Genomic DNA, 42,143 nt, shown 5'->3' on the forward strand with positions numbered 1-42,143 from the left:
TCGATCGACCCGGAGATCACTTTTCCGTCGGTCGAATCCGTCGGGCCCAAGGTCTCCGGGGAGTTGATCACCACGGCGCTGCTGGCCGTCGGAGTGTCACTCGTGGCGATCCTGTTCTACATCTGGTTGCGATTCGAATGGCAGTTTTCGGTCGGGGCGGTCGCCGCCTTGTTCCACGATGTGATCCTGACGATCGGAGTTTTTTCCCTGCTGCAGATCCGGTTCGATCTGGCGACCATCGCGGCCCTGCTGACGATCATCGGCTATTCTATCAATGACACCGTCGTCATCTTCGACCGGCTGCGTGAAAATCTGATCAAGTTCAAGAAGACGCCGCTGATCGACGTGATGAATATGTCCGTCAACGAGACACTGTCGCGGACGTTGATGACGTCGGGCACGACGTTGCTGGCGCTCATCGCGCTGATCGTGCTGGGGGGCGACGTGATCCGGGGCTTCGTCTTCGCGATCCTCTGGGGTGTGATCGTCGGAACGTATTCCTCGGTCTATGTCGCCAAGAACGTCGTTCTGATGCTGGGCGTCGACCGCGACCCCAAAAAGCCGTCGGACGCCGGGACGCAATTCGCGAACATCGACGCCTGACCGGCCGTGCCGGACCTGGGGGTAAGCGGCGGCGATCTGACGTGGCTCGCCCTTGTTGCCGTGATCGCAGGACTGGTGCGGGGTTTTGCCGGGTTCGGAACCGCGCTGATCTACGTGCCCCTCGCCTCGCTCAGTTTGCCGCCGCTGTGGGTTCTGGTCACGTTGACCGTGATGGACCTGATCGGTCCGCTGCCGGCGATTCCCAAGGCCCTGCGCGATGGACAGCCGCGTCAGGTGGCGCTGCTTGCGGGGACCGCCGCGGTGACGCTTCTACCCGGCCTCTGGCTTCTGGATCGATTGCCGGTCGATGGGTTTCGGTGGCTCGTCGCCGTGCTGTGCCTGCTGACGGTGGGCTTGATGGTTTCCGGCTGGCGTTGGTCGGGGCAGATGACGCCGGTGGTGACCATGGTCGCCGGTGGCACGTCGGGATTTCTGGGCGGGCTTTCCGGTCTGGCCGGGCCGCCGGTGATCCTGACCTATATGTCGGCCCCGCTGCCGGCGGTGGTGATCCGGGCCAATCTGATGATGTTCCTCGTCGCGTGGGACGGCATCTTCGGAACGGTGTTGTTCCTGACAGACCGTCTGACCCTGCAACCGCTGATGATCGGGGCGGCGTTGCTTCCAATCCACCTGCTGGCCAATTGGGCTGGGGCAAGGATATTCGCGGGGTCAGGCCGGAACGACCGCGCTTATCGCGCGGTCGCCTATATTCTGATCGTCGGTGCCGCCTTGCTTGCCCTGCCCCTATGAGTCAAAGGCGGTCTTGATTTCGATGTTCGAAAGAACACGGCTGATGTCCTTAGCGAGGTCTTCGATCCCACCCGACACGACGGATGTAACCGCCAGTGCGAGCCCCACGAGGGCAGCCGTCAGGACGACCCAATCGACCGTGACGGCGCCGGATTCTGAAACGATAAAAGAACGCAGGGACATGTTGGAAACTCCACAAAACCATTTTGATTTAAGGCAAAATTAATGCGGAATTGCGGCACAAATCTGGCCAAATGGCCGTGACACTGTCGCGAAGCACGCTACAAACCGGTCGTTCGGGCGATATTCCCGATGCGACAAGGGGCCAATCAATGAACCTGACCGAGATGGAATTCGAGGGGGTCCGCCCGTTTGAGGGTTACGGGCCAGGATTTTTTCGAATCGCAGGCGATGTCTTCGAAGGCGCGCTGATCCTGCATCCCGGCGGGCAAGGTGTCTGGGGCGGCTATGCCGATGTCGCGCCGCTGCTGCTACTGTCAGGGGTGATCGATGTGATTTTCGTCGGTACCGGAAACGAGATCGCCCATGTCCCCGCCGATCTGCGGGCCGCGGTCGAGGGGGCGGGTCTGGGGCTGGAAGTCATGAACACGCCAGCGGCCTGCCGGACCTACAACGTGCTCATCGGTGAAGGCCGTCGGGTCGCGGCGGCCGTTCTTCCGATCGAATGATGGCTGGGTAGGTATTGGAGTTCAGGAGAAACCCAGCATCCGGGAGACACGTTCCAGATCATATTCGTCGTATTCGGTGACCTCATCGTCACGTGATTGCTCGCGGTTGGCATAGGCCGAGGTGATCGCCTGGTCGAAGTCTTCGAAGAACTCTTGGGCGTTCGAGCCGGCCAACGCGTCGCTTTGCGCTCGCGTCGCATTGCCCCATGCGGACAGGACGGCGAGATCATTGTTCGATAGCGAAGAGACCACCGAGGTGTAGCGTTGATACGTTTCCTCGTCATGGGCGCGATAGGCGTACGATGGGCGGCTTTCGCGGTGCTGAGACTGGGAGGCGACCTCGCCGGACACAAACCCCAACTCGGCCGAAAAGGCGGCCATCGTGGCCATCGCCACGCCAGTGGCCGCGCCGGTGAGGACAACGAAATCGACGGCGACGACGCCCGACTCGGATTGGGTGAAGGAGCGAATGGTCGGGAATTTGGCTGGCAGGCAAAACATCGTAAACATCCTTGTACTGGTTGCTGACGGTTCTGACGCCGGATTCGGGCGCGAACATGATGGGGGATGCTTGATTTCGGGGCGTGATCTGGGCATTCGCCGACAGTTTTAGGACCATTGCCAGATTTAGTGACCCTACGTCGCGAAGAGGCCCCGCACGGGGCGAGGCCTCTTGTTTACAGTGGTTAACAGGGCGCTGGTCTTACCAGTGTCCGGTGTTCTCCATCGACGCCCAGGGTTCCTGCGGTGCCTTTTTCTCGCCCGCTTGCAGCAGTTCGATCGAGATGTTGTCCGGGCTGCGCACGAAGGCCATGTGGCCGTCCCGTGGGGGGCGGTTGATCGTTACGCCGTTGTCCATCAGCGTCTGGCACATGGCGTAGATGTCATCGACCGTATAGGCGAGGTGGCCGAAATGCCGGCTGTCGTCGGGCAGGGCGTCGTCGCCATCCCAGTTATAGGTCAATTCGACGTCCGCGTGGCCGTCCGCCTGATCGGGCGGGCACATGAAGACCAGTGTAAAACGCCCGCCTTCATTCTCGGATCGCCGCCGCTCGACCAAGCCCAGCATCTGATAAAACGCCATCGATTTTTCCAGATCCTTCACGCGGACCATAGTGTGCAGATAGGTAATCGGCATCGGCTTCTCCTTCATATGTGCACCGCGCAAGGTAATCCGCGGGCCCCGCGTCACAACCCCGCGGGGCCACACTCCGACGCTTTCGCGTGACCTGTCCGTTGCGGTGCGCGGCGTGGCGCGGCACCTTGGTGCGACTGCCGAATCTCAAGGACCCGACATGCCCATTTCCCCCGACCAGCAGGCCGAAATCGACGACCAGCGCGCGCAGTCGCATACGACCCGCCGCGCCACCGTTCCGGGGATGGAGGAGCACCTTTATACCGCCTACCCCGTGCTGGACCACGGCTTCGTGCGCGTCATCGACTATATGGGCGACGATTCCGCCATCACCCAGGCCGCGCGCGTCAGCTATGGGCGTGGGACCAAGGCGGTGTCGAACGACGAGGGGTTGATCCGCTATCTGATGCGGCACTGGCACTCGACCCCGTTCGAGATGTGCGAGGTCAAGCTGCATGTGAAATTGCCCGTGTTCGTCGCGCGCCAGTGGATCAGGCACCGGACAGCCAACGTGAACGAATACTCTGCCCGCTATTCGATCCTGGACCGGGAATTCTATATCCCCTCGGCTGAAGACCTTGCCGCCCAGAGCGTCGTCAACAACCAGGGCCGGGGCGAGGCGCTGACCGGGGAGGAGGCGGCGCGCGTGCTGGACTGGCTGCGCGACGACGCCACGCGGTCGTACGACCACTACGAGGCGATGATCTCGCAAGACGGGCAACAGGGGCTGGCGCGGGAGTTGGCGCGCATGAACCTGCCCGCGAACATCTATACGCAATGGTACTGGAAAGTTGACCTCCACAACCTGTTTCACTTTCTCCGCCTGCGCGCCGACGCCCACGCGCAGATGGAGATTCGTGTTTACGCCGACAAGATTTGCGAAATCGTTAAGGACTGGGTGCCGCTGTCGTATGGGGCCTTCGAGGACTACCGGCTGGGCGGCGCGCAGCTGTCGGGCAAGGGCGTCGAGTGCCTGCGCCGGATGCTCAAGGGCGAGGAGGTCACGCAGGAGACCTCGGGGATGAGCAAGGGGGAATGGCGGGAGTTCATGGGGGTAGTTGGTCAATAAGCTTCTTAACGTTTGAAAAAGAATAATTTTTGCGCCATTCGATATCCTGTCCAGCAGGAGATTGACGAATGGCCGGTATCATCAGCATTTTTAATAACAAGGGCGGGGTAGGGAAAACGACTTACGTTTTCCATGTCGCGCATATTTTGGCTCGTCGGGGTTTGAGGGTTCTTCTTGTCGACCTCGATACTCAAGGGAATTTAACGAGCTATTGCCTTTCTGACGAGCAACTCACGGCCGCATGGGGGGGTCGCGGTAACTCCATCTTCAAAGTTGTTGAGCCCATTATCCGCGGTATCGGAGACTACGATTACCGCGCGCCGATTGATCTGGCATACGAAGGTGGCTTCGTGTCATTGGTGCCCGGTGACCTTCGACTAAGTGATTTTGAGGATTTCCTAGGTGACTCATGGAATGCGGCACGAGGCGGAGCAGAGGCGTCCGTTAGAACTCAGACAGCGCTCAACCGGTTCATTGAGGAAGCCATAGAAGAAACTGCTGCAGACGTTGTGTTCATTGACCTCGGTCCCAATCTGGGAGCTCTAAACCGCTCCGCACTTGCAATCAGCGACTATTTCATCACGCCTCTGGCCCCTGACCTCTTTTCCATTCAGGGGACGGAAAACCTTGGAAGCAAGCTGTCCGCATGGCAGTCTCAATGGGAGCAGATCCGCCAAAACTGGACCGGCGAGGGTGTAAGTCTTCCTTCCGGGGCCCCGATTTATCTTGGCTACGTTATGCAGATGCACAACATGCGGTCACGTTCTGAGCAAGGGATGACAGCTGGCTGGGGCATATACGGAGGGCGGATTGAGGCAGCAGTGCAATCCAATATCGTTGACAAGATCGGTGAAGATCGCGTGATCCGCTGGGATGACGGTTCATATCGTCTGGGTCAAATTCCTAATCTGCATAGTCTTATTCCTTATTCACAGGAAGCGCGAAAACCAATCTTTGACTGTACTGGAGCAGATGGGCTTCGGGGCGCGCACCAAACCAAAGCAAGGGAATCTCTAGGTCTTTTCGACGATATCGTCCGTACGATTGAGACCGTCTTAGACGACACGGACTAGGTATCGTAGGGTGCGTGCAAGCGCGCACCCAACATCCGATCCCGCACCGCCCCAAACACCATCCCCGCCTGCGCCAACCACGCACCAAACACCCGCCCCCCCGGCAGCCCCGGCACGGGCAGCGCGCGCAACAGGTCGAACCGCGACCGCTCCCCCAGCACCGCCTCCGCACAGAGCTTCCCGAACAGCCCGGCTAGCGCCAGCCCGTGGCCCGAGTATCCCCCGGCGGAAAACACCCCCGGCGCGACCTCGGCGACGTAGGGCAGGCGCGTCGCCGTCACTGCCAGCGTGCCGCCCCAGGCGTGGGTCAGCTCGACCTGCGCAAGCGCGGGATAGACGCGGGCGAGGTTGGCGCGGACCTTTGCGCGGATGTCCGCAGGGAACCGCTTGCCGTAACTTTCGCCGCCGCCAAAGATCAGCCGGCCGTCGTCCGTCTGCCAGAAGTAATTCACCACGAAACGTGAATCGGCGACCGCCGGTTGGCCCCGGCCGGATCGGAAGGGCGGATCGGCCAGCGGCGCGGTCACGGCGATGTAGTTGTTGATGGGCAGAACGCGCGCCGCCGTGCGGTCGGTCAGCCACGGCGAATACCCGTTCGTCGCCTGCACCACTGCGCGCGCCGTGACCGCGCCGTGGGCCGTGGCGACGGTGGTTCCGGTCAGGCGGTGCACTTCGGATCGCTCGAAGATTTCGACCCCTTCGGCCAGGCAGGCGCGCATCAGGTTGAGCGTATAGGCCAGCGGATCGCAGCGCCCCGCCGTCGGGTCCAGCACGCCGCCGGCATAGGCGCGCGACCCGGTGATCTGCGCCATGGCGGTCGCGTCCAGCACCTCGCCCTGTGTGCCGTAGTGGCGCGACATCCAGTCGTTTTCCGCAATCGCGCTGCGAACGTCGGAGGGCTTCAGGCAGGCCGAGATGACGCCGGGGCCGTAGGATGCGCCGTCCATGAAGCTGCGCGCGTCGGCCTTCGCCTCCTCCGCCAAGTCCCAGAGCGCGCGGGCCGTGGGCGCGCCCAGCTTCACCTCCAGCTTGCGCTGCGACCAGTTAAAGCCGCTGCCCAATTGTCCGCCGTTGCGCCCCGACGCGCCCCAGCCCACGCGCTGTGCCTCGACCACGATCACCGACAGACCGGCGCGCGCGGCCCGCAGCGCCGCCGACAGGCCCGTCAGCCCCGCCCCGATCACCACCAGATCGCAGCTGCGCCGATTGCGCAGCGCCGGAAACGGATCGGGCAGGGCGGTTCGATCGGCATAAAGCGTCGCGGGCCACACGCCGCGGTCGCCGTTGGCGTGCAGCCAACTCATACGTTCAGCAGAAGATGCTCGCGCTCCCACGGGGAGATGACCTGCAGGAAGGCGCCGTTCTCCATCCGTTTGACCGATGTGTAGACCGAGCAGAAATGGGGGTGGAGGATGGCGCGAATTTCGGTCGCGGCTTCGAACAGGTCGAGCGCGGTGGACAGGTCGCGGGGAATGCCGTCGGCGGAATCGTAGGCGTCGCCGGCGAATTGCGGGGCGGGGTCGATCCGGTTCACCAGCCCTAGGTATCCGCAGGCCAGCGACGCCGCGATCCCGAGGTAGGGGTTGCAGTCCATTCCCGCGATCCGGTTCTCGACCCGCTTGGCCCCCGGATCGGAGACGGGAACCCGCAGGCCGGTGGTCCGGTTGTCGCGCCCCCATTCCAGGTTGATGGGGGCCGCGAAATCGCGGACGTAGCGGCGGTAGCTGTTCACGTAAGGGGCCAGCAAGGCGATGACCGATGGCAGGTGGCGTTGCATTCCGCCGATGAAATGCAGGAATTCCGGGCTTTCGGTGCCGTCGTCCGCATCGAAGAGATTGCGCCCCGTCGCCTGATCGATAACCGAATGGTGCATGTGCATCGCACTGCCCGGTTCATCCTGGATGGGTTTGGCCATGAAGGTGGCATAGCAATCGTGGCGCAGCGCGGATTCGCGGATGAGGCGTTTGAAATAGAAGATCTCATCGGCCAGTTTCACTGGGTCGCCGTGGCCCAGGTTCATTTCGACCTGGCCCGATCCGCCCTCCTGCAGGATTCCGTCGATCTCCAGGCCCATGGCTTCGGCGAAATCATAGATGTCGTCGATCACCGGCCCGTATTCGTCGACGGCGGACATGGAATACGCCTGTCGCGCGGCGGCCCGGCGGCCCGAACGACCCATGGGCGGCAGGACCGGTTGAGTCGGGTCGATGTTGCGCGCCACCAGATAGAATTCCATCTCGGGCGCGACCACGGGCGTCCAGCCGCGCGCCTCGTACAAGGCGACAACGCGTTTGAGCACGTTGCGCGGGGCGGTGGCGACCGGTTCACCCTGCTGGTCGGCCATGTCGTGGATGACCTGCATCGTCCAGTCCGCCGTCCAGGGCGCGGCACAGGCGGTGCTGAAATCGGGGGTCAGCACCATGTCAGGTTCCAGGAAGGCGGTGTCGCCGTCGTCGGCCCAGTCCCCGGTGATCGTCTGCTGGAAGATCGAATTGGGCAGATAGAAATGCTTTTGCCGCGCGAACTTGGCCGCCGGCATCGCCTTGCCCCGCGCGATGCCGGACATGTCGGCGACGATGCATTCCACTTCGTCCAGACGCCGCCCATCCAGATAAGCGCGTGCGTGATCAGGCGCGTGGCCAATCCAGTCAGGCATCGACATCGGCGAACCTCGTCAGGAAGAACCGCGCCATCGCTGCGGCAATCCGGTCATTGTCGACGGGCGTCGCGGCGTCCGCTTCCGCCTGTGCCATCAGATCTTCGGGATAGGTCCCGGTGCCGCGACGCGACGCGACATAGTCCCGGATCAGGTCGGTCGAGAATTCAGGGTGTGGCTGCACGGTGAAGGCGCGGCGTCCGTATGTCAGTATCGCGTTTTCGCAAAAGGCGTTGGACCCGGTGCAGGCCGCGCCTTCGGGCCGCTGGACAACCTGATCCTGATGCCAAGCGTTGAGCGCAACGGTCTGCCCGCCGGGCAGTACGTAGTCGCGCCGGCCGATCGCCCAGCCGCCGTCGAATTTGACGACGGAACCGCCCAGGGCCTGTGCGATGATCTGGTGGCCAAAACAGACGCCGACCATCGGAACATCGGCGGCATAGGCATCGCGGATGAACCGCTCCAAAGGCGCGATGAAGGCGTGCTTTTCATACGCGCCGTGCTTGGAGCCGGTGATCAGCCATCCGTCGCATTCATCTACGCCATCGGGGAACACCATGTTTTCGACGTCGTAGGCTTCGAATTCGAACCCATATCCATCCAGAAGCTGGGCGAACATGGTGTCGAAATCGCCGCGCGAGGGCCGCAGTTCGGGGGGCGTATGCCCGGCCTGCAAGATACCGATTTTCATGAAGATGCCTCAGAGTGGTCGCGATCCGACGCTAGTCCTGCCGGAAAGCGGGGGCAAGATGCCGCTGCTTTTACGATTGATTCATCTTTTTTGTCGAAGATCGACCGTGCGACTGCGATTTTCGATACGAAACACAAGAGGACTTCCGAATGCTCCGTACGATCCTGCTTGCCGCGACACTTGCCCTGCCCGTCGCGACCCTTTCGACCCCCGCCGCCGCCGCAACCGTGCCCGAGGCGTTGGCCATGGCTTCGGCGGCCAGGCAGCAGGCCGGATTGCCGCCCCTGCGCTCCAACGCGCGTCTCGCCCGCGCGGCAGAGGCGCAGGCCCGCCACATGCGCAGCCAGCAGAAGATGGGTCATGTCGGACCGGGCGGAAACTCCCTGTCGGACCGGGCGCGCGCGGCCGGATACCGGATGTGTTACGGTGCCGAAAATGTTGCCGACGGCTGGCCGTCGGTCAACGCGGTCCACAGGGCGTGGATGAACTCCCCCAGCCACCAGAAGAACATCATGAACCCCAATGTCACCGAAGGGGCCGTGGCGGCCGTACAGGACGGCAACGGCCGGCTTTGGTGGGTGATGGTTCTCGGCTCCCGCTGCTAGGCGGGTCGGCTGGGAAGCGTCTTCACGTCAAACCGTGTCGAGGTAGAGATCCATCCGCTCGTGTGCGCTCAATTCCTCGATGTCTCGCATTTCTTGGCGTTTGGTCATCACGAGGTTCGCGATAAGCGGCGGCGGAAGAAGACGCGGCGTGATCGGGTCGTTCTCGAACCGGTCGATCGCCGTGCCCCAGTCGCCCGGAATGCGCGGCAGGTCGAGTGCGTAGGCATTGCCGGTGATCGGCGCGGACGGTTCCGCCCCGTCTTCGATCCCCGTCAGGGCTGCCCCCAGAATGCAGGCGAGAAGCAGATAGGGGTTCACGTCGCCCCCTGACATTCGATGCTCGATCCGGCGGGCGACATTGGGCGCGGCCGGTATGCGGATTGCTGTCGTGCGGTTTTCATAGGCCCAAGACAGGCCGGTGGGCGCATGGGCCCCCGGCACGAGCCGGTCATAGCTGTTGAGATGCGGGGCGAAGACCAATGTCGACGCCGGAGCGGAGGCCAACAAGCCCGCGACGGCATGGCGCAACAGGTCCGACCCGGCGTCGGTGCCGTCATCGAACACGTTGTCACCGTTCGCATCAAGCACCGAGAAATGCACATGCATCCCGTTGCCTGCGTAGTCTGGGTAAGGCTTGGCCATGAAACTGGCCGCGAAGCCGTGTCGCCTGGCTTGACCTTGCAGCAGCAGTTTGAAGAACCAGGCGTCGTCGGCGGCTTTCATCGCATCTGGCTGGTGGGCGATGTCGATTTCGAACTGGCCGATGCCCGCCTCCGAAATCGCGGTCTGCGCGGGAATGTCCATGGCTTCGCAGGCATCGTAGAGCTGCGTGAAGAACCGGTCGAACCCGTCGAGCGCGCGCATCGACAGGGTTTGCGCGCCGGGGCGCCGTTTGCCCGAGGCGGGGGATTTCGGCTCGCGCAGCTGGCGGGTGCTGTCATCGACAAGGTAGAATTCCATCTCGGTCGCGACCACGGGCGTCAGGCCGCGCGCAGCGTAGCGCGCCAGAATGGCGGCCAGCGCATGACGCGGATCGCCGGCGAAGGGGCGACCGTCGGGGTGGAACATCCAGACCGGCAGCAGGGCGGTTGGCGTGTCGAGCCATGGCATCGGCACGAAGCCACGTTCCGTGGGTTTCAGGATGCCGTCGGCATCGCCGGTGTCGAAGACTAGCGGGCTGTCCTCGATATCCTCGCCCCATATATCGAGGTTCAGAATCGAATAGGGAAAGCGCGTCCCCTCCTGCTCCAGCTTGTGGGCGAAGCGGCGCGGCACCCGTTTGCCCCGCGCCTGGGCGTTCAGATCGCAGGCGGCGACGCGGACGGAGTGGATTTCCGGATTGGCGTGAAGCCACCCACCATTTTCTGGCGTCCGGGATGCGGCGTCGGTCATCTGATGATCTGGGGCAGCAGCCGGGGGCGTCGCCCTGCGGCTTGGGGAAGGTGCCGGTTCAAGCGCCGGTTCACAGCGCCCATGATCCCGATGACGACCAGCGTCAAGAGAATGAAATAAGCGGCGAGGATCGGGTAGGGCACGAAGGGGTTGAACGTCTTGTCCGCGAAATAGCTGGCGTAATAAAGCGCGTCGCCCCGCTGCTGGATGGCGGGGAAGCCGGTAAAGAACACCAGTACCGTGGCGTGAAACAGGAAGATCGCCTCGTTCGTATACGCCGGCCAGGCCAGGCGCAGCATCGTGGGCCAGGTGATCCGCCGGAACCTGCGCCAGCCGGTCAGACCATAGGCCGAGGCCGCCTCCTGATCGCCCTTAGGCACTGACATCAGTGCGCCGTAGAAGATTTCCCCGGTATAGGCGGAGGTGTTCAAAAACAGCACGACTAAGGCCCCGGCCCATGCGGACGCGAGGGGGTCGAAGATCGGAAACGTCTGTTTGAGCGATAGGAACAGGAAATACCCGAAGAAGAACTGGATGAAGAGAGGTGAGCCGCGGAACAGAAAGATGAACCATTCCGACGGCTTGCGGATCAACGGGTTCGCCTGCGCCTTGCCGACCGCGACGAGCGTGGCAAGCGCGAAACCCGCCACGAGGGCCAGAACGCCGAAGTAGATGTTCCAGATCATACCCGACCCGATCAGGACCACTTGCTGGCACAGGGTGAAATCGCTGCGCGGCAGCAATCGCTCGCCGATGCCCATCGAGCGCAGGCCGTATTGCGCGAGCGTGTCCCAACACTCCATCAGCCGGCCGCCTTCGCCTTGCGCAGGGCTTCGCCGCCCGCCGTTGCCTGGCCGGTCGAGAGGCGCCGCGTTATGTTGGCCAGGACGATTTCGGACAAACGGGTAAAGGCGAGGTAGAAGACGAGCAGACCGAGGAAATAATACATCTTCCAGTCCGGATGCGGATAATCGGAGAACCGCGCCGTCTTGGACGCGCCCAACTCAGTCGCCCAATAGACGATATCTTCGACGCCGAGCAGGAACAGCAGCGGTGTGGCCTTGATCAGAACCATCCAGAGATTGCCCAGGCCGGGCAGCGCATAGACCCACATCTGTGGCACCGTAATGCGCCAGAACGTCTGGCGCGACGTCATGCCGTAGGCTTCGGCCGTTTCGATCTGGCCACGCGGCACCGCTTTCATCGCACCGTAGAGAACGGAGGCCGCGAACGCTCCGAAGACGATGGCGAAGGTCACGACCGCCAGTGCGAAACCATAGTATTCGTGGACCCACTGGGGCGAATTGCCCAAGGGCATCTTTGCGGCCTGGCACACGAGGAAGTCGCTGCCCTGCCGGACGGGCGCGTCCCAGTCGGGGCATTTGATCTTGTGGCGCAGGTACTCGATCCCCTGATCCAGCGCGATTACGAAGAAGAGGAAAAACGCGATGTCGGGAACACCGCGCACCAATGCGATGTAGAGCTTGCCGAACCACCGCAGCGGAGCAATCGCCGAGCGGGCGGCCATCGCCCCGCCAAAACCGAAGGCCAGCGAGATGGGTGCCGTGATCGCAAGCAGCAGCAGGACCGTCCCAAAGGCAGCGTAGAACGACAAATGCTTGCCCGTCGTCAGGTAGCAGATCAGCCAGTTCAGGCCGGACAGCGTTTCAGGATCCGTGCAGGCGAAGATGGTGTGACGTCCCTAATGGGTGCGCCCGTTGTCGGGCGTCGGATTGGAGGGGTCTTAGCAGGAAAAAAGGGGGCGGATCGCACCGCCCCCTCTGGGTCTTCAGAACGTTTTGGCGTCTTCGCCGAACCACTTGAGGATCAGTTCGTTCAGCGAGCCGTCTTCTTTCATCGACGTGATCGCGGCGTTGAACTGTTCCTTCAGCTCCGTGTCAGACTCTCGCAGGCCCAGACCGATGCCGCCACCCAAAGGCACGTCGTCGCCGGCGAAGGTCAGCTCGCCACCCGACTCCTCGACCGTGGGGGCCAGGGCGTCCTTGTCGGCGAAGACGGCGTCGGCTTCACCGTTGCGGACGGCGGCGACGGTCTCGTCGTAGGTGGCGAACTCCAGCAGGGTCGCACCGGATTCGGCGACGTAGCCGGCCTGGATCGTGGCGGTCTGCGCGGCGATCACACCACCGGTCAGGTCGGCGTCGGCGGACATGGCGGCATAGGCCGACGCGGCGGGCGGGAAGTAATTCTGCGTGAAGTCGATGACTTCCTCACGCTCGTCGGTGATGCTCATGCCGGCGATGATGGTGTCGTAGTTGCCGGACGTGAGGTTCGGGATGATGCTGTCCCACTCGTTGGTGACCCATTCGCAGGTCAGCTCGGCGCGGGCGCACAGCTCGTCGCCGACTTCGCGCTCGAACCCGTCGACCTCGCCGGCATCGTTAAGGAAGTTGTAGGGGGCATAGGCGCCTTCGGTGCCCATGCGGATGGTCTTGGCATGGCCGTCGGCGAATGCGGCTGTGGCCGTCGCGGCCAGAAGGGTCGCGGTCAGGATCAGTTTCATGTCGTCTCTCCGTGTTGTGCCGCCCCGGTTTTCTCCGGGGTTGGCGGGTAAACTAGTGGGATGTCGCGCTCAGGAAGCCGCGCAGCCGTGTCGATTTCGGGTGGCCGAACAGGTCGGACGGCGCGCCTTCCTCCTCGATCAGGCCCTTGTGCAGGAAAATGACGTGGTCGCTTACGTCGCGGGCCAGTGCCATGTCGTGGGTCACGATGATCATCGTGCGCCCTTCGGCGGCCAGCGCCTTGATGACGCGAATGACCTCCTGCTCCAATTCGGGGTCCAGGGCCGAGGTCGGCTCATCGAACAGCAGGGCCTTCGGCTCCATGGCCAGGGCGCGTGCGATGGCGGCGCGCTGCTGCTGTCCGCCCGAAAGCTGCGCGGGCCAGGCGTCGGCCTTGTCGCCGATCCCGACCTTGTCGAGGTACATGCGCGCCTTTTCTTCAACCTCGGCTGGATCGCGGCGAAGAACCTGCACCGGCGCTTCCATCACGTTCTGCAGGATCGTCATGTGCGACCAAAGGTTGAACGACTGGAACACCATCGACAGGTTGGTGCGAATACGCGTGATCTGGCCTGCATCAGCGGGGCGGCGATCGTGGGCGCTGCCCTTCCATTTCACCGGCTCCTCGCAGAACAGGATATCGCCCTGCTGGCTGTCTTCCAGCAGGTTGGCGCAGCGCAGAAGCGTGGATTTTCCGGATCCGGACGATCCGATCAGAGATATTACCTGCCCTTGGCAGGCCCGAAGATCGACGCCCTTGAGAACCTCCAACTGGCCGTAAGCCTTGTGGAGGGCGCGAATTTCGATGACGGGCGGGGCGTCTGACAAAGGGACCTCAGGTCGATCTGATGCCGTGGTTACGCCGGAAATCGGAGTGGAATGCAATGGCAAAGCCCGGCGAAACCCTTCGTCAACTGCGGGATTCGGCCCGTTTGCGGGCCAAATTGCTGTCCCGGTCGCCCACGCCCAAAAGATTGGCGAGCAGGCGAAGCAGGCTGTCTTCCTCGGCGTCGCGGGCCCCATCGGCCAGGACCACGGCCCAAAGCGCCTCGATCACGGCGATCCGGTTTTCCAGATCGACCGCATCCTTGATCGCACGGGTGAAGCGCACGGTGTCCGGGGCCTCGGCCTCCAGGCCTTCGGCCTGTGCGCGAAGGTCGGTCACAGCCGCGCCGTCGAGGCCGTAGCGCCGCGCAAGAACGGCATCGATCTTCGCCTTCTCAGCAGGGGCATAATGGCCATCGCTGCGCGCCACACGCACCATGAGCGCGGCAAGCGCCAGACGGGCGTCGGTTTCGGGCAGCGGGGCGGGGTCGGGGGCCACAAGACGGCTCAGGAGATCAGCAAACATGGAGTGGATATAAGTCCGAAAGTCCCGCCCGACCAGTGTCAGCCGTCCCAGCCTTCCGCAATCACCAGATCGCTCTCGCTGATCCCCTGCCGAAGCTTCAGCGCCGCCTGATATCCCGCGCTGTCATAGCAGTCGCGCGCCGCCTGATAGGTCGGGAATTCGATCACGACAGTGCGTGGTTTCGCCTCTCCTTCGGCCGTGACGCGTGCACCGCCGCGCACCAGAAAACGCCCGCCGTATTCCGCCAGTGGTGCCGCGTTGGCAGCGCGGTACAGGTCGTATTTTTCTGCATCGTCGACGCGCCCGTGGGCGATCCAATATCCTTTGGCCATTCGTCAGCTCCCGTCGAACATCGCGCTCAGCCGCGCTATTTCCGCATCCAGCCCCCAGGGCGGGTTGACCACGGCCATGCCGGATCCCTCCATGCCGTGCCCGGCCTTCGCGGGCGGGAACCGGACTTCGTGGATCATGATGGCTGGGACGGCGTCGCGCAAGGCAGCCGTTAAAGGCAGGTGCCGTCGGTCCGCCAGGATCGGATACCAAAGCATCACGACGCCGACGCCCCATTTGCGGTGGATCGCCGGGACCAGTTTCGCCAGCCGGTCATAATCGTCTCGCACTTCCCACGACGGATCGATCAACATCAGACCCCGGCGCGGGTCGGGCGGGGTCATCGCCTTGGCCATTTCCAGACCGTCGCGCTTGTGGATGCGGGTATTGGGGCTGTGCGGCACGACGTCGGTCAGGGCGTCGAATTCCTGCGGATGAAGTTCCGCCAGATCGATCCGGTCGAATCGGCGCAGAAGCGTCGCGGCAATCAATGGAGAGCCGGGATAAGCCGCCAGGCCATGCACGCGGCGCGTTTCGGCAAGAACATTGGTATAAGGGTGGTCCGACGCGAACCGCGCGTGCAGACGGTCGATGCCCTGACGGGCCTCCCCCGTTTTCACCGCCGCGGCATCGGACAGATCGTAAAGCCCCCGCCCGGCATGCGTTTCTAGATAGGACAATGCCTTGTCCTTCTGGGTCAGATAGGCGAGCGCCCACGCGAGAATTGCGTGTTTGTGGACGTCTGCCGCGTTTCCCGCGTGATAGGCGTGCTGGTAGGAGAGCATGGTTCCGGGCTAACCGCGTGACCGATGCGCCGCAAGTCTGTGGCGGTTGTGCCGTTTGCGGCCTGGATTCGCTCACGGTGTAGCGAGTCCCGATGGCCTTTCGAAAAGACCGTGCTAGATCAGGCTCAACGCTCACTCATGCCGTCGGATTCCCTGATGCTCCGCTTTGCTCTCGCCGCCTTCGCCCTAACCGTGTCCACCGCCGCTGCCACGGCGCAGGATCTCGGCTCGCCCGTCTTTTCCAGCCAGAGCCAAGGGTCCGCCTTGGGTTTCACGCTGCGCGGTGGCGTGTCGACGGCCCCCGAATATTTCGGCTCCGACGATCAGGAAGCCGCGCCCGTTCTGGGCGGTCAGCTGAACTACCTGCGCTTGGGCGGTTTCACGTTCGGTGACCCCGATCCGCTGTTCCAGCCGCGCGGCCTGAGCTTTGCCGGATCGTTCCGTTATATCGGCGACCGCGACGACGACGACAGCCCCGAATTGGCTGGTCTCGAAGATGTCGATGCATCGCTCGAACTGGGGGGTGGGCTGCGCTATGCGACCGAGAACTTCTCGGCCTTCGGCGATATTCGGTACGGCGTGATCGGGCACGAGGCCTTTGTCGCGGAAGCTGGTGCCGACGTGATCCTGCGGCCGACCGACCGGTTCTCACTGCGCGCCGGCCCTCGCGTACTGTTCGGCGACAGCGATTATGCCTCCACATATTTCGGCGTGACGGCAGCCGAAGCCGCGACAAGCGGTGTGGCCGGGACGGGTTTTTCGGAGTTTGACGCATCCGGCGGTCTTCTGTCGGCTGGCGTCGAGTTCGGGGCGGCTTACCGCATCAACGACACCTGGGGTATCGACGCGACCATCAATTTCGACAAGCTGCAGAACGACGCCGCCGACAGCCCGATCACCCGCGATGACGAGCAGATTTCGGCTTCCATCGGCATCACGCGGCGCTTCACGCTCGGTTTCTGATCAGGGCTGTCGGATCGTCCCGCGGCTGATCGGCATGGCGTGACCGGCGATCCGGACGGCGTGGATCGCGCCGTCGGCGACATCCGCCTCGAATTCGATCATCGATGCTCGGCCCATGGTCTCGCCCTGCCGGACCGTCAGATGTGTCGTCCCATCGGGCAGATCGCCGTTTTCCAAAAGTTGTGACGCAAGGATTGCGGCCGCCGACCCCGTCGCCGGGTCCTCTGGTATGCCGGCGGTGGGGGAGAACATTCGCGCTTTGAGATCAGGGGTATAAAGCCACGCGCTGTCCACGCCGGCGGTCTCCATCAAAATGCTCCAAGCCGGTTCCTGCGGTCGGGCGCGGATCAACGCGGCGTGGCTGCGCACGGGGACGTAGGCAAAGGCCGGACCGCCGGCGTGGGCCTGTGGATTATGGGGACCGATATCGTCCGCTGCCAACCCCAGGGCTTTTGCGCAGATGCCGACCGCGATCGGACCACCCTGCGGTGCCGGGCGCACGGGGGCGGTGAATTGCGCCCGACCGGCCCGGATCGACACCGGCACCAGGCCCGCTTCTTCCTCCAGGACGATGTCCGTCAACCCGTCGCGGCGCGCCAGGAAATGCGCTGCGCCGATGGTCGGGTGCCCGGCGAACGGGATCTCCGCCGTTGGAAAGAAGATGCGGGCCCGCGCGGTATGCGCTGCAACGCTCGGCGGCATCAGAAAGATCGTCTCGGACAGGTTGAATTCCCGCGCCACCGTCTGCATCTGAGCGGTCGTCCAGGTGCCGTCGGTCTCCACGATGGCCAGCGGATTGCCCGTGAACGGCGTGTCGGTGAACACGTCCCAGACCTCGAATTTCGCTTCGTTCATGGGTTTCGTCCTCAGGCCGGAATACCTCTGGGAGCGGAGTCACACCAGTCGCGACTGTTCCTTCGCCGCCCGAACGAAATCGGCGAACAGGGGATGGGGTGCGAAGGGCTTGGACTTCAACTCGGGGTGAAACTGGACGCCGATGTACCACGGATGGTCCTTGACCTCGACGATTTCGGGCAGGCGACCGTCCGGGGACAGGCCCGAGAAGATGAGGCCCTGCGCTTCGAGCTGTTCGCGGAACTTGATGTCGACTTCGTAGCGGTGGCGGTGACGCTCCTCGATGTTGGTGTCGCCGTAAGCTTCGGCCACCCGCGACCCCTTGGTTAGCACCGCGTCGTAGGCGCCAAGCCGCATCGTACCGCCCTTGTCGTCGTCCTTTGCGCGCGTGACCTTCGCGTTGCCCTGCACCCATTCCTTCAGGTGATAGACAACCGGCGTGAAATCGCGCGGATCGACGCCTTCGGAAAACTCCTCGGATGCGGCGTCGCCCATATTGGCCATGTTCCGCGCTGCCTCGATCACCGCCATCTGCATGCCCAGACAGATCCCCAGATAGGGGATCTTCTTCTCTCGCGCGAATTGCGCGGCCTTGATCTTGCCCTCCGTGCCCCGCTCCCCGAACCCGCCGGGCACAAGGATCGCGTTCAGCCGTTCCAGCCGGGGCGCGGCATCCTCGGTTTCGAAGACTTCGGCGTCGATCCACTCGATCTTGACCTTCACGCGGTTCGCCATGCCGCCATGCGTCAACGCCTCTGCAATGGATTTGTAGGCGTCCTCCAACTGCGTATACTTGCCGACGATCGCCACGCGGACTTCGCCGTCGGTGTTGTGGATGCGGTCGACCACGTCCTCCCACCGGGCGAGGTTGGGCTTGGGGGCCGGTGCGATGCCGAAGGCGTCCAGCACCGCTTGGTCCATGCCTTCGCGGTGATAGGCGAGGGGGGCCTCGTAGATTGATTTCAGATCCTGTGCCGCGATCACCGACTCCGCACGCACGTTGCAGAACAGCGCCAGCTTCTCGCGCTCTTTTAGCGGAATCGGCCCCTCGGATCGGCAGACCAGGATGTCCGGGGCCAGGCCGATGGACCGCAGCTCCTTGACCGAGTGTTGCGTCGGCTTCGTCTTCAACTCCCCGCTGGCCTTGATGTAGGGCAGCAGCGTCAGATGCATGAACAGGCACTGGCCTCGCGGCTTTTCCTGGGCGAATTGGCGGATCGCCTCGAAGAAGGGCAGGCCCTCGATGTCTCCGACGGTTCCACCAATCTCGCAGAGCATGAAATCGACCTCATCCTCGCCAATGCGGATGAAGTCTTTGATTTCGTTGGTGACGTGGGGAATGACCTGGATCGTCTTGCCCAGATAATCGCCGCGCCGCTCCTTCTCCAGCACGTTGGAATAGACGCGGCCCGAACTTATCGAATCGGTCGACCGAGCGGCGACGCCCGTGAAGCGTTCGTAGTGACCAAGGTCCAGGTCCGTCTCGGCCCCGTCGTCGGTCACGAAGACTTCGCCGTGCTCGAACGGCGACATCGTTCCCGGATCGACGTTGAGATAGGGATCGAGCTTGCGCAGGCGGACGGTATAGCCGCGCGCCTGAAGAAGCGATCCGAGCGCGGCCGACGCCAACCCTTTGCCAAGCGAGGACACCACGCCGCCGGTGATGAAGATGAAACGTGCCATGGCCGGATGCTCCCGCGAAGAACCTGTGTGAGACGACCAGAATCAGGTCGCGGACTCACCAATCACGGGATTTGAGAATAACAGGACATTGCCGCGGGCCGCAACCGCCGCCCGCTATATCCTGAGACATCGCGTCCCGAACTATCAAGATATGCCCGGTCGTTGCCGGGCAGCCGATTTCAGTCGGACCGAGGCGGCGTCGCCGGTGCGCCATCGACGCTGGGCGGTATCAGGTTTTCGCCCGACGGGATCGGCGGCACGGGGGCCGTCCCCTCGGCCGTCGGCGGAAGCAGACTCTCGTCGTCCAGGATCGACGTGCCGGACGCATTCTGCGCCGCGACGATGGTCAGGGTGATCGATGTGATCAGGAACCCGACAGCCAGAACCCAGGTCAGCTTCGTCATCCCGGTCGCTGCCGCGCGCCCCGTCGCGGCACCGCCGCCACCACCCATCCCAAGGCCACCGCCTTCGGACCGCTGCATCAGAACGATGCCGATCAACGTCAACGCGAGGATGAGGTGAACGACGAGGATGACATTTTCCATGGGGCGACGGCTCGGTCTTGGGAGAGGGCAATGCGATGTTCGCAGCTACCTATGGGCTGAACGTCGGCCCCGCAAGTCCCGCGCGGCGGGCTTCCCCCCCGGCGCGCGGCGGGGTAGGGGGACGCGGTTTCAACCGGATCGAGGGCGTGGACATGGCGAATGTAGTGGTGGTCGGCGCCCAATGGGGCGACGAGGGCAAGGGCAAGATCGTCGATTGGCTGTCCGAGCGGGCCGACACGATCGCGCGCTTCCAGGGTGGGCACAACGCAGGACACACGCTGGTCATTGATGGCAAGGTCTACAAGCTCTCGCTGCTGCCCTCGGGGATCGTGCGGGGCGGCAAGCTGTCCGTCATCGGCAATGGCGTCGTTCTCGACCCCTGGCACCTGAAGAAGGAAATCGAGCAGTTGCGCGGGCAGGGTGTCGAAATCTCGCCCAAGACGCTGATGATCGCGGAAAACGCGCCACTTATCCTGCCGATCCACGGAGAGCTCGACCGCGCACGGGAAGAGGCATCGGCGCAGGGCACGAAGATCGGCACGACGGGTCGCGGCATCGGCCCCGCCTACGAGGACAAGGTCGGGCGTCGCGCGATCCGCGTCGCGGATCTGGCCGATGCGGCCACGCTGGAAACGCGTGTCGACCGGGCACTTGCGCATCACGATGCGCTACGGCGTGGTCTTGGAATGGACCCGGTCGATCGCGACGGTCTTCTGGCGCAACTGAAGGAAATTGCCCCCAGCGTCCTGGAATATGCGGCCCCCGTTTGGAAAGTGCTCGACGCCAAACGCCGCGCCGGCAAGCGCATCCTGTTCGAGGGCGCGCAAGGTGCGCTTCTGGATATCGATTTCGGAACCTATCCCTTCGTCACGTCCTCGAACGTCATCGCCGGTCAGGCGGCGACGGGCACCGGCATCGGGCCGGGGGCGATCGATTTCGTCCTCGGCATCGTGAAGGCCTATACCACCCGCGTCGGCGAGGGCCCGTTTCCGGCTGAATTGGACGATGCCGACGGACAGCGGCTGGGCGAGCGGGGCCACGAATTCGGCACCGTCACGGGGCGCAAGCGCCGGTGCGGCTGGTTCGACGCGGTTCTGGTGCGCCAGACCTGTGCCACGTCCGGCGTGAACGGCATCGCGCTGACCAAGCTGGATGTGCTCGACGGGTTCGAAACGTTGAAGATCTGCGTGGGCTACGATCTCGATGGTGAACGGCTCGACCATCTGCCCTTCGCCGCCGACGCCCAGGCCCGCTGCGCCCCCATTTACGAGGAGATGCCGGGCTGGTCGCAATCGACCGAAGGCGCGCGCAGCTGGGCCGAATTGCCGGCGGAAGCGATCAAATACGTGCGCCGGGTCGAGGAATTGATCCAATGCCCGGTCGCCCTATTGTCCACATCACCCGAGCGGGAGGATACGATCCTCGTCACCGACCCGTTCGAGGACTGATCCCGGAGATTTCCATGGCGCTCACGCACAAGACCAAAAAGCGGCTGTCGCTGTTCATCCTTCTGATCGGCTTGCCGCTCTATATCGCGCTGATGGTTGGAGTCATGGGGCTGGTCTATGACAATTTCGGTCAGCCGCCGCTGCTGGTGGAGTTGGCGATCTACATCGTGCTGGGCGTTCTCGCGTTCTTTCCGCTCAAGCCGATCTTCCTTGGGACATCTCGCGAAGACCCTGACGCACCGCCGCCGGATCCTGAATGAACATTCATGAAACGAGAAAGGGCCCGCCACGAGTTATTGCGGCGGGCCCTTTGATTTTTGCCGTGGATCAGCCGACGCGGCGCTCGGCTTCCTCGGCATAGCGGCTGTCCGTGGCCAGGGCGAAGGTGCCGCGGCTGACTTTGCGGATCGTTCCGTCGCGCAGCAACTGACCGAAGCCGCGCAGACCGTCTTCGCGGCTCATATTCTCCACTGCCTCGGCGGCCAGATGCAGCAGGCGCGGACGCGAGAAGTTGTCCTGACCCATGACCTTGGCGCTGTAGACGGCGGCCGCTTCCAGAATGTCCGACAATTCGCTGGCACCGACGTCGGAGGCAAAGGCCTCGAAATCCTCCGCCCCGGCCAGCGCGACATCTTGCGCTTCCTTCTCGGCGGTCTGCTGCTGGGCGCGGCGCGGCTGAACGGGGTCTGCGTCGGCGGCGGGCGCGTCCTCGACCCGCTGTTCGGACACCAGCACCAGCGGCGCGGGACGTTCGGGACGGGGCGTGCGCTCCGCGGTCTCGACCGAAGGCGCGCTCCGACGCGGCCGAACGGTGCTGGCCAGATCGGCACGATACGCGTCCGTTTCGGTGTCCTCCTTGTCCGCGATCGGACCGTCGGCGCGCCGCGCGGCCACGGCCGCCTTCAGATGCGAGATGTTGGCGTGGCGGCGCGACGTGTCCTCGCCCGACAGGCGGCTGTCGGTCGCCGCGAACAGGCGTTCCATGTCCGGGGCGGAAGGGACGGAGCCCTTGTCTTCGCCATCGACCTCGGCAGCATTCACGGTCTCCGCTTCGACATCGGTGGCCTCGTCCGCATCGCCGACGATTTCCTCGACGTCGGTCGCAACCTCGTCTTCCTCGGTCGTCTCAACTTTGGCGTCTTCGGCGTCCGCGAAATCGTATTCTAGGTCTTCAGCGGTGTTCAGGGCCATCGTTACATCGGGGTCAAGGCTGTCCTCGGCATCGTCGCCGAAGATGGAGGCGACGATATCGTCTTCTTCGACATCGAACGTATCGGGTTCATCCGCACGGATCGCGGCCAATTCGGCCATGAGGTCGTCCTCGTCCGAAATGTCTGCGTCTTCGTCGGTCGTGTCATCGGTGGTTTCGTCCGCACCGGTGGCGTCGCGGGTCAGCTCCGCTTCGATCGCGGCCAAGTCGGAGATCAGCTCGTCCTCGGCTTCGTCCTCATCAGACGAGACGTTTTCGTCCGACACGACATCCTCGTCCGAGGCGACGTTTCGCGTGGCAGCCACGTCGTTCTCGACCTCGCTTTCCATCGGTGCTGCGATCTCATCCGTGGCGGGGCCGACAGATGTCTCAACCACTTCGGCTGCAGCGGCGACTTCTTCGTCCACCGCGTTTTGCTGGGCCGAGGCTTCCTGAGCGGCGGTTTCGGCAGCAGCAGCGGCAGCGGCGGCCCGCATGCGGCGGACCTTGCGGACCCTGATCCGGCGTTGCTGCAGCGGCTGACCACTGGCCGCCGGTGCCACCTCCTCGGCTTTCGTGTCGTCTGGTGCGGGGGCCGCTTCGACCTCTTCGGGCCCAGGTACCGCTGCGGTCACCGTCTCCTCGACGGAGATTTCTTCCACGACCGCGACGTCTTCTTGGATCACGGCCTCTGTTTCCAAAGTCGTTCCCGCATCGACCTCTGGGGCCAGGATGGCCGAAAGATCGGCGGCCAGCGTATCCTCGCCTTCCGTCATCACGCCATCGGCATCGTCCTGATCGGTGTCGGCGACCGGCGCGTCGTCGAGCGCATCGGCGGCGAAGGCGGCGACCAGCGTGTCTTCGGCCATATCAACCGGGTCGGCGATCATGTCGTCGGCGTGTTCATCCTCTTGATAGACGGTCGATGCCTGGCGGTCGGCTTCGACAACTCCGCGAATGCGGGCCAATTTGGCGGCCACGCCATCGTCTTGTTCCATATCCGTCTGGTCGTCGGGCGTTCTGGTGCGATCCATGAAGGCGGCCGGGACATCGTCGCCATCAACCTTCGTCGCGTCGTCCTCCGTTTGATGAACGGACGCGTCCTTGACCTGCTCTTCGGCGTCATGCTCTTCGATATCAGGCGTTTCCACCGCATCATCGTGATCGTCTACGTCGTCCACATCAGCTTCGGCCACGACGGCCATCTCTGGCGTCTCGTCTTCAGCGACGGCATCCGCCATCGTGTCGGCCAGGCCCGCAGCAAGGGCGGGAACGTCCGTCTGCGCGGCGTCGGAGGCATCGAACGCAGCGGTCAGCGCCGCGGCGGCGGGCATTTCGGTGGGACGCAGGGTGATCCCGCCGTCTTCGGGCTGGGCGGTCACGGCGTGCTTGGCGCGCGTTTCTGCTATGGTGCGCAGCATCGCCATGTCAGGGGTCGGAGGTTCCGCGCCGAAGAAACGATCATCGGCGGCCAGATCGCGGAAATACTCCGCGATGTCGGTCATGGTGGAAAACGGATCGTCGAACCCTTCGAGTGTGCACGAGAAGGTGCCGTAGGCGACGGTGAGAATCTTGTTTGCGGGAACCATTCGGGCCACCTCCACTATATCCCCTTACGGGAAACCTGATTTACTTCACCTTCGACATAAACAGACGATTCCATTCAAATCGTGCCCGGATCGGGACCATTTGACGATGACGAGGGCCAATTCTTGCCAGATTCGAAACGGACGGCACTCATTGATCATGGCTTCCAGACTTTGGTCGGTGGTGCTCCGACTACCACCGGGTTGATTGATATTGCCTTAACATACGCGCCACGGCTGGTCGCTGTCGACGGGGGCGCGAATACGCTTCTGAAATTGGGCCGCAGGCCCGACCTTGTCGTGGGGGACCTCGATTCCATCTCGTATGCGGCGCGGACCGCGTTCGCGGACCGGATCGTGCACATTTCCGAACAGGACAGCACCGATTTCGCCAAGGCCTTGCGGACCAGCCCCGCGCGTTTGACCATCGCCGTGGGCTTCGTCGGGGCGCGGGTCGATCACCTTCTGTCCGCTCTGACCGAAATCGCGCGCAGCCGGGCCCGGGTTATCCTGCTGGGCGACGACGATTGCATCTGCCTTATGCCGCCCCGCCTGTCGCTCGACCTGGTGGCAGGGACGCGGGTGTCGCTCTGGCCGCTCGGGCCGGCAGGGGGCACGTCGACCGGCCTGAAATGGCCCATCGACGGTTTGTCGTTTTCCCCGACCACCCGCACCGGCACATCCAACGAGGCGACCGGCCCGGTGACGCTTGCCATGCAGGGGGACATGTTGCTGATCCTGCCTGCGGCGGAATTGCCGAAACTTGTCGTCGCGGTGCAGTCTCCCCCTCGCGGCGCGCCCGCCCGCCCGCTATAACGCAAGCGAGAGAGCAGGGAGCCCATCATGTCCGCGACACCCAACCCCATCGACATGGCGAAATACGTCTCGGCCAAGCGCGCGCTGGACTATGTTCAGGACGGGATGCGCATCGGGTTGGGCACAGGGTCGACCGCCGCCTGGATGGTGCGCTGCCTGGGCGAGATGATCCGCCAGGACGGGCTGCGCGTGACCGGCGTCCCGACCTCCAGCCGGACGGCGGACCTTGCGCGCGAATGCGGCGTGCCCATCGCAACGCTGGAAGACGTCAAGTGGCTGGATCTGACGATTGATGGTGCCGACGAATTCGACCCCGACCTCAGCCTGATCAAGGGCGGCGGCGGCGCGCTGTTGCAGGAGAAGATCGTGGCGACGGCGTCCGACATGATGGTGGTCATTACCGACAAATCGAAGCAGGTCGATCATCTGGGGGCCTTCCCGCTGCCGGTGGAGGTCATTCCCTTCGGCTGGCAGACGACCAAAGCCCTGATCGAGGAAAGCCTGATCGGCATGGATGTTGCCGGGCGTCAGGTCACGCTGCGCCTGAACCGCGATGCGTCCTATCGCACGGATGAGGGCAATCTGATCCTCGATTTGCATCTGCGCCGGATCGGCAATCCGCGACAGCTGAGCCTTGTCCTCAACCAGATCCCCGGCGTGGTCGAGAATGGCCTGTTCCTCGACATCTGCGATGTGGTGATCATGGGCGATGCGGAGGGCGGCGTCGAAGTGCGCGATATCAATAACGGCTCCGTCACGCAGGAAAGGGTCGACCTGCGGGATGCGGATAATATCTTCGTCTCGGTCAGCGACTGACGGAGCCGGTCTACTTGACCAGCCGGACGGACCGGTCGGCAAGATCGACAAGGTAGATCGGCGATCGGGCCGATGCACGCGACCCACCCATCCCCAGACCCGCGCTGACCAGGATTTCGGTGCCCATGACCGCCAGGGGTGTGAAGCGCGGCGAAGGGCCGTTTCCAGGATCGAAAGTGTCCAGAAGACCGGGGAAATCCTCCAGCGGGATCCCGACCCGGCGAAGCACCTGACCGCGTTGATCCATTACCAGGAACGCTGACCGGCGACGCGGGCCGGGTGTCGCAATCAGCATACCACCCTCGCGGTCGAAGATCAGTCCTCCCGCATCGTGGTTTTCCATGCTCCAGGCCGTCCATTCGTCGGATGCGACATCGAATCGATAGAGATATCCCTCGCCGCCCAGCGTGATACCCCAAAGCAGGCCACCGTCGGGGTCGTGGGCCGCGCCCATGGGCCAGCTGATGTCGGGCAGGATGAGGGGAGCCGCATATCGAAGAGCGGTGCCGGCATCATCGCGCCCGATGAACCCTTCGCCGTCAAACCGCCATTTCGCCCCGGCAGGGGACCCGTCGCCTGACAGAACGGACCTGAACGAGGCATTCAGATCGGCCCGGTCCACCGCGCGTTCCAGAAGGGCCTCTTCGATCTCGGCTTGCGTGGCTAGGCCCGGAGCCCGCGTAATGAGGAAGCCGCCCGGAGGAGCGGTGTAGGCCCCGTGGAAGCTGTCGGCGCGATCGACTCCGACAAATGTGAATGCCGCTTCGTGGAACGGCTGGAAACGATTGCCGCGGATTTCATAGGCAAGCGGAAGTGTCGTTCTCTCCACCTCGACGGGCGAGCTATTCACCTGCGCCGGCGAACGCACCACGCCGTCGCCGCTCAATATCACGCGGGCGATCCGCGTATCGGGAGAGGCGACGATATCCCATTGAACCGGTTCATGGGACGTCAGGACAAGGGCTACGTCCTGGCCCGGACGGTCCACCTCCACGACGACGCTGCCTTGGCGAACGGGCTGGCCCGTCTGGCGGACGGTTCTCGGTTCGTAGATCCCGACGAGATGCAGTTCGTCGACCTCTGGCCGATCGACGGGTGCCACGGTTTCCGGTTCGGCCTGCGCGGGTTGGATGACGTCGAATGTGCCGAGGACCTCCTGGCACGCCCGCCTCAGCCAGTTTTCGGATGCCCTGCAGGTCGCCTGGCGCCATTCCATCTCCACCTGGGAGATTTGCGCGCGGCTCCCATTGGTTGCCTGCCCCATCGCAAGGGTGGTGGACGTGACGATCAGAAGCAGGGAAGCGGCGATCAGGCGGGGCATTGGAATCTCCGAAGGCATTGAGTCCGCCTGAACCTCGGTCCCGATCGGGGCGATTTTCGTACGTGGAACGGGCATTTCCGCGATGGTGGCATCGGCACGGCCTCAACTCACCTCCCGGAGGATTCTTCCCCGACCGCCCGTGCGGGGCATACCGTTGCGCCCCCCCCGCCATCACCCTAGGTCTGTCGCGACACATCGAGGAGTACCCCATGGAATTCGACTACGACCTCTTCGTCATTGGTGGCGGATCCGGCGGAGTGCGGGCCGCGCGGTTGACGGCACAAGACGGTCACAAGGTCGCCTTGGCCGAGGAGAGCCGCATGGGCGGCACTTGCGTGATCCGCGGTTGCGTGCCCAAGAAGTTGATGGTCTTCGCGTCGGAATATCCCGAAGCCGTGGGCTTCGCGCGCGACTACGGCTGGGACGCGACGATCGGAAAATTTGACTGGTCGGCCTTTTCCACGCGGATGAACCAGGAACTCGACCGGCTCGAGTCGGTCTATGAGACGAACGCCGAGAAGGCGGGCGTGAAAATCTATCATTCGCGCGTGACCGTCGAAGATGCCCACACGATCAAGCTGAGCGATGGTCAGACGTGCACGGCCAAGCACATCCTGATCGCAGCGGGCGGCCATCCGGTGCGCCCGGACATGAAGAACGCGGACATCGGCATGGTGTCCGACGACGTCTTCAACCTCAAGGCGCTGCCGGGCAAGCTGTTGATCGTCGGTGGCGGCTACATCGGGTGCGAGATGGCCGGCATATTCAACGGATTGGGTGTCGAGACGTCGATGTTCATCCGCGGCGCGCAGATCCTGCGCGGCTTCGACGAGGAGACGCGCGGCCATATCGCCGACTGCATGGCGCGGCGCGGTGTCACGATCCATACGGGATGCGCCCCGGTCGAGATCGAGCGGCGCGGCGACAAGGTCTGGGTCAAGGGGTCCAACGGGCATCAGGAGGAATTCGACGACATCCTCTGGGCGACGGGACGCAAGCCGAACACCAGGGACCTCATCGCCGAGAGCGTGGGCGTGAAGCTGGACCGCAAGGGCGCGATCCGCGTGGACGACTACAGCCAGACCGACGTGCCTTCGATCTTCGCCATCGGCGATGTGACGGGGCGGGTCGAATTGACGCCGGTCGCCATTCGTGAAGCCGTGGCGTTCCATGAAACGGTCTTCAAGGGCAACAAGACGCCGGTGGACCATGATCTGATCCCCACGGCCGTCTTCACCCAGCCCGAGATGGGCACCGTCGGCCTGTCGGAGGAAGATGCCGCAGAGCAGGAGCCGACGCTGGTCTATGCCACCGCGTTCCGTCCGATGCAGCAGGCCTTCGCCGGCGGGGAGGAACGGGTTCTGTTCAAGATGCTGGTCAGCCGGGAGACGGACAAGGTACTGGGCGTCCATATCGTCGGACCGGGGGCCGGAGAGATGATCCAGTTCGTCGGCGTGGCCCTGAAGATGGGCGCGACGAAGGCCGACTTCGACCGCACCTGCGCCGTGCATCCGACCATGGCCGAGGAATTGGTGACCCTGAAGGAGCCGGTGCGCGTTCTGGACTGATGCGACGGGCTCGGTGCGGCAAAGGGGTCAGCTCCGGCTTAGCCGCTTGAACTTCCCCCGGCGGGGAACGATGTTACACGGCAGCGAATGACATGTTTTCGAAGGGACGATCCTGATGGCAGGTAGCGGAGGCCCCTGGGGGGGCGGCGGCAATTCTGGCGGTGGCGATGGCGGCGATGGAAATCGTGGCTCCGACCGCCCGAACGGCGGGCGCAGACCCCCGAACCGGGGCCAGCAAGGCGTGCCCGAGATCGACCAGCTCGTCAAAAAGGGGCAGGATCAACTGCGCGTCCTGATGGGCGGTCGCGGCGGCACTGGCGGCGGTGGCCCGAACGGTGGCGGCGGATTCGAGGTCACGCGTCCGATGATCGGCATCGGTATCGTTCTGCTGGCGCTCCTCTGGCTCTTCCTGAGCTTCTACCGCGTCCAGCCCGAAGAACGCTCGGTCGAATTGTTCCTGGGCGAATTCTCCAGCATCGGTGAGCCGGGCCTGAACTTCGCACCGTGGCCTGTCGTCACCGCCGAAGTGATCCCCGTCACGACCGAACGAACCGTCGATATCGGTCAGAACCGAGGCAATCGGAACGAATTCGGTCTGATGCTGACGGGTGACGAGAACGTCGTCGACATCGACTTCCAGGTGGTCTGGAACGTCACCGACCCCGCGAAATTCCTGTTCAACCTGGCTGCCCCCGATGCCACCATCCGCGCCGTTTCGGAATCGGCCATGCGCGAGATCGTGGCGCGGTCGCAACTCGCGCCGATCCTGAACACGAATCGGGGCATCATCGCGGACGAGTTGCGCGAAATCATCCAGACGACGCTCGACAGCTACGACTCGGGCATGCAGGTGATCCGCGTCAACTTCGACCGGGCCGACCCGCCCGAGCAGGTGATCGACGCCTTCCGCGAAGTGCAGGCCGCCGAGCAGCAGCGTGACCGTCTGCAATCCGACGCCGATCGTTATGCCAACCAGGTTCTCGCCGGCGCGCGTGGTGAGGCGGCACAGCTTCTTGAAGAGGCGGAGGCCTATCGCGCCCGCGTCGTCAACGAAGCGACGGGTGAAGCCAGCCGCTTCACCGCCGTTCTGGGAGAATATGCCTTGGCACCCGAAGTGACGCGCAAACGCCTCTACCTCGAGACGATGGAGCAGGTTCTTGGCGATGTCGACAAGATCATAATCGACGGCAATGTCGGCGGTGGAAACGGAGGCGGCCAGGGCATCGTACCCTATCTGCCGCTCAATGAACTGCGCGGTGGTCGCGCGACCCAAGGGGGTAACAACTGATGAAACGCTCCGCATTCCTTTTGCCTGTGGCGGCGGTCATCATCGTCGTGATCTTCTCGTCGCTCTTCGTCGTGGACGAACGCCAGAAAGCGCTGGTCCTGCAGTTCGGCCGTGTGGTGGACGTCAAAGAGGACCCCGGGCTGGCCTTCAAGCTGCCTTTGATTCAGGAAGTCGTCTACTACGACGACCGTATTCTGTCGCGCGACGTCGATCCGCTGGAGGTTACACCCTCCGACGACCGCCGTCTCGTGGTCGATGCTTTCGCGCGCTACCGCATCACCGATGTCGTGCAGTTCCGAAATGCAGTCGGTGCTGGCGGCATCCTCGCCGCCGAGCAGCGCCTCGACTCGATCCTGCGCTCGGAGTTGAGAGAGGTTCTGGGCTCGGTTTCTTCCAACGACATTCTGTCGGAAGACCGGGTCGCGTTGATGCTGCGCATCGCCACGGGCGCGCGCTCGCAGGCCGCCGACCTCGGCATCCAGATCATCGACGTCCGGCTCAAGCGGACGGACCTGCCCGACCAGAACCTCGATGCGACCTTCGCACGTATGCGTGCCGAACGGGAGCGGGAGGCGGCGGACGAGGTCGCACGCGGCGAGGAAGCTGCGCAGCGGATCCGGGCCCAGGCCGATCGGACCGTGGTGGAACTGACGTCGGATGCGGCCCGCGACGCCGAGATCGCACGCGGTGAGGCCGATGCCCGTCGCAACGCGATCTTTGCGACGGCCTTCACCGCCGATCCGGAGTTCTTCGAGTTCTATCGCTCGCTGACGGCGTATACCCGCGCCTTGCAGGGGTCGAATTCGACGATGGTGATGTCGCCGGATTCGGAGTTCTTCGATTACCTGAAGACCGACCGCATACCGGGCGACACCGGTGCCGCAGCCGCGCCCGCCGGAGCGGCCGCCCCGACGACCGGTACCGCCCCGCCGGACGATGCCGAAGCGGACGCCGAAGCCGAAACGGACACCGACACGGAACAGGAGGCCGCCGCCCCGGCGATCGGCAACTGATTCTACCGGATCTGACGACGGGGCCGTCCTTCGGGGCGGCCCTTTTTCATGCCGCGTCGAACGGGGCACAAAAGATTGTCTTGGCCACCCACGCGCCGCGCCCTATCCTTACGGCAGCAAGCGCTCTCACGGCCATGTGATTGGACGTGCGTTGAACAGACGCCGACCGATGCGGATATGCAACGCACGGCGCGGCCGCCGCAGACGGGCGCCATCGGACATCAGACAGAGGACTTCCTTGAAAATGGACACAAACCTGCAACGACCCGTGATTGCGCCCCTGCGCGCGCTGACGGCCCTGATTTTGGGTGTCGCCTTCCTGATCGCGTCCGCTCTGACCGCGGCGGCCCAAAGTCGCCCTGACACCTTCGCCGATCTTGTCGATCAGGTGTCGGGGGCGGTCGTGAACATCACCACCAACACCACTGTCACCGCCGGCGCGCGCGGTCCGAATTCGGGCAATCCGCTGGATGACTTCTTCGAGGAGTTTCGCCGCCGCGGTCAGCCCGAGGGCGAGATACCCCAGCCCCCGTCACGACGCGGCAGCGCGCTCGGCTCGGGCTTCGTGATCTCCGAAGACGGCTACATCGTCACCAACAATCACGTCATCGAGAACGCCGACGAGATCTTGATCGAATTCTTTTCGGGCCAGGAGCTTCCGGCGGAGTTGATCGGAACCGACCCGAACACCGACATCGCCCTGCTAAAGGTCGAATACGGTACCCCCTTGCCCTTCGTGCCATTCGGCGACTCGGATGCGATGCGGACCGGGGATTGGGTCATGGCCATGGGCAACCCGCTGGGTCAGGGCTTCTCCGTCTCCGCCGGTATCGTCAGCTCGGTGGGCCGCGAACTTTCGGGGGCCTATGACGACTACATCCAGACCGATGCGGCCATCAACCGGGGGAACTCGGGCGGTCCGCTGTTCAATCTCGACGGTCAGGTGATCGGCGTGAACACCGCGATCCTATCGCCCACGGGCGGGTCCATCGGCATCGGCTTTGCGATGTCGTCCAACGTCGTGACCAATGTCGTCGATCAGTTGCAGGAGTTCGGGGAAACCCGGCGCGGCTGGCTGGGCGTTCGCATCCAGGACGTGGACGAGGAACTGGCCGAGGCGCTGGGCCTTGAACGTGCCCGCGGTGCCCTTGTGACGGACGTCCCCGACGGCCCGGCCAAGGACGCCGGCGTTGAGGCGCGGGACGTGATCCTGACCTTCGACGGCACGGATGTCGCCGACACCAAGGAACTGGTCCGCACAGTGGGCAACGCGCCCGTCGACAAGGCCGTTCGCGTCGTCATTTTCCGCGACGGCGAGACGCAGACCCTATTGGTCACCCTGGGCCGCCGCGAAGACGCGGAAGCGCCGATCCCTGCCTCCGCTTCCCCCGAGGAGCCGGCCGAGAGCACCATCATGGGGCTGACGGTTTCTTCTTTGACCGAGGAGTTGCGCGGCCAGCTCGATCTGGATGCAGATGCCAAAGGTCTGGTCGTGACGGACGTCGAGGACGATTCGGCGGCCTTTGAGAAGGGCCTGCGCGCCGGCGACGTGATCGAGGAAGCTGGCCAGGTCGCCGTGACCACGGTCGCCGACCTGGAGGAGCGGATCGAAACCGCGCAGGAGGCGGGGCAGAAATCCTTCCTGCTGCTGGTGCGGCGCGGCGAGGATGCACGGTTTGTGGCCCTGCCGCTTGCCGAAGGCTGACCGCCAACGATACCTATCGGAACGGGCCCTTCGGGGCCCGTTTTCATTCAGAGCACCCGGTACCAGATAAACGCACCCGCACTCAGCAGGGCGATCAACACCGGCTGATGGATCAGATAAAGGGCAAGCGCGTGCCGCCCCGGCCAGGCCAGTCGTCGCGCCCACTTACCAGGATCGGCCGGTCCCCACGTCAGAAGACGACTGCCGCCCATCTGCCCGAACGCCAGCCCCAGCAAGAACGGGGCGAGCCAAGGCACCATGGGCTCGTAATCGATCATCGGCGGAAGGGTGGTCGACAGCCCGGTCCACAGCCAGACCGACCCATCGAAAATCGGTGACTGAAGCTGTGGTCCCCCCCACAGGATCGCCGCCGCCGCCAGAACCGTCAGCCCCCATGGGGCCCGCAGGAACAAAAGGCCGAAGATGCTGCTGAGCGCGATGGAGTGCAGGATACCGAACCTGATCCATGCACCCGGAACCGCGAAGTAGGTCACGAGGCTGATCCCGGCGGCGGCAACGACGATCAGACCGAGACGCTTGAGATATGCGCGCCGCCGGAACGTCGCACCGTGGCCCAGCCAGAGCGAGAGCCCGGCCAGAAACAGGAAGCTGCCCGCGATGGCTCGGGCTGAAATGTCCCAAAGGCCGCCGAAGGTCGTGCCGGGCGGCACCAGGCCCAGAACCTCGAAATCCCGGCCGAAATGAAAAATGGCCATCGCCACGATCGCCAGCGTGCGCAGCCAGTCGATGGCGATCAGGCGATGGGATGGAACCGTCAAAACACATCGCGCCCCAGTTCGACCAGCCCGAGCGCCTTGGCCGAGTCGAGCGACAGCGTCCCGCTTTCGAGCCCGCGTGTGTCCTGATAGGCCCGCACGGCGGCCCGGGTGGGCACGTCGTACAGGCCGTGAATCTCGCCAGCGTAGTATTCGCGCACGGTTAGCGCACGCTGGATTTGCTGAATGAAGTCGCGGTCGCCGCGGCGGATGTCGCAGGGAATTTCAAACCAATGCTCGCCGCGGGCCCGCACGATGCGGGTGGAGGTCAGGGTGCGAAACCGCGCCGGTTCGACCACCATGCCGACGGCATCCCGAAGCTCCGGCGCTTCCTGAACCTGCTGGGTGACCGTCTCCAGAATGGCAGGTGTGATCCCCTTCGCGTGGCAGCTGCCCGGTGCCGCGTTCAGCGGGCCGAGCATCCGGGTGACGGGCTCCGGCACGGCGGTCGCGCAGGCGGCCAGCGCGCACAGCAGCAGGGGAAGGATCGGTCGGATCATATGCTCAGGCCTTCGGGCACGCGGTCTGATGCCGCGCTTTGGACAAAGCCTTATCCGAAAAGGGCCCCGTCACAAACACGGCGCGCCCAGTGAGGTCGCGATCGGCGAAGAAGGACGTGCGGAATGTTGCACGCGCGCCACCGCGGCGCTACGTCCATGGACGACCTATCAGGAGTTTCCGATGCCCAAGATCACCTACATCGAACACGGCGGCAAAGAGCATGTCATCGACGTCCCCACCGGCCTTACGGTCATGGAGGGCGCGCGCGACAACGGCGTTCCGGGCATCGAGGCCGATTGCGGCGGGGCCTGTGCCTGTTCGACCTGCCACGTCTATGTGGCGAAGGAGTGGGTCGAGAAGCTGCCTGCGAAGGATCCGATGGAAGAAGATATGCTGGATTTCGCCTATGAGCCCGACGCCGAACGCTCGCGCCTGACGTGCCAGTTGAAGGTGACGGATGCGCTGGACGGTCTGGTCGTGCAGATGCCCGAAAAGCAGATCTGATGCGCTGGGCGGCGCTGGCCTTGCTGGTGAGCGCCGCGCCTGCGTGGGCGTGCGTGTTACCATGGGGCGATCATGTGCCTGGAAGCCTGGTGTTTTCCGAGACGACCTCTCCGTTCACGACGGTCTGGTATGCCGATGCCAGCGACTCTTACGGTCACGGCATCATGGGCGACGTATTGGACGGTAAGACGCTTGGCGCGCAGACGCGACGAATGGCGTCGCTCTGCTTTGCTGCGACAGTTTCCGCCGGTGCCAACCACGTTTTTGAAGATATCGCCCCCAGACTGACGGATGTCGATGGCGATGGTCGCGCCGACATCGTGGCCGTCCGCTCCAGCTTCGCCAAAGGCGCGCAGCTCGTCGTCTATACCCTGCGCGGCGACGCGCTCGAAATCCTCGCCGCCACGCCTTACATCGGGCAGCGCCACCGCTGGCTCGCCCCCGCCGCCATCGGCGATCTTGACGGCGACGGCCATGTGGAGATCGCCTATGTCGACCGCCCGCATCTGGCGAAGACCCTCCGCATCTGGCGCTACGCCAACGGCGACTTCCGCGAGGTGGCCAGCGCGGGCGGCCTGACCAACCACGCCATCGGCGACGAGGTTATCCACGGGGGCCTGCGCGATTGCGGTCAGGGACCAGAGATCGTCCTGTCCAACGCCGACCGCACCCGGATGCTTGCCGTCACGTATGATGGGGCGGACATAGCCGCCCGCGATATCGGCCCGTTCAGCCCGGCGGCGGCGGTGCGCGCGGTGGCCTGCCAGTGATCCGGCTGCTTGCATTTCTTGCCCTGACGGCGACTGCGCAAGCGCAGGAAACGCCCGTCACGCCCGAGGCGTTTCTCGATCTGGTGGATCGTCAGACGGTGACCTTCATGCTGGAGCAATCGGACGTGTTGGTGGGTGTGGAGCGGTTCATCGACCGACAGCGCAGCGTCTGGACCCGCAGCGACGGAAGCTGCGCGCTGGGGCAGGTCACGGCCCGCGGCGCGGCGGTTTGCTTCGTCTACGACGACGATCCGAACACCGATCATTGCTGGCTTCCCTTCGAGGAGGGCGGGGACGTTTATGTCCGGTCCACGCTCAACGGTGAGGTTCAGCGACTCGCCAGGCTGGAAAAACGGCGTCTGGAATGCGTGGGCGAACCGATGTCGTGACAAAGGAAGACCCCCGTCGGACCGACGTCCGAGGCGGGGGCCTTCCGGGCCGCAGCGCACCCTTTACCTTGGGGAAAGACGGGTGGCGGGCGTCCCGGACGCATTGGGGAGGCGTCCGGGAAAGTCTGCGCTTACTCGTCTTGTGCACTTTCGGCGGCGATGTCCGCGAAGATGTCGGCGGCGCGCGTCGGCTGACCGGAGTAGCGGGTCGCGCCGTTCAGGCCGCGAATGTCGTCCTGGCTGTCGGCATCGGCGTTGAAGATCGCGAAAGCGACGCCCGAATTGCCTGAGCGGCTGGACACGGTGACGCCGGTGCCGCCGTCGGTCAGGATGTTGCGGCCGTCCTGGCTGTCGGCGTCCTGGTTGAAGTGGGCGATGGCGGCGGCGGGTCCGGTGGCGACCTCGGCATAGGCGGGGGCGGTGAGGGCGGCGGCGGCGAGGAGGGCTGCGGTGATGGTTTTCATGGGTCTTATCCTTAGATGCGGTGGACCGCGGGTTGATGCGGCGGATCCGGTTGAGAGGTGCGGGGCGCGGTGTGTGCCCTGCCGATGGGAGAGAGATACGGGTCCGTGAGCTGTCGTTCAACAAACGGAAGCGTGAGAATTGTGGGATATAGGTGCGCTTGCGCACAGACGCTGGTCTGACCCGCACCGCCCTCACGGGGCGTGGTCCGATTTTGACGCGCGCGTGAGCGGCGGGCGGAAAACTGAAATGGAAGGTGTGGGTCGGGCGAGGGTCGCGCCCCGGTCGGCGAAGCGACGGCTTCGATCAGACGCCGAGATCGGGCAGCGGACAGTCCAACGACTCCTGCGTGACGCGATTCGTTACCAGATCCTGTCCCGGCGGCGAGCCGTTCAGCCGCGCGCGAAACCGGCCATCGTCGCCTTCCAGGAAATCCCAGCACTGTGGTGCGGGATCGGTGTCATAGACGAAGCAGATCTGTCCGGACGTATTCTCGAACCAAATGCCGCGCTGACATTCGCCACCGCCTTCGAAGGCCCAGATGACGCGTTTGTCCTCGAAATATTGCTCGGAGCCGAAGGGCTCGCTCTGACGGTCGAAGTGCAGGGTCTTGCCGGCCACCATTTGCTCGAACTCCTCCGCCGACACGATGCGTTCGGCGACAGCGGGCAAGGTCGTCAGGCACAGGGCAAGGATCGTCGGTAAAAGGCGCATCGGGGTCTCCTTCCGGTCATCATCCCCTCAGGCGGCGGCGGTGTCCATGGACGTCTGCGATCGGGGCAGGGCATCGACGCGCGGGTTCATCACCCGCCGCCAGAGATGCGGCCAGAGTGCAAGTGTCACCATCACCGGGAGGGAGTAGGGCAGGACCGGCGCATCAGCCCCGATGCGCAGCGCCTCGAACCCACGGGTGGGGTGGGCGTGATGGTCGGAGTGGCGCGGCGCATGAAGGGTCAGCAGGTTGGTCACGGTATGCGGGGCATTCCACGAATGCTGCGGTCCCACTGGCTCATACCGCTCCCCCATCCAGGTCCGGCGCATGCCGTAGTGCAGCACGTAGTCGGTGATCAGAAGCTGACTGTGCGACAGCAGGCACAGCGCGACATATGCGGCCAACCCGGCCCATCCCAACGTCCCAAAGGCCAACGCCATCGCCAGCCAGCCCCCGCCCAGATAGACCCAATACGGATTGCGCCGGTTCCAGCCATGCCGCCCCTTGCGGCGCTGACGCTGCTTTTCGACGGCCAGACCCTTCCAGAACGACCCGTGCCACGCGCGAAAACAAAAGACCCACCACGCCTCGCCATAGCGGGCGGTGTTCGGATCTTCGGGCGTGGCGACGTGAATGTGGTGGACGCCGGGATGCGCCGTCGTCTGATGGCCGAACAAAAGCGTGACATAGATCCAGCGGCCCAAGGCGCGGCGGACACGCCCACCCGCGTGGATCAATTCGTGCGCGCAGGAATTCATGATCTGTCCGAAATAGAGCCCCGCCGCCGCGAAATAGGCGATCCAGTTCCAGACCGGCCCCCCTTGCGCCAGCGTCCAGACGGCCACGGCCAGCAGCGGAAAGTGGATCAGCGCCAGGCCGACGGTCAGGGCCTTCGCCCCCGCTTCGTCCGGTGCGTCGGAATGTTCGGGCAAGATGTGGTCAAGGCAGGCGACGACCATCGCCATCCAGACCAGAGACGCGAAATCCCACAGGCCGTCCCAGACGGCACCCGCCACCAGCAGACCGACCGACAGGCCAAGCGCGGCGATATAGGGAGCGAGGGCGAGCATGAACGACGTCTCCGATCGGGAACAGCCGACATCATACGCGCGAAATCGGGAGAAAGAAGGGCGCTCATGGTCGCGCCCTGGCCTTGCGACGCCTGCCGTCAGAGCGCAAACGAAGGGACCGGGGTCGCATTCGTGCCGCTTGCCCCCGGGCACCACGCCTATCGTGGTGCTGCACCCGCGCGGAGGACGACGATGCTGGACGGACAGGACAAGAAGGGCGTTTGGAAGTCCGGCAAGGGCCGCGGTCGCGCCACGCCCAAGGGTCGGCAATACGACGACGACGCGCTGGCCGAGGTGCGCGCGCTGCTGGGCGACCGTCCACGCCGCCGCGATCTGCTGATCGAATTCCTGCATCTGATCCAGGATGCTTACGGCCATCAATCCGCCGCCCATCTGCGTGCCCTGGCCGAGGAGATGCGCCTTTCGATGGCCGAGGTTTGGGAGGTGGCGACCTTCTATGCCCATTTCGACCCGCTGAGGGAGGATGACCCCGTCCCCCCCGCTTTGACGATACGGGTCTGCGACAGCCTGTCGTGCGAACTGGCCGGGTCGGAGGCGCTGATCGATGCGCTGGAGTCGGGCCACGACCCGAAGGACGTCCGTGTTCTGCGCGCGCCGTGCATGGGCCGCTGCGACACCGCCCCCGTGCTGGAAATCGGACATTTGCACGTGGACCATGCAACCCCGGCACGGGTCGCCGAAGCGATTCAGGCGGGCGATTTTCATCCCGTCATCCCCGAATACGAGGCGCTGGCCGCCTACCGTGCGGCGGGCGGATACGCCAAGTTGGCCGAGTTGCGCGGCGGCGGCGATTGGGACGCGGTGCAGCGGACGGTTGCCGCATCGGGCCTGCGCGGTCTGGGCGGGGCCGGGTTTCCGTCGGGCAAGAAATGGGGCTTCGTGCGCAACAATCCGGGTCCGCGCCTGATGGCCGTCAACGGCGACGAAGGGGAGCCGGGGACTTTCAAAGACCGGTATTACCTTGAGAGGGTGCCGCATCTGTTCTTCGAAGGAATGCTGATCGCCGCTTGGGCGGTCGAGGCGGAGCGTATCTATCTTTACATGCGCGACGAATATCCGGCGGTCCTGCACATTCTGGCGACCGAGATCGCGGCGCTGGAAGCGGCGGGCCTGATCGCGCCCGGATACGTCGAGTTGCGACGCGGGGCCGGGGCCTACATCTGCGGCGAGGAATCCGCGATGATCGAATCGATCGAAGGCAAGCGCGGATTGCCCCGCCATCGCCCGCCTTACGTGGCGCAGGTCGGCCTCTTCGGGCGGCCAACCTTGGTTCACAACATCGAAACCTGTCACTGGATCGCCCGCATCCTGCGTGAAGGACCTGAAATTCTGTCTTCGGTGGAACGGAACGGGCGGACGGGCCTGCGCAGTTATTCCGTTTCGGGCCGTGTCAAAGCGCCCGGCGTCCACCTGCTGCCCGCCGGGTCCACGATCACCGACATCATCGCGGCCGCCGGCGGGATGCTCGACGGTCACGTCTTCAAGGCCTACCAGCCGGGGGGGCCGTCTTCGGGCCTGCTGCCGGCGTCGATCGACGATGTGCCGCTGGATTTTGATATGCTGCAAACCTTAGGCAGTTTCATCGGATCGGCCGCCGTCGTCGTGCTGTCGGACCGCGACAGCGCGCGGGACGCAGCGCTCAACATGCTGCGCTTCTTCGAGAGCGAGAGTTGCGGGCAATGCACGCCTTGCCGTGTGGGATGCGAAAAGGCCGTCAAACTGATGCAGGCCCCCGCCTGGGACACCGGTCTGTTGGAGGAGATAAGTCAGGCGATGGTCGACGCGTCGATCTGCGGTCTGGGGCAGGCGGCACCCAATCCGATCCGGCTGGTGATGGAGCATTTCCCCGAGGAGATCGGCGGCACCGGGGATGCGCCGCCCACCAAGGGCTATGGAACCGAGCAGGCGCGCGACGTCTGACGCGTCAGTTTCGATAGACGCGGCAGATACATCCCGCGGCGGAAACCGCCCGGCAGATCCGGATCGCTTCATCCCGGCTGTCGGCCCCGATGCGTGCGGCGATGATGGACCGGGCGCTGCCCCGCCGCGCCTGCGGCACGAATTGCAGCCGCGACACGGGGGCCGCACGTCGGCAAGATGCCCCCAACCGGTCATAGGACCGCCGCGCCGAAGACTGGTCCAGCCCGTATCCGACCTGAACGCCCCAGGCGGATAATTGCGGCGGCGGCGGGGTAAGGGGTGTGATGCGGCGGTTTTCGGCCATTGCCTCGCAGGCCTTCTGAAACGGCATGTCGTCGTCCAGGGCAAAGGTCTCCCCTTTGGGCGGGGCGTCGCGCCACGTCTCTGCCGTTTTGCCGGTGATGATGCGGACGTAGTCCACCGTCTCTCTCGCCAATCCGCCGGTGCGCGCGATCCAGCCTTCGGCCCGCCGTTCCCCCCCGTTATAGCCGATGGCCGCCAGCCCGACATTGCCATAGCGGCGCGTCATTTCGGCCAGATAGGCGGCTGATTTTTCGATGGCATCGGCCGGATTGAATGGATCGTCCAGACCGCGCATCCGGGCGGTGGAGGCGATGAACTGCGCGATGCCCATGGCCCGTGCGGGGCTGACGGCGTTTGGGTCGAACCGGCTTTCCTGCCATAAAAGCCGCGCCAGAAACCCCGGCGGCAAGTCGTTGAGCGCCGCCTCGGCCGCGATCTGGGTACAGACGTCGCGCGCGAAACTCTCCGCGCCGATGCAGTGCCGCGGCCCCGCCAGCCCTTGCGAACAGGCGTTGGGGGCCGGCGGATCGGACAACGCCGGAAACGCCAGAAAAATGAACAGGATCAGGGGGCGGAACATCCGGCGACGGTCGGGTCGAAGCGGTCGGCTGTCAACCGGACTTTCACATGACAGCACGGCATATTAGGTGATGGTCCAAAGGGGATAGCCGATGTCGTTCTTCAAGAAGCTCAAGGATCGTCTGACGCGGTCGTCGTCCAAGCTGGAAGAAGGTCTGGACGCCATCGTGGAGGATGGCACGTCCGATCCGGGGCCGGACCCGGCCCCCGTGGCGGCTCCGCCCGCGTCTTCTTCGCCCCCGGCTGCTCCGACGACTGCCGCCCCGGCACCCGGAAGCGAAATTGTGCCGCCGCCTGCACCGACGTCCATCGTGCGCTCCGCGCCCGCCCCTGTTCCCGATCCGGTCGCACCGCCGTCCGCGCCCCCCGCCCAACCGTCCGAGGCGGATGCGAAGCCGGGCCTGCTGGGCCGTCTGATGGGGCGCGCCGCGCCGGAGGCGGCCCCGCGCCGCATCTTGGACGATGACATGTTGGAGCAGTTGGAAGAGTTGCTGATCGCATCGGACATGGGTGTCGAGACGGCCCTGCGCGTGACCGCCAACCTGGCCGAGGGTCGGATGGGGCGCAAACTGTCCTCCGAAGAGATCAAGCGCCTGATGGCGACCGAAATCGCGCGCATCATGGACCCGGTGGCCAAGCCGATGCCGTTGACGCCGCAGCGCCCGCAGGTGGTGCTTGTGGTGGGGGTGAACGGGTCAGGCAAGACGACGACGATCGGCAAGCTGGCCAGCCAGTTCAAGGCCGCGGGCAAATCGGTCGTGATCGCCGCCGGGGACACGTTTCGCGCGGCGGCGGTCGAACAGTTGCAGGTCTGGGGCGACCGCGCGGGCGTGCCGGTGATGGTGGCCCCCCAGGGGTCGGACCCGGCGTCGCTGGCGTTCGAGGCGATGACGAAGGCCGAGGCCGACGGCGCGGACCTGCTGCTGATCGACACGGCGGGGCGGTTGTCGAACCGTGCCGATCTGATGGAGGAATTGGCCAAGATCGTCCGTGTGATCCGCAAAAAGGACCCGACCGCGCCGCATAACACCCTGCTGGTGTTGGATGCGACCACGGGGCAGAACGCGCTGACGCAGGTGGAGGTCTTCAAGAAGCTGTCGGACGTATCGGGTCTGGTGATGACCAAGCTGGACGGGACGGCCAAGGGTGGCGTGCTGGTGGCGCTGGCCGACCGCTTCGGCCTGCCGATCCACGCGATCGGCGTGGGGGAGCAGATCGACGATCTGGACGCCTTCGACCCCGAGGAATTCGCCGCCGCCCTGGTGGGGCTGGAGGCGTGATACGCATGCTGCCCATGCTGGCGCTGCTGTCCGGGCCGGCGGGCGCGGCGACGCAGATGGAGTGCCAGGCGTTGATCGCGCGCGTGCCGGTGACGGTGGACACGGTCGACAGCATTGCCGGCGTATGCCTCTTCTCTGACGTGCGGTTCGGCGCGGCTCCGACCGCGTGGCGGGCGGATCGCATATCGTTGGGCGGAGACATAGACGCCTTGCCAGATGCCCTTCCGGTCCGGTTGTCGGGCGGGGTGACGGGATTGGCGATCGACCCGATCATCGAAGGCTATCCGCGGATGGCGTGGTTGATCCGACAGCAGGCGGAACCCGGCATCAGCATATCCTTCGACACGACGTCCGAGGCGGGGGTGCTGCGGATCAATTCGCTGCTGTTCCGGATGGACGAGACCAACGAGAT

Annotated in this window: 46 protein-coding genes (1 of these 46 cut by a window edge); 21 read left to right on the forward strand and 25 right to left on the reverse strand. The window is 64.4% G+C overall.

What is annotated here, in order from left to right:
* Together secF and JDO7802_RS02045 are read left to right on the forward strand one after the other, a co-directional pair.
* Positions 1-603, forward strand: the 3' portion of a protein-coding gene (gene secF, locus JDO7802_RS02040) for a protein translocase subunit SecF (protein WP_055082105.1). The gene continues 363 nt to the left of window position 1, outside the view; 603 of the gene's 966 nt are visible here — the last part of the coding sequence; its start codon lies beyond the left edge, outside the window; it ends in the stop codon at positions 601-603.
* 6 nt (positions 604-609) lie between these two features.
* Positions 610-1,353, forward strand: a complete 744-nt coding sequence (locus tag JDO7802_RS02045) for a sulfite exporter TauE/SafE family protein (protein ID WP_055082107.1) — start codon at positions 610-612, stop codon at positions 1,351-1,353.
* Here the strand turns inward: JDO7802_RS02045 and JDO7802_RS02050 are convergent.
* Positions 1,348-1,536 (reverse strand): hypothetical protein, encoded by a 189-nt coding sequence (locus tag JDO7802_RS02050; protein ID WP_055082109.1) that lies wholly within the window; start codon positions 1,534-1,536, stop codon positions 1,348-1,350. The genes JDO7802_RS02045 and JDO7802_RS02050 overlap by 6 nt on opposite strands.
* 149 nt (positions 1,537-1,685) lie before the next feature.
* Here JDO7802_RS02050 and JDO7802_RS02055 point away from each other — a divergent pair, with 149 nt between their 5' ends.
* A complete protein-coding gene (locus tag JDO7802_RS02055; protein WP_055082111.1) occupies positions 1,686-2,042 on the forward strand; it encodes an Mth938-like domain-containing protein in 357 nt (118 codons plus the stop codon).
* 21 nt (positions 2,043-2,063) lie between these two features.
* Here JDO7802_RS02055 and JDO7802_RS02060 read toward each other — a convergent pair whose 3' ends face one another.
* Complete coding sequence (locus JDO7802_RS02060; RefSeq protein ID WP_055082113.1) at positions 2,064-2,543, reverse strand: hypothetical protein; 480 nt, start codon at positions 2,541-2,543, stop codon at positions 2,064-2,066.
* Positions 2,544-2,745: 202 nt separating this feature from the next.
* The gene (locus JDO7802_RS02065) at positions 2,746-3,180 is read right to left on the reverse strand and encodes a VOC family protein (protein ID WP_055082115.1); all 435 of its coding nucleotides are present in this window, start codon (positions 3,178-3,180) and stop codon (positions 2,746-2,748) included.
* A 157-nt stretch (positions 3,181-3,337) separates the two neighbouring features.
* On the opposite strand from JDO7802_RS02065, the gene thyX reads away from it, so the two are divergent.
* Positions 3,338-4,246: an FAD-dependent thymidylate synthase gene (gene thyX / locus JDO7802_RS02070; RefSeq protein ID WP_055082117.1), complete on the forward strand. Its 909-nt coding sequence runs from the start codon at positions 3,338-3,340 to the stop codon at positions 4,244-4,246.
* 68 nt (positions 4,247-4,314) lie between these two features.
* Positions 4,315-5,319 carry a ParA family protein gene (locus tag JDO7802_RS02075; protein WP_055082119.1) on the forward strand — a complete coding sequence of 335 codons (1,005 nt, stop codon included), beginning with the start codon at positions 4,315-4,317 and terminating at the stop codon, positions 5,317-5,319.
* Here the strand turns inward: JDO7802_RS02075 and JDO7802_RS02080 are convergent.
* From JDO7802_RS02080 to JDO7802_RS02090, 3 genes are read right to left on the reverse strand one after another with little or no spacing between them, the layout of a single operon-like run.
* Positions 5,316-6,623, reverse strand: a complete 1,308-nt coding sequence (locus tag JDO7802_RS02080; protein WP_055082121.1) for an NAD(P)/FAD-dependent oxidoreductase — start codon at positions 6,621-6,623, stop codon at positions 5,316-5,318. The two genes, JDO7802_RS02075 and JDO7802_RS02080, sit on opposite strands and share 4 nt — an antisense overlap.
* Positions 6,620-7,975 carry a glutamine synthetase family protein gene (locus JDO7802_RS02085; protein ID WP_055082974.1) on the reverse strand — a complete coding sequence of 452 codons (1,356 nt, stop codon included), beginning with the start codon at positions 7,973-7,975 and terminating at the stop codon, positions 6,620-6,622. The genes JDO7802_RS02080 and JDO7802_RS02085 overlap by 4 nt, the downstream gene beginning before the upstream one ends.
* Complete coding sequence (locus tag JDO7802_RS02090) at positions 7,968-8,666, reverse strand: type 1 glutamine amidotransferase (protein ID WP_055082123.1); 699 nt, start codon at positions 8,664-8,666, stop codon at positions 7,968-7,970. The genes JDO7802_RS02085 and JDO7802_RS02090 overlap by 8 nt, the downstream gene beginning before the upstream one ends.
* A gap of 149 nt (positions 8,667-8,815) precedes the next feature.
* Here JDO7802_RS02090 and JDO7802_RS02095 point away from each other — a divergent pair, with 149 nt between their 5' ends.
* The gene (locus tag JDO7802_RS02095) at positions 8,816-9,271 is read left to right on the forward strand and encodes a CAP domain-containing protein (RefSeq protein WP_055082124.1); all 456 of its coding nucleotides are present in this window, start codon (positions 8,816-8,818) and stop codon (positions 9,269-9,271) included.
* A gap of 27 nt (positions 9,272-9,298) precedes the next feature.
* Here JDO7802_RS02095 and JDO7802_RS02100 read toward each other — a convergent pair whose 3' ends face one another.
* The 8 genes from JDO7802_RS02100 to JDO7802_RS02135 form a co-directional block, all read right to left on the reverse strand.
* On the reverse strand, positions 9,299-10,663 hold the full coding sequence (locus JDO7802_RS02100) for a glutamine synthetase family protein (RefSeq protein WP_055082126.1): 1,365 nt from the start codon (positions 10,661-10,663) through the stop codon (positions 9,299-9,301).
* On the reverse strand, positions 10,660-11,466 hold the full coding sequence (locus JDO7802_RS02105) for an ABC transporter permease (protein ID WP_055082128.1): 807 nt from the start codon (positions 11,464-11,466) through the stop codon (positions 10,660-10,662). Before JDO7802_RS02105 ends, JDO7802_RS02100 begins: the two co-directional genes overlap by 4 nt.
* The gene (locus tag JDO7802_RS02110; protein ID WP_083480968.1) at positions 11,466-12,353 is read right to left on the reverse strand and encodes an ABC transporter permease; all 888 of its coding nucleotides are present in this window, start codon (positions 12,351-12,353) and stop codon (positions 11,466-11,468) included. The genes JDO7802_RS02105 and JDO7802_RS02110 overlap by 1 nt, the downstream gene beginning before the upstream one ends.
* Before the next feature lie 99 nt (positions 12,354-12,452).
* Positions 12,453-13,184: a transporter substrate-binding domain-containing protein gene (locus JDO7802_RS02115; RefSeq protein WP_055082132.1), complete on the reverse strand. Its 732-nt coding sequence runs from the start codon at positions 13,182-13,184 to the stop codon at positions 12,453-12,455.
* 52 nt (positions 13,185-13,236) lie between these two features.
* Entirely contained in the window at positions 13,237-14,010 is a 774-nt protein-coding gene (locus JDO7802_RS02120; protein WP_055082133.1) for an ABC transporter ATP-binding protein, read from the reverse strand.
* A gap of 82 nt (positions 14,011-14,092) precedes the next feature.
* A complete protein-coding gene (locus JDO7802_RS02125; protein ID WP_055082135.1) occupies positions 14,093-14,533 on the reverse strand; it encodes a tellurite resistance TerB family protein in 441 nt (146 codons plus the stop codon).
* Positions 14,534-14,571: 38 nt separating this feature from the next.
* Positions 14,572-14,865, reverse strand: a complete 294-nt coding sequence (locus tag JDO7802_RS02130; protein WP_055082137.1) for a DUF1330 domain-containing protein — start codon at positions 14,863-14,865, stop codon at positions 14,572-14,574.
* 3 nt (positions 14,866-14,868) lie between these two features.
* Positions 14,869-15,648, reverse strand: coding sequence for a 23S rRNA (adenine(2030)-N(6))-methyltransferase RlmJ (locus JDO7802_RS02135; protein WP_055082139.1), 780 nt, complete (start codon positions 15,646-15,648; stop codon positions 14,869-14,871).
* Positions 15,649-15,804: 156 nt separating this feature from the next.
* Between JDO7802_RS02135 and JDO7802_RS02140 the strand changes: the two genes are divergently transcribed.
* Positions 15,805-16,611, forward strand: coding sequence for a MipA/OmpV family protein (locus tag JDO7802_RS02140; protein ID WP_083481012.1), 807 nt, complete (start codon positions 15,805-15,807; stop codon positions 16,609-16,611).
* Here the strand turns inward: JDO7802_RS02140 and JDO7802_RS02145 are convergent, their stop codons facing one another.
* The 3 genes from JDO7802_RS02145 to secG form a co-directional block, all read right to left on the reverse strand.
* A complete protein-coding gene (locus JDO7802_RS02145; RefSeq protein WP_055082143.1) occupies positions 16,612-17,466 on the reverse strand; it encodes a PhzF family phenazine biosynthesis protein in 855 nt (284 codons plus the stop codon).
* Between the two features lie 39 nt (positions 17,467-17,505).
* The gene (pyrG, locus tag JDO7802_RS02150; protein WP_055082145.1) at positions 17,506-19,149 is read right to left on the reverse strand and encodes a CTP synthase; all 1,644 of its coding nucleotides are present in this window, start codon (positions 19,147-19,149) and stop codon (positions 17,506-17,508) included.
* 179 nt (positions 19,150-19,328) lie between these two features.
* Positions 19,329-19,694 carry a preprotein translocase subunit SecG gene (secG, locus tag JDO7802_RS02155; protein WP_055082147.1) on the reverse strand — a complete coding sequence of 122 codons (366 nt, stop codon included), beginning with the start codon at positions 19,692-19,694 and terminating at the stop codon, positions 19,329-19,331.
* A gap of 152 nt (positions 19,695-19,846) precedes the next feature.
* Here secG and JDO7802_RS02160 point away from each other — a divergent pair, with 152 nt between their 5' ends.
* Positions 19,847-21,142, forward strand: a complete 1,296-nt coding sequence (locus JDO7802_RS02160) for an adenylosuccinate synthase (RefSeq protein ID WP_055082976.1) — start codon at positions 19,847-19,849, stop codon at positions 21,140-21,142.
* 14 nt (positions 21,143-21,156) lie between these two features.
* Positions 21,157-21,402: a DUF2842 domain-containing protein gene (locus JDO7802_RS02165; protein WP_055082149.1), complete on the forward strand. Its 246-nt coding sequence runs from the start codon at positions 21,157-21,159 to the stop codon at positions 21,400-21,402.
* 67 nt (positions 21,403-21,469) lie between these two features.
* On the opposite strand, the gene JDO7802_RS02170 is transcribed toward JDO7802_RS02165, so the two are convergent.
* Entirely contained in the window at positions 21,470-23,920 is a 2,451-nt protein-coding gene (locus JDO7802_RS02170) for a hypothetical protein (RefSeq protein ID WP_055082151.1), read from the reverse strand.
* An 81-nt stretch (positions 23,921-24,001) separates the two neighbouring features.
* On the opposite strand from JDO7802_RS02170, the gene JDO7802_RS02175 reads away from it, so the two are divergent.
* Together JDO7802_RS02175 and rpiA are read left to right on the forward strand one after the other, a co-directional pair.
* Positions 24,002-24,733 (forward strand): thiamine diphosphokinase, encoded by a 732-nt coding sequence (locus JDO7802_RS02175; RefSeq protein WP_245624085.1) that lies wholly within the window; start codon positions 24,002-24,004, stop codon positions 24,731-24,733.
* A gap of 27 nt (positions 24,734-24,760) precedes the next feature.
* Complete coding sequence (rpiA, locus tag JDO7802_RS02180; protein WP_055082152.1) at positions 24,761-25,549, forward strand: ribose-5-phosphate isomerase RpiA; 789 nt, start codon at positions 24,761-24,763, stop codon at positions 25,547-25,549.
* Between the two features lie 10 nt (positions 25,550-25,559).
* Here the strand turns inward: rpiA and JDO7802_RS02185 are convergent, their stop codons facing one another.
* On the reverse strand, positions 25,560-26,870 hold the full coding sequence (locus JDO7802_RS02185; protein ID WP_055082154.1) for an SMP-30/gluconolactonase/LRE family protein: 1,311 nt from the start codon (positions 26,868-26,870) through the stop codon (positions 25,560-25,562).
* Between the two features lie 209 nt (positions 26,871-27,079).
* Between JDO7802_RS02185 and gorA the strand changes: the two genes are divergently transcribed.
* The 4 genes from gorA to JDO7802_RS02205 all read left to right on the forward strand — a co-directional run bounded on the left by gorA (position 27,080) and on the right by JDO7802_RS02205 (position 32,444).
* Positions 27,080-28,438, forward strand: a complete 1,359-nt coding sequence (gene gorA / locus JDO7802_RS02190) for a glutathione-disulfide reductase (RefSeq protein WP_055082156.1) — start codon at positions 27,080-27,082, stop codon at positions 28,436-28,438.
* Positions 28,439-28,553: 115 nt separating this feature from the next.
* Entirely contained in the window at positions 28,554-29,726 is a 1,173-nt protein-coding gene (gene hflK / locus JDO7802_RS02195; protein WP_055082159.1) for an FtsH protease activity modulator HflK, read from the forward strand.
* Positions 29,726-30,739 carry a protease modulator HflC gene (gene hflC / locus JDO7802_RS02200; RefSeq protein WP_055082161.1) on the forward strand — a complete coding sequence of 338 codons (1,014 nt, stop codon included), beginning with the start codon at positions 29,726-29,728 and terminating at the stop codon, positions 30,737-30,739. The genes hflK and hflC overlap by 1 nt, the downstream gene beginning before the upstream one ends.
* 244 nt (positions 30,740-30,983) lie before the next feature.
* Positions 30,984-32,444 carry a Do family serine endopeptidase gene (locus JDO7802_RS02205; RefSeq protein ID WP_055082163.1) on the forward strand — a complete coding sequence of 487 codons (1,461 nt, stop codon included), beginning with the start codon at positions 30,984-30,986 and terminating at the stop codon, positions 32,442-32,444.
* 47 nt (positions 32,445-32,491) lie between these two features.
* Here JDO7802_RS02205 and JDO7802_RS02210 read toward each other — a convergent pair whose 3' ends face one another.
* Together JDO7802_RS02210 and JDO7802_RS02215 are read right to left on the reverse strand one after the other, a co-directional pair.
* Positions 32,492-33,223, reverse strand: coding sequence for an acetyltransferase domain-containing protein (locus JDO7802_RS02210; RefSeq protein ID WP_055082165.1), 732 nt, complete (start codon positions 33,221-33,223; stop codon positions 32,492-32,494).
* Positions 33,220-33,720 (reverse strand): peptidoglycan-binding domain-containing protein, encoded by a 501-nt coding sequence (locus tag JDO7802_RS02215; RefSeq protein ID WP_055082167.1) that lies wholly within the window; start codon positions 33,718-33,720, stop codon positions 33,220-33,222. The genes JDO7802_RS02210 and JDO7802_RS02215 overlap by 4 nt, the downstream gene beginning before the upstream one ends.
* A 181-nt stretch (positions 33,721-33,901) precedes the next feature.
* On the opposite strand from JDO7802_RS02215, the gene JDO7802_RS02220 reads away from it, so the two are divergent.
* The 3 genes from JDO7802_RS02220 to JDO7802_RS02230 all read left to right on the forward strand — a co-directional run bounded on the left by JDO7802_RS02220 (position 33,902) and on the right by JDO7802_RS02230 (position 35,384).
* Entirely contained in the window at positions 33,902-34,225 is a 324-nt protein-coding gene (locus tag JDO7802_RS02220) for a 2Fe-2S iron-sulfur cluster-binding protein (protein WP_055082169.1), read from the forward strand.
* A 74-nt stretch (positions 34,226-34,299) separates the two neighbouring features.
* Positions 34,300-34,995, forward strand: coding sequence for an FG-GAP repeat domain-containing protein (locus JDO7802_RS02225; protein WP_245624086.1), 696 nt, complete (start codon positions 34,300-34,302; stop codon positions 34,993-34,995).
* A complete protein-coding gene (locus tag JDO7802_RS02230; protein ID WP_055082173.1) occupies positions 34,992-35,384 on the forward strand; it encodes a hypothetical protein in 393 nt (130 codons plus the stop codon). Before JDO7802_RS02225 ends, JDO7802_RS02230 begins: the two co-directional genes overlap by 4 nt.
* A 131-nt stretch (positions 35,385-35,515) precedes the next feature.
* Here the strand turns inward: JDO7802_RS02230 and JDO7802_RS17845 are convergent, their stop codons facing one another.
* The 3 genes from JDO7802_RS17845 to JDO7802_RS02245 form a co-directional block, all read right to left on the reverse strand.
* Positions 35,516-35,848, reverse strand: coding sequence for a hypothetical protein (locus tag JDO7802_RS17845; protein WP_055082175.1), 333 nt, complete (start codon positions 35,846-35,848; stop codon positions 35,516-35,518).
* A 304-nt stretch (positions 35,849-36,152) separates the two neighbouring features.
* Positions 36,153-36,560, reverse strand: a complete 408-nt coding sequence (locus JDO7802_RS02240; RefSeq protein ID WP_055082177.1) for a hypothetical protein — start codon at positions 36,558-36,560, stop codon at positions 36,153-36,155.
* 27 nt (positions 36,561-36,587) lie between these two features.
* The gene (locus JDO7802_RS02245; RefSeq protein ID WP_055082179.1) at positions 36,588-37,628 is read right to left on the reverse strand and encodes an alkane 1-monooxygenase; all 1,041 of its coding nucleotides are present in this window, start codon (positions 37,626-37,628) and stop codon (positions 36,588-36,590) included.
* 192 nt (positions 37,629-37,820) lie between these two features.
* Between JDO7802_RS02245 and JDO7802_RS02250 the strand changes: the two genes are divergently transcribed.
* A complete protein-coding gene (locus tag JDO7802_RS02250; protein ID WP_055082181.1) occupies positions 37,821-39,569 on the forward strand; it encodes an NAD(P)H-dependent oxidoreductase subunit E in 1,749 nt (582 codons plus the stop codon).
* A gap of 4 nt (positions 39,570-39,573) precedes the next feature.
* Here the strand turns inward: JDO7802_RS02250 and JDO7802_RS02255 are convergent, their stop codons facing one another.
* Positions 39,574-40,452, reverse strand: a complete 879-nt coding sequence (locus tag JDO7802_RS02255; protein WP_055082183.1) for a lytic transglycosylase domain-containing protein — start codon at positions 40,450-40,452, stop codon at positions 39,574-39,576.
* 91 nt (positions 40,453-40,543) lie between these two features.
* On the opposite strand from JDO7802_RS02255, the gene ftsY reads away from it, so the two are divergent.
* Positions 40,544-41,731, forward strand: a complete 1,188-nt coding sequence (gene ftsY, locus JDO7802_RS02260) for a signal recognition particle-docking protein FtsY (protein WP_055082185.1) — start codon at positions 40,544-40,546, stop codon at positions 41,729-41,731.
* 5 nt (positions 41,732-41,736) lie between these two features.
* Positions 41,737-42,143: hypothetical protein (locus JDO7802_RS18145; RefSeq protein WP_055082187.1), on the forward strand; the 407-nt coding region annotated here is incomplete at its 3' end.

The sequence above is a fragment of the Jannaschia donghaensis genome (assembly GCF_001403795.1).
In the GTDB taxonomy this organism is placed as follows: domain Bacteria; phylum Pseudomonadota; class Alphaproteobacteria; order Rhodobacterales; family Rhodobacteraceae; genus Jannaschia; species Jannaschia donghaensis.

Bases quoted from the DNA above. Each gene is read 5' to 3' on its own strand.
- JDO7802_RS02050 (WP_055082109.1), bottom strand. From the start codon at position 1,536: ATGTCCCTGCGTTCTTTTATCGTTTCAGAATCCGGCGCCGTCACGGTC.
- JDO7802_RS02055 (WP_055082111.1), top strand. From the start codon at position 1,686: ATGAACCTGACCGAGATGGAATTCGAGGGGGTCCGCCCGTTTGAGGGT.
- JDO7802_RS02060 (WP_055082113.1), bottom strand. From the start codon at position 2,543: ATGTTTTGCCTGCCAGCCAAATTCCCGACCATTCGCTCCTTCACCCAA.
- JDO7802_RS02065 (WP_055082115.1), bottom strand. From the start codon at position 3,180: ATGCCGATTACCTATCTGCACACTATGGTCCGCGTGAAGGATCTGGAA.
- thyX (WP_055082117.1), top strand. From the start codon at position 3,338: ATGCCCATTTCCCCCGACCAGCAGGCCGAAATCGACGACCAGCGCGCG.
- JDO7802_RS02075 (WP_055082119.1), top strand. From the start codon at position 4,315: ATGGCCGGTATCATCAGCATTTTTAATAACAAGGGCGGGGTAGGGAAA.
- JDO7802_RS02080 (WP_055082121.1), bottom strand. From the start codon at position 6,623: ATGAGTTGGCTGCACGCCAACGGCGACCGCGGCGTGTGGCCCGCGACG.
- JDO7802_RS02085 (WP_055082974.1), bottom strand. From the start codon at position 7,975: ATGCCTGACTGGATTGGCCACGCGCCTGATCACGCACGCGCTTATCTG.
- JDO7802_RS02090 (WP_055082123.1), bottom strand. From the start codon at position 8,666: ATGAAAATCGGTATCTTGCAGGCCGGGCATACGCCCCCCGAACTGCGG.
- JDO7802_RS02095 (WP_055082124.1), top strand. From the start codon at position 8,816: ATGCTCCGTACGATCCTGCTTGCCGCGACACTTGCCCTGCCCGTCGCG.
- JDO7802_RS02100 (WP_055082126.1), bottom strand. From the start codon at position 10,663: ATGACCGACGCCGCATCCCGGACGCCAGAAAATGGTGGGTGGCTTCAC.
- JDO7802_RS02105 (WP_055082128.1), bottom strand. From the start codon at position 11,466: ATGGAGTGTTGGGACACGCTCGCGCAATACGGCCTGCGCTCGATGGGC.
- JDO7802_RS02115 (WP_055082132.1), bottom strand. From the start codon at position 13,184: ATGAAACTGATCCTGACCGCGACCCTTCTGGCCGCGACGGCCACAGCC.
- JDO7802_RS02125 (WP_055082135.1), bottom strand. From the start codon at position 14,533: ATGTTTGCTGATCTCCTGAGCCGTCTTGTGGCCCCCGACCCCGCCCCG.
- JDO7802_RS02130 (WP_055082137.1), bottom strand. From the start codon at position 14,865: ATGGCCAAAGGATATTGGATCGCCCACGGGCGCGTCGACGATGCAGAA.
- JDO7802_RS02135 (WP_055082139.1), bottom strand. From the start codon at position 15,648: ATGCTCTCCTACCAGCACGCCTATCACGCGGGAAACGCGGCAGACGTC.
- JDO7802_RS02140 (WP_083481012.1), top strand. From the start codon at position 15,805: ATGCTCCGCTTTGCTCTCGCCGCCTTCGCCCTAACCGTGTCCACCGCC.
- JDO7802_RS02145 (WP_055082143.1), bottom strand. From the start codon at position 17,466: ATGAACGAAGCGAAATTCGAGGTCTGGGACGTGTTCACCGACACGCCG.
- pyrG (WP_055082145.1), bottom strand. From the start codon at position 19,149: ATGGCACGTTTCATCTTCATCACCGGCGGCGTGGTGTCCTCGCTTGGC.
- secG (WP_055082147.1), bottom strand. From the start codon at position 19,694: ATGGAAAATGTCATCCTCGTCGTTCACCTCATCCTCGCGTTGACGTTG.
- JDO7802_RS02160 (WP_055082976.1), top strand. From the start codon at position 19,847: ATGGCGAATGTAGTGGTGGTCGGCGCCCAATGGGGCGACGAGGGCAAG.
- JDO7802_RS02165 (WP_055082149.1), top strand. From the start codon at position 21,157: ATGGCGCTCACGCACAAGACCAAAAAGCGGCTGTCGCTGTTCATCCTT.
- JDO7802_RS02170 (WP_055082151.1), bottom strand. From the start codon at position 23,920: ATGGTTCCCGCAAACAAGATTCTCACCGTCGCCTACGGCACCTTCTCG.
- rpiA (WP_055082152.1), top strand. From the start codon at position 24,761: ATGTCCGCGACACCCAACCCCATCGACATGGCGAAATACGTCTCGGCC.
- JDO7802_RS02185 (WP_055082154.1), bottom strand. From the start codon at position 26,870: ATGCCCCGCCTGATCGCCGCTTCCCTGCTTCTGATCGTCACGTCCACC.
- gorA (WP_055082156.1), top strand. From the start codon at position 27,080: ATGGAATTCGACTACGACCTCTTCGTCATTGGTGGCGGATCCGGCGGA.
- hflK (WP_055082159.1), top strand. From the start codon at position 28,554: ATGGCAGGTAGCGGAGGCCCCTGGGGGGGCGGCGGCAATTCTGGCGGT.
- hflC (WP_055082161.1), top strand. From the start codon at position 29,726: ATGAAACGCTCCGCATTCCTTTTGCCTGTGGCGGCGGTCATCATCGTC.
- JDO7802_RS02205 (WP_055082163.1), top strand. From the start codon at position 30,984: ATGGACACAAACCTGCAACGACCCGTGATTGCGCCCCTGCGCGCGCTG.
- JDO7802_RS02215 (WP_055082167.1), bottom strand. From the start codon at position 33,720: ATGATCCGACCGATCCTTCCCCTGCTGCTGTGCGCGCTGGCCGCCTGC.
- JDO7802_RS02220 (WP_055082169.1), top strand. From the start codon at position 33,902: ATGCCCAAGATCACCTACATCGAACACGGCGGCAAAGAGCATGTCATC.
- JDO7802_RS17845 (WP_055082175.1), bottom strand. From the start codon at position 35,848: ATGAAAACCATCACCGCAGCCCTCCTCGCCGCCGCCGCCCTCACCGCC.
- JDO7802_RS02240 (WP_055082177.1), bottom strand. From the start codon at position 36,560: ATGCGCCTTTTACCGACGATCCTTGCCCTGTGCCTGACGACCTTGCCC.
- JDO7802_RS02245 (WP_055082179.1), bottom strand. From the start codon at position 37,628: ATGCTCGCCCTCGCTCCCTATATCGCCGCGCTTGGCCTGTCGGTCGGT.
- JDO7802_RS02250 (WP_055082181.1), top strand. From the start codon at position 37,821: ATGCTGGACGGACAGGACAAGAAGGGCGTTTGGAAGTCCGGCAAGGGC.
- JDO7802_RS02255 (WP_055082183.1), bottom strand. From the start codon at position 40,452: ATGTTCCGCCCCCTGATCCTGTTCATTTTTCTGGCGTTTCCGGCGTTG.
- ftsY (WP_055082185.1), top strand. From the start codon at position 40,544: ATGTCGTTCTTCAAGAAGCTCAAGGATCGTCTGACGCGGTCGTCGTCC.